Consider the following 57671-nt stretch of genomic DNA (forward strand, 5'->3'; position numbering starts at 1 on the left):
TTACCGTGGTCGACGTGGCCGATGGTGCCGACGTTGACGTGCGGCTTGGTCCGTTCGAATTTACCTTTTGCCATTTTGAACTCCTAATGATTTGATTAGATTGCTCAGGCACACGCCCGACGGTCTGGTTTGAATTGCTTCTGTGCTGCCTGCTGCGAATTCTGGTGCCCTTGACGTGGATCGAACACGTGGCCTCTCCCTTACCAAGGGAGTGCTCTACCACTGAGCTACAAGGGCTGTAATTTGTTGCATGCGATGCATCAAGCATCTGAACGGAAACTGGAGCGGGTGAAGGGAATCGAACCCTCGTCGTAAGCTTGGAAGGCTTCTGCTCTACCATTGAGCTACACCCGCGAGGTATCGTTCACTTTATCTTCACTTGCTTTTTGCTACTACCCAGTTTTCCTTGCAAAAACTTGGTGGAGGGGGCTGGATTCGAACCAGCGTACTCATAGAGAACAGATTTACAGTCTGTCGCCTTTAACCACTCGGCCACCCCTCCGCGGGAACCGCAGAGTATGAAGCATCTACTCACAACTGTCAACCTTATTTACTGATGCCTGACTGCTGCATTTGCTTATAAAGAAGAAGTTGGCTGCTTCGGGGCGTGATTATAAGCTCCCGATTTGAGAATGTGCAAGGGTTGGCGCGAAAAAGTCGACTTTTTTCGCATTTTTTTTATCCCCCCTGCCCGCAAGCCGCATTTTCCCGTCACTCACCCCGCATTTTTTCTATTTACCGGGCATCAGGCGGATGCATCCAGGAGTTGCCAAGGGGCTTATATTTGCGCAATAACTGCTGATGCAGGCCCGACAGTACGGGCAATTTGGGGTTGCGCGGGTCCAGGCGGCGCACGCCGGCGATAAACGTCAGCGCCTGCTGGCCCATGCGCTCATCCCAGCCTTCGTGTTCCAGGCACTTCAGCACGGCCACGGCCGCATTGAACACCACTTGCGGATTATCGGGCAGGCGCGTGACGGCTTCGCCCATCAGATCGACGGCGCCACGGAAATCGCCCTCTCCCGCCCTGGCCGCGCCGGCCGCCACCATGTCGGCCACTTCCTGGCGGCTTTGCCGCGCCAATGCCTTGGCCAGCTCTTCGCGCCCCGCCTGTTCGAACACGGCCATGGCGCGCGTCATGGCCGCACTGTCGGGCGCGTTGCGCATGACTTCGCGCATCACCTCGGCGGCGCCATCCTCGCGCCCATGCGCCAGGCAATGGCGCGCCAGTTCCGTTTTCAGCATGTTCGAGCCGCCCACGCTGTGGCGGTTGGCGGCCAGGGCCGCGTCCAGCGATTGCTGCAGGCGCTCCTCATTGCCCGTATGCGCATGCAGCATGGCGCTGCACAGGGCGCTGCACAGTTCCGCATTCTTTTGCCCGCCCATCGACTTGTCGAGGTCGCGGATCACGGCGCCCGCCTGCAGCGGGTCGCCCTTGCGCACCAGGGTCTGCACCAGGCGCACATGGTCTTCCGGGTCGCGGAATTCCGAATACTTGGCCTTGCTGACCACCAATTTGAGGGATTTTTCCGCCATCTCGATATCGTCAGCCGCCAGGGCCGCCTCGCCCAGGCGGCGCAAGCGGCGCACGGCGTGCGGCGACAGGGCCACCGCTTCGCTCAAGGCCGCCTGCGCCAGTTCCGGCTTGCCTTGCGCCAGGTGCGTGCGCGCCAGCCAGTCATACGCATCGAGAAAACGCTTGTTGTTTTCCAGCAGCCCTTCCAGGGTGCCCTGCGCCGCTTCGTACTCGCCCAGCAAAAATTGCGTCTTGGCCTGCCCCAGGCGCGCCCAGCCGATGGACTTGCTCTCATACAGGGCCGCGTAGATCGGCTCGGCGTCGGCCGCCTCGCCCAGCAGCAGGTGCAGTTCCGCGCGCAAGCGCAGGAAATCGGTGGCGTAGCGGGGATACAGGCTGGCGCCCTCGGCGCAGGCGGCAATCGCCGCGCGCTCATTGCCCACGTCGATCAGTTCATACACGGGCACGAAGGCATTGCGCTTGTCCAACGCGCGGCCGATGCGCTCGAGCATGTTGTCAGCGGTGAAGGGCTTGAGGATGTAATCGGTAGGCAACAGCTCGACGGCGCTGACCACCTTGGCGAAGCTGCCTTCGCCCGTGACCATGAAGAACATGGTCGATGCGTGCATCAATTTGTGGTGGCGCAGGTCTTCCAGCATCTGCTGGCCATCCTGCCCGCCATCGAGATCATATTCGCACAGGATCAAGTCATACGATTTGCTGCCCAGCATGCGGATCGCCTGGCCGGAGCTGGCCGCGTCGTCGATCTTCGCCAGGCCGCACAGGTTGAGCATATTGTGCAGGCTGGCGCGCATGCCCGGATGCGGCTCGATGATCAGTGCGCTGAGGCCCTTGAGTTCTTTCATGTCGTGATGTCCGAAAACTCCGCGGCGCGCCACACTGGTGCGTGGCGCCAGCCAGCATGAGGCTGCCGAGTATATGACGGCGCCGCGCGCAAGGGAATGGCGGCGCGCCGAAAAATGCCAACGAAGCGGCTACTCAAGCGACGGCGCGCTCCGGATGCCACAGTTGCGGCTCATGGTCGATCAGTTCCAGCAGCGCCGTCACCACTTCCGGATCGAACTGGCTGCCGCTGCGCTGCTCGATGTACTCGCGCACCTGCGGATACGGCCACGGTTCCTTGTAAGGCCGCTCGTGCAGCAAGGCATCGAAAACGTCGACCACGGCAACGATGCGCGCGGCCACGGGAATATCGCGCCCCTTCAGGCCATGCGGGTAGCCGGCGCCATCGAAGTGTTCGTGGTGGCCACCGGCGATCTGCGCGCCATAGGTCAGATAGCTGACGCCGTCGACCATGTTGGCGGCCCGCTCGAGGATGGTGCGCCCGACGCTGGCATGCAGCTGCATCTGCGCCCGCTCCTCGTCCGTATGCTTGCCCGGCTTGAGCAGCACGGCGTCCGGCGTCGCCACCTTGCCCACGTCGTGCAGGATGCTGGCCAGGCCGATCATGTCGAGCAGCTGCGGCGTCAGCTCATCCGGGTACACGCCGCGCTGCTGCATGCGCCGGGCGATGGCGTCGGACAACAGCTGCACGCGCCGCACGTGGCCGCCCGTGTCGCTGTCGCGGAACTCGGCCAGGTCGGCCAGCGCCACCACGGTCGCTTCCTGCGCCTTGCGCAGCTGGCCGAACATGTACAGGTTGTCGAAGGCGGCGGCGATGCGCTGGCAAAACACTTCCAGCAAGTCGCGCTGGATCTGCGCCAGCGGCCACGGCGGCGTGACGGAGATGGCCAGCTCGCGGTTGCCTTCCGTATGGATGAACAGCACATTGGCCGGATGCTCGAACTGGCTGCGCTTTTCCGCGAACGCCTTGTCGATGGTGGGCGTCAGGGCATGGTCGGCCGGCATGGCTTCCGCCTCGGCCAGCACGGCATACGTGCCCGTGGCGGCCACCACTTCGGGCCGTCCGGCGCCGCCCTGCATCAGGCACAGCACGCCGTCGGCGCCCACGTCGAGGATGGCGCTGACCTGGTTGAGCACGCCGGAAGCGAATTCGCGCAGGGAATGGATCTGGTACAGATTGGTGGCGCCGGCGAGAATCTTGCCCAGGCCGATGCGGCTGCGCTCGAGCATCATCAGGCTCTCGTAGGCGCGCAAGGCCGAGATGACGGTGGTAAACAGCTTTTGCGTCGTCAGTTCCGTCTTGGCCTTGTAATCGTTGATGTCGTATTCGATGATGACGCGCTGCTCGGGCGCCTGGCCCGGCTGGCCCGTGCGCAGCACGACGCGCACGATGGAATTGTTCAGGTCGGCGCGGATGCGCTTGGCGAGGATCAGGCCGGCATCGTCCGTTTCCATCACCACGTCGAGCAGCACCAGCGCGATATCGGGCGTGTCGCGCAGGATGTCGTACGCTTCGCGGCCGCTGTAGGCGGAAAACAGTTCCAGTTCGCGGCCCTTGAAGCTGACATTGCGCAGCGCCAGCCGCGTGACCGCATGCACATCCACGTCATCGTCGACGATCAGGACACGCCACAGGCGCTGGTCGGGCGCGGCCAGCCCGGCAGGACTGGCCACCGGCTCATCTTCGTCGAGCAGCCAGTTATCATCTGCATCGGCTTTGAGGTCGGTCATGAATACTCCTAAGGGATAAGTTCGATGTGGACGCTGCGTTGACGCCTATCAAGCATAATCAGATTAGATGCTGCTTACAACAGGATTCTGCGTAGCGCCGTCTCCGGCGACCGGCGCCGGCGCGGGTAGCGCTGCACCGCTGCGCGTGGCGCCGCCGCAATTGTCCTGGCCTGGCCCGACAGCCTGGTAACGCACTTCGTACTTGCCCGCGCTGAGCTGCTCCACCGTCAGCTTGTCATTGGCCAGGATGTACAGGTAGCGCACATTCGAGCGCCGCTCCTGGTCATACAGCTTGACGAAGACGGGCGCCGCGTTGCTGCTGTTATCGATGGTCAAGCTCAGTTCCTCGCCCTTGTTACCGATCGGAAAGCCATCCACATAGCCCGATTGCGCCGGCCATGGCTCGCCATTCGGCGCCACCAGCGCCGCCGACTCGGCCTGGCTGGCGCCATCGCAGGCGGGACGGCTGGCTTTCAGGCTCAGCTGTGAGACGGCCAGCACGCGGATCTCCGGTGCCTTCGCTTGCGCGGGCTCGGCCGCATACGGCTTGCCCACGGCCCAGCTATCGATAGCCACCGCCTCGTTTTTTGCCGGCGGCGTGGCGACGCCATCCGCCGAAGACGCGTCCGGGTGCGCCCTGGCGCCATCACGGGCCAGGCCGCTCCAGGCCGACGCCAGCGCGGCCGGCATCGGCTGCGAGGTATCGAGCATGAGCAAGGCGCCCAGCCAGCCCAGCAACAGGCAGACAAGCAGACTCAGCCACCAGCGCCAGTTGCGCCAGATGGGCGGCGCCTTGCCCTTCGGCGGCGGCACATCCTGCGCCCAGGCGTGCTCATGCGATTGGGCATGGCCTTTCGCGCGGCCATCGCGGCTCTTGCCTTCCTCGTGGTGGGTGCTTTCCAGCCATTCGATTTCCCACTCCTCGGCGGCGATCCACTCGTCGTGTTCCTTGCGGCGTTGTGGATCGGACAAGGTGCCATAGGCGCTGTTGAGGATCGCCATGATGCGGGCGGCCTTTTCGTCGCCAGGATTCTTGTCCGGATGGTATTTCTGACTGAGGGCTTTGTACGCGGCACGTATGACTTCCTGCGGCGCCAGGCGCGCCACTTTCAGGTTGTCATAGTGTGTATGTATCTTTCCCATCGTTCTATCTTGAAATCGGTGCGCGGCGACGGGTTCTTGCAGGATGGAACCGTGCTGTGTCGGTCATCATATACGATATGACAAGATAATAACCACCGGCGGACAGGAAATTGCAGGGCGGCACTGCCCTGCCTTGATATTGCAGGCGCTTACAAGCGGTGACTGCGGTCACTGGACAACAGGGCTTCCGGCAACTCCACCTGGTGCCCTACCACCAGCACCTTGAACAATTCCCCCATCTCGGCGGGCGACACCAGCTTTTGCACGGCGCTGGCCTGCGGCAAATACGTTTTGACCTGTTCCGGATCGGTACGCAGCAGCAAGTCGCCGATGCCCGCGCCCAGCAGGAAGGACGCCTGGTTCATGTAGGCAAGCACATCGAGACCCGCATCCTGCGCCGCCACCGCCATGGCCGTGAAATCCACGTGGGCCGTGATGTCCTGCAAGCCGGGCAGATAGAACGGTTCCGCGTGGGCGTGGTGGCGGTAATGGCACATCAGGGTGCCCGTGGCGCGCAAGTCCAGGTAATACTCGTGGGCGGGGAAGCCGTAATCGAACAGCAAGGCCGCGCCGCCCTTGCCATTGGTCAGCATGCGCGCCAGCGAGCGCATGAAGCCGCAGGCCACGCCATGGATCTCGCTGACATAGCCGACCGGCAAGTGCTCGGCATCCGGCACCTGGGCGGCGATCTGCGCCGCCACGTCGGCGCCGGCCGGACGTTCGACAAACACGAACTGGCCATCGGCAATGCTGACGTCGAGTTCGCACCAGCCGGCGGGCGTCTTGCTGATCAGGTTGACTGGCATGGCGTCGAGCACTTCATTGCCGAACACGGCGCCTTCGAAACTGTCGGGGAAGCCGTCGAGCCACACTACTTGCGGGAAGCCGGCCAGGGCCAGCTCCTGGCGCGCGCGCAATTCGCCGGACAGTTCGACGATCGCATACTGTTCGATAGGGATGCCGGCATTCGCCGCTTCCGTCAGGATATCGCAGGCCAGCTTGCCCGTACCGGCGCCGAATTCGAGGATGCGCGGGGCCGTTTGCGCCATAATAGCGGCTGCCACATGGGCCAGGGTGGCGCCGAACAGGGGAGAGATTTCCGGCGCGGTTGTAAAATCGCCATCTTTGCCCAGCTTGGCGGCGCCGCCGCTGTAATAGCCGAGGTCAGGCGCATACAGCGCCAGCTCCATGAAGCGGACAAAGGGAATGGCGCCGTCATTGCGCGCGATTTCGGCGGCAATCTGGTGCTGCAAGGCATGGGACGCGGCCAGCGCGTCGCTATCGGGTACGGGAAGAGACATACCGTATTGTAGCGAATCGGCGGCGCGGGCCGCCAGTACCGGCCATGGCAAGCCCGCTCACTCCATATATACAGTAAAGACATGACACCAGCATCGACACTGCCACACAGCACTCCCCGCGTCGCCCTCGTCACGGGCGCGGCGCGCCGCATCGGCCGCGCCATCGCGCTCGGCCTGGCGCGCGACGGCTGGGATATCGCCGTCCACTACCGCGACTCGCGCGACGAGGCGCTCAGCCTGGTGGCGGAAATCACGGCGCTGGGGCGCCGCGCGCAAGCGTTCCCCTGCGACCTGGCGCAGGAAGACGCCGTGCGCCAGCTGTTGCCACAGGCACAGGCGGCGCTGGGCGCCGTGACTTGCGTGGTCAACAACGCATCGTTGTTTGAATACGACAATGCGGGCGATTTTTCTTTCACCGCCCTCGACGCCCACATGCACGCCAACCTGGCCGCCCCCATCCTGCTGGCGCAAGCGCTGTACCAGGCCACCCCGGCAGGCGGGCAAGCCGTGGTCATCAACTTGCTGGATCAAAAACTGTACAATCTCAATCCTGATTTTTTGTCGTACACCCTGTCCAAGGCGGCGCTGCTGTCGGCGACCACCATGCTGGCCCAGGCGCTGGCGCCGAAAGTGCGCGTGGTGGGCATTGCCCCCGGCATCACCATGGTCTCCGGCGAACAGACGGAAGCGAACTTCGCCAAGGCGCATGAAAACACGCCGCTGGGACGCTCCAGCACGCCCGAGGATGTGGCCGACTGCGTCTGTTACGTGGCCGGCGCGCGCGCGCTGACGGGCACGACCCTGCTGGTCGATGGCGGCCAGCATTTGATCGGCTTGCCGCGCGACGTCATGTTTTTGACCAAATAATCAGCAGCCACACCAAACAACCAGCATTCCAGCATCCCCGAAAAGGTAAAACTATGTCGTCCGCCCTGTCCCACCCTCGCCTGGCCGATTGCCGCCGCCTGTTCCTGCGCAATTACGAAGTCCTCATCAACATCGGCGTCTACGACTTCGAGAAAAAGGGCGAGCAGCGCGTCCTCATCAACGTCGACCTGTACATTCCCCTGGCCCTGTCGACGCCGAAGGATGACCAGCTGGAAGAAGTGGTCGACTACGACTTCATGCGCGAAACCATCGCCAGGCGCATGGCGCAAGGCCACGTGCAGCTGCAGGAAAGCCTGGTCGACGACGTGCTCGCGGCCATGCTGGCCCACCCGCGCGTGCGCGCCGCGCGCGTCTCGAGCATGAAACCGGACGTGTATCCCGACTGCGAAGGCGTGGGCGTGGAAGTATTCAAGATCAAGGATGAAGCATGAACAACATGAATGACACTGCCGTACTGGAAACGATGACAGCCGCCGTGGAAGTGCCGGCCAATGTGGAAGCGCAAAAACTGGCGCGCAAGAAGGCGGAAAAGATCGCCCTGGAAAACAACAAGCTGCACAAGCGCTTGTGCCGCCTGGTGGGCCAGGCCATCGGCGATTTCAACATGATCGAAGACGGCGACAAGGTGATGGTGTGCTTGTCCGGCGGCAAGGATAGCTACGCCCTGCTGGACATTCTGATGACCTTGCGCGAACGCGCGCCTATCCATTTTGACATCGTCGCCGTCAACCTGGACCAGAAGCAGCCGAACTTCCCGCCGGAAATCCTGCCCGCCTACCTGACGGAACTAGGCGTGGCCTTCCACATCGAAAACCAGGATACCTACAGCATCGTCAAGCGCCTGATCCCGGAAGGCAAGACCACCTGCTCGCTGTGCTCGCGCCTGCGCCGCGGCATCCTGTACCGCGTGGCCGACGAGCTGGGTGCCAACAAGATCGCCCTGGGCCACCACCGCGACGACATCCTGGAAACCTTCTTCCTGAATATGTTCTTCGGCGGCAAACTGAAAGGCATGCCGGCCAAGCTGCAATCGGACGACGGCAAGCACATCGTCATCCGCCCGATGGCCTATGTGAAGGAAGAAGACACGCAGCGCTATGCGGAAGTCAAGGGCTTCCCCATCATTCCATGCGACCTGTGCGGTTCGCAGGAAAACCTGCAGCGCAAGCAGATCAAGGGCTTGATGCGCGAATGGGACAAGAAATTCCCCGGCCGCGTGGAAAGCATCTTCTCGGCCCTGTCGAACGTGGCGCCATCGCACTTGATGGATCCGAAACTGTTCGGCTTCAAGGATTTGAAGGCGGACGGCGTGGCCAGCCCCATGGGCGACATCGCCTTCGACGAAGAGCCGTGCTCGACGCCGACCACGTTCGGCACCATCGCGCTGCAACAAGCCTGACCGTGCGCACGCCGCGCGACTACTGGATCGCGCAGTGCGCCGGCTGGGGCGCGCTGGCGGCGCTGGGCGTGTACGCCTCCTGGGGCGGCGGACCCAATGCCTATGTCCTGTGGTTCTCGGTCGCCAAGGTCTTCTGCGCGCTGACGGGCCTGGGCCTGTCGCACGGCTGGCGCAATCACCTGCGGCGCCATGGCTGGATCAAGGGAGCGCAAGACAGATTGCCGCTGGCGCGCATCGGCGCCGGCCTGCTGCTGCTCAGCGTGCTGCAAACAGGTGCCGTGCTGCTGGCCGAGCTGCTGTTCCGCAACGGCGCCCTGCTGCAGGACCGCGCCGAACTGCCGGCCACCCTGGCGATCCTGACGGTGCTCTGGTTTATCGTGTTCGCGCTGTGGACGCTGCTGTACACCCTGGCGCTGTCGCGCCGCCACGCCACGCAACTGGCGTTCGACAAGCTGCAGCTGGAAATCCATGTCAAGGACGCAGAACTGCGCGCCTTGCAGGCGCAGGTCAATCCCCACTTTTTCTTCAACAGCATGAACAGCATCCGCGCGCTGATGTTCCAGGACGTGCAGGCGGCGGCGCGCGCCATGAACCAGCTGGCCGCCATGATGCGCCACAATCTGCAGACGGGATTGTCCGACACGGTGCGGCTCGATGCCGAGCTGGCCGCGCTGCAAGCCTATCTCGGCATGGAAAAACTGCGCTTTGAAGAGCGGCTGCAATTGAGTCAGGATATCGCTCCCGGCCTCGACGCCGTGGCGCTGCCGCCGATGCTGCTGCAAACCTTGGTCGAAAACGCCATCAAACATGGCGTCGAACGCAGCACCGGCCCGTGCGCCGTGCGCATCGAGGCGCGCCGGGCCGATGACAGCGTGCTGCTGCGCGTGGCGAACCAGGGCAAGCTGGCAGCCGACAGCGGCTCGACGCGCGTGGGCCTGGCCAATGCCGGCCAGCGTCTGCACCTGCTGTTTGGCGCGGGAGCCACTTGCCGCCTGGCCGAGCAGGACGGCTGGGTCATCGCCACCGTCACACTACCCTGGGAGCAGACATGCGCGTGATGATCATCGACGATGAGCGGCTGGCGCGCGACGAGTTGCGCCGCCTGCTGCGCGAGCATCCATGGGTCAGCGTGGTCGGCGAAGCTGCCAACGTACAGGAAGGCTTGCAGCAGATCGCGGCGCTGGCGCCGGACCTGATTTTCCTCGACGTGCAAATGCCCGATGGCAGCGGCTTCGACCTGCTGGGGGCGCTCGCGCAAGCGCCGGCCGTGATCTTCACCACGGCCTACGACCGCTATGCGCTGCGCGCCTTTGACGTCAGCGCCCTCGATTACCTGCTCAAACCCATCGATCCGCCACGGCTGGCGCAAGCGCTCGAGAAGCGCCGGCCCGCTCCCCGGGAAGGCGGGGCGACGGCCGCCGATGGCAAGGTATTCATCAAGGACGGCGAGCGCTGCTGGTTCGTGGCGCTGGACGACATCGCGCTGTTCGAATCGGAAGGCAATTACACGCGCGTGTATTTCGATAGCCACCGTCCGCTGCTGCTGCGCTCACTGGTGCAGCTCGAAGCGCGGCTGGACGCGGCGAAATTCATGCGCGTCAGCCGCAGCCGCATCGTCAACCTCGCCAGCGTGACGGACATCGCGCCCGCGCCCGCGGGCGGCATGACGCTCACCTTGCACGGCGGCCTGCGCGTGGGCATGTCGCGCCGGCGCGCCATCGTCTTCAGACAGCTCAACCGCCTGTAAGCTGCACGCGCCGGCGGTTGTCCAGCCCATTGCGCTCGATCAGCAGCTGCTCCGGATCCAGCACCGCTTCGCCCGGTGGCGCATCGACCGTCACCGTCACCGATGCGGCGCCGCCGGGCAAGCGGTGCTTGCCGCGATACAGCAGGCGCTGTGGCGCGCCATCGGCAAACACCGCCAGGTCGACCGGCTCATCGTAGGCGCGCGGCGTATCGCGGCCCTTGCCGTCGGCTTCCAGCTTGGCCAGCTGCACTTGCAAGGTCACGTCCCAGCGGCCATCGGCACGGCGCAGCGCACTGGCGCCGGCCAGGCGGTTGTCGTACAGGACGATACGCTCGAACAGGTCGGTGACCAGCTGCTGCTGCGCCGCCGGCGTTTCGGCGCGGATAAAGGACAGCAGGTCGCGGCTGGTCGCATAGGGCGAGCTGCGATAGCGATGCTGCGCCAGGAAGGCTTTCAAGGCGCGGTTCAAGGCCGCCTCGCCGATTTCAGCGCGCAGGCGGTAGAACGCCAGGCTGCCCTTGCGGTATTCGATATACGCCTGGCCCTCGCTGCGGAACAGGGGCAGCTCCCGGCCCTGTTCCCGGCCCCGGCCGGCGAGGTAGGCATCGAGGTCAAAGCGCAGGATGCGCCGCACCTTGTCGGCGCCGAAGCGCTGCTCCACCGCCATCAGCGCCGAATACTCCGCCAGCGATTCCGTCAGCATGCCGCTGCCCTGCACGTTGGCGGCGATGAGCTGGTCGCCCCACCACTGGTGCGCCACTTCATGCGCCGTGACATAGAACACATGGTCGACGCCATCGGGGTCGCGCAGGTCGCTGATAAAACCCAGCGACTCCGAAAACGGGATCAGGCCCGGGAAGCTGCGCGCATACTGCTGGTACAGGGGGAACTCGACGATGCGCAAGTGCCGGTGCGGGTAGGGGCCGAAGTGCGCCGTGTTGTAGGCGAGCGCCTGCTGCGCGCCGGCGACCATGCTGCCGGTATTCCACGCGTGCTTCGCATCGTGGTGGATCTCGATCGCCACATCCTGCCACTGCGCGCGCCGCACCTGCCAGCGGCCGGACTGGAAGGCGAAGAACGGCAGCGCCGGCTGCGCCATGCGGTAGCTGAAATAACGGCGCCCGCCTTGCTGCCAGCTGCCCTCCAGCGTGCCCGGGGCGATCGCCACCTGGTCCGCGCTGGTGGAGATGGTGGTCTGGAAGTCGACCAGGTCGCCATCGATGCCCCACTGCTTCCAATAATTGCTGTAGCGCGCCTGCGGGTCGTCGAGCTTGGGCATGCCATGCGGCGCGCTCAGGCCACGCTGCCGGCGCTCGCCGCTGTCCGCGATCTCCTGCGCCGCGTTGTAGCCCAGGTGCGGGAAATACTGCTCGATGGTGAAATAGCTGCCGTTGTGCTGCACGCCCTCGGACTGGCCGCTGGCCGTAAAGCCCTGCTGGCGCACGGTCACGAGAAACGCAAGATCGAGCGTCGCGCCCGGCGCCAGCGCCTGCGCCAGTTCGATGATGCGCACGCCATGGCGCGCATCGTCGACCAGCACGCGGTGCGCGGGCAGTGCCTGCCAGGTGGTCTGCGCCGCCGTATCCATCTGCAGGTACAGCGTGCGCAGCGGCGTCGCGCCACGATTCTTCACGCGATAGCGGCCGCGTATCGCCGCGCTGCGCTGCGCCGGATACAGGTCGACATTGGCGGCAATCGCCGTGATGCCGGGCTGCGGCAGCGCCAGATACTGGCGATAGCGCCGTTCATGGTCGGCGCGCGCATCGAGCAGCTGCGCGCCGGACTGATAGTGGTTCAGCACATGCATGTTGTAGGCGATCCAGCTGCCGCTGGCGGCAAAGCCGGCCAGGCTCAGGGCCAGGGCCCAGCCGCTGGTGCCGCGCAGGCGCCGCACGCCTTGCGACCAGCGCACGCGCCAGCGGGCCGCGCGCCCCGACGGGCGAAAAGCCTGCGCCACCAGCAGCAGCGCCACCGTGCCCAGCGTCCAGTACAGCGCGAACCACAGCCAGCCGGCCAGCAGGCCGCCATAGCCATTCAAATCCGAGTACACCAGTTCCGGCAGCGAGGCAAAGCGGTACAGAGGATGCTCGAAGCCCAGCGCGGCCAGCAGTGGCTTGAACATCACCAGCAGCAGCGAAAGCGCATACGCGACGTATTTCTGGTTGACGAGTACCTGCAGCGCCAGCATGGCCAGCGCCATCAGCACGAACCAGGCGGCGTTCATCAGCGTGCCTTGCAGATACAGCAGCGGTTCCGGGCGCACGCCGCCCTGGAGCAGCTGTACCGCCAGCGCTGCCAGCACGCCGGCGCCCAGAAACACGGCCACCACGGCGGTCAAGGCACCGCACTTGGCCAGCAGCGGCAGCCAGCCCGGCACGGGCAAGGCGTCCGTCAGGTCGGCGATCTTCGCGTGCCGGTCGCGCCATACCAGTTCGCCGCTGTAGAACATCACGACGATGGCCAGCACAAAGTTCAGGCTGTCGGCCAGTTCGACCAGCATCAGGCGCGTCAGCGGATACGGCACGCTGTCAAAGCGCAAGCCGCCGACGCTGACATTGGCGATGAAGTTGGCCAGCGCCAGCAGCAGCATGACGAGGAAAGGCACGCTTTTCAGCACGCCCATCGTGTCAAAGCGCAGCACATGCCAGAATTGCCGCCATGCCGCTGCCATGCCAAACTGCGGCACGACCGGACGCAGCGCGGGGCCGGCCGCGACGATGGCAACGGGCGCCGCCTGCGCGCGGACGGCACGGCGGAACCAGCCGCGGCCTGCACCGGCGCGCTGCGGCTTGAACAGCCAGATGGTGGCCGCCAGCAGCGCCAGCGACAGCACGCCCCACAGCAGGCGGTTGGCCAGCAGCAGGCCGGCCAGCGGCGGCAGCGCCGTATTCATTTCGGCGCTGGTGAAGTAGCGCGTGGCCAGCGCCAGGGCACGCACGCCAAACGGGTCCAGCAAGGCCGCCGTCATGGCCAGCGCCGGACGTCCGGCCAGCAGGCCGGAGGCCGCCCACAGCACGAAAAACGCCAGCACGCCCACGTACACGAGCAGCATCGAGCGCCCAGCCACGGCCAGCAGCATCAGCAGCGCGGCGACAAACAGCACATTGGGCACGATAAAGACGGCAAAGCTCCACAGATAGGGCAGCGGCGTGACGGGGTTGAGCCGCTCCGGGTCGGCGGCGGAAGTGAGCGAACCGAGCATCATCGCCAGCACCACCAGCACGAATACCAGCAGGCAGGCCGCCAGGCCGGCCAGGAAGCGCCCGCCCAGGTAGTCGCGCTTGCGCATCGGCGTGGCGTACAGCAGATCGGCGATGCCGGCGTCGCTGTCGCGCAGCACGGCGCCGGCGATAAACACGGCCACCAGGAACATGGCAAGCATGCTCAGCACGCCAAGCTGATTGGCGATCACGGCCGGCGCGTTCAGGTGCACATTGCCGATGCCGCCACCGAGGCGGAAGGTCGGGCTGCCGGCCGTCAGAAAGGCACCGACCATCAGGGGCACCGTCATCAGCCACAGCAAGGGCTGGCGCAATTGGTAGCGCAAGTCGAAGCGAAAGAATTCCTGCCACATGCTGTTCTCCTCAGGCCGCCCGCAGTTGCAGGAAGTAGACGTCTTCCAGGTCCGGTTCGACACGGCGGAAGCCGTCATCGGGCTGGCTGTCCGCATACACGTTGATCTGCGTGCGGCCCGCCACCAGGCGGCTCGACAGCACCGTGCAGTGCTGCTGGTACTGCGCCAGTTCGGCATCGCTGACGCTGCGGCGCCAGACGCGGTCCTGCAGGGTGGCGATCGCCGCCTGCGGCGCGCCGTCGATCAGCACGCGCCCCTTGGCGATCATGGCCATGCGGGGGCACAGATTGGTCACGTCTTCGACGATGTGGGTCGACAGGATCACCACCACCTTGTCGCCGATGCGCGCCAGCAGGTTCAGGAAGCGCTGGCGTTCATCGGGGTCCAGGCCGGCGGTCGGTTCGTCGACGATCACCAGGCGCGGCGCGCCCAGCAGCGCCTGGGCGATGCCGAAGCGCTGGCGCATGCCGCCCGAATAGCTGGCGACGGCGCGCTTGCGCGCCTCCCACAGATTGGTCAGCTGCAGCAGCGCCTCGACCGCCTCGCGGCGCTCGCCCCGCTGATGCAGTCCCTTCAAGATGGCAAAGTGATTGAGCAGCTCGACCGCGCTGACCCTGGGATAGACGCCGAAATCCTGCGGCAGGTAGCCGAGCTGGCGCCGCAGCGCCGCCTTGTCGCTGGCGACATCGACGCCGTTGAAATGCATGCTGCCGCTGTCGGGATCCTGCAAGGTGGCAATGGTGCGCATCAGCGAGGACTTGCCGGCGCCATTCGGCCCGAGCAGGCCAAACAGACCGGCGGGAATCTCCAGGCTGACGTTATTGATGGCGTGAACGCCGTTGTCGTAAGTTTTATCGAGCGCTTTGAGCGATAGCATGGCGGGGCTCCAGGAAAGAAGCCCCCAGCCTATCGGCGCACCGCCGCTGCCGCCAGCGACACCACACGAACGGCGCAATGTGCCATGCGAACGGTCGAAAAGCGTGACGAGCGGTGCGGCGACTGGCTATTAAAACTCTTCCCAGTCATCGCCGGCTGCCGCCTTGGCTGGCGCCAGCGTCCTTGGCAGCACGGCGGCGCTGCGCACGGCAACGCGCGGGCGCGGTGCTGCCGGCGCAGGACGCGCGGCTGCCGGCTGTGGCGCCGGACGGCGCAGCAAGCCTGGCTGATCGCGCAGCTTGAATACGCTGACCACTTGCGCCAGGCCGTTCGCCTGCTCTTGCAGCGAACCGGCGGCGGCCGCCGCCTCTTCCACCAGGGCCGCATTCTGCTGGGTCACCTGGTCCATCTGGGTAATCGCCTGGTTGACTTGCCCGATGCCGTGCGTCTGTTCCTGGCTGGCGCTGGAAATCTCGCCGATGATGTCGGTCACGCGCTTGACGCTGGACACCACTTCATCCATTGTCGCGCCGGCCTGGTCGACCAGCTTAGCCCCCACGCCCACCTTGCTGACGGAATCGTCGATCAAGCCCTTGATTTCCTTGGCCGCCGCGGCCGAACGCTGCGCCAGGTTGCGCACTTCGCCGGCCACGACCGCAAAACCGCGCCCCTGCTCGCCAGCCCGCGCCGCTTCCACGGCCGCATTGAGCGCCAGGATATTCGTCTGGAAGGCGATGCCGTCGATCACGCTGATGATGTCGACGATCTTGCGCGACGACTCGTTGATCGACCCCATGGTCGCCACCACTTCGGCCACCACCGAGCCGCCGCGGCTGGCGATGCCGGCCGCCGCGATGGCCAGCTGGTTGGCCTGGCGCGCGTTATCCGCGTTCTGCCTGACGGTGCTGGTCAGCTCTTCCATCGACGAAGCCGTTTCTTCCAGCGAACCGGCCTGCTGTTCCGTGCGCGACGACAGGTCCAGGTTGCCGGCCGCGATTTCCGACGATGCCGTGGCGATACTGTCCGTGCCGCTGCGCACCTGGCTGACGATGCTGACCAGATTGTTGTTCATATTGCCCAGGGCGGTGAGCAACGCCCCCGTTTCATCCTTCGCCGTCGTGGCGACGGTCTGCGTCAGGTCGCCGGCGGCCACCGTTTCGGCCAGCGCCAGCGCCTGGCGCAGCGGACGCGTGATGCCCGTCGTCAGCAGCCACGAGCACAACACGCCGAATGCCACGGCGAACAGCGTCAGCAGGCTGATGACGGTGGTGTCATGCACGGCGGAAGCGTCGATCTGCTTGGCCGTCGCATCGATGCTTTCGCGCTGCAAGGTCACCAGTTCCTGCAGTAAATCCTGGTACACCTTGGCGGCCGGGGTAAATGCGGTGTCGAGAATTTTCGCCGCGCCTTCCACGTCGCCATCGGCCTTGGCCTTGACGGCCCCGTCGCGCGAGGCGCTGTACACCTTGCGCTGCTCGAGGATCTTGGCAAACAGGGCTTTTTCCTTGTCCCCCACGACGAGCGGCTCGATCTGCTTGAGCAATTCGGCCGCCTTCTTCACGGACGCGGCCGAGTCTTCCTTGAAATACGGTCCCAGCGCCGGGTCACTGCTCTTGACGATGGCGGCCGTGCGACGGATCGAGGCAAAGTTCAAGCCATACCAGTCGGTAATCAGGCGTTCCTTGGTCAGCGGTTCGGCCATCATGGCCCGCGTCGACGTCGCCACCTCATTGAGGCGCCACACGCCCACTGTAGCGATCAGAACGGTCATTGCCAGGATCAGGACAAAGCCGATGCTCAGGCGCTTGCCGATCTTGATATTTGCGATAAAGCCCATGGTGTCTTTTCTCTCAATAAATGCATCGAAGATATATTTAATTCCATATGGAATTTTTTGCATTGCAGATTATACATTGTTGAAATATATGTAGCTGATTTATTGATTTTGAGAAATGTTTCTGTTAAGTTAAAAATCTCCTCCGCAACTACAGGCGCGCCGCGCTTGTCCGCCCGCCTGTTTCTCAAAGAAATCTATGAAACTTTCCGCATTGCCCCTGAAGAAAATCACCTTTGCCGCCGTCCTCGCCTGTGCCGGCAGCGCCCACGGCGCGGCCCTGCCGCCCGCCATCGCGGCCCAGCTCGCAGCCAATTACCCGGCCGTGGAAAGCCTGTACCTGGACTTGCACCGCCACCCGGAACTGGCGTTCCAGGAAGTCGAGACGGCAAAAAAACTGGCCGAGAAGGTCAAGGCGCTCGGTTTTGACGTGACCACCGGCGTCGGCGGCACGGGCGTCGTCGCCATCCTGCGCAACGGCCCCGGTCCCGTCGTCATGCTGCGCACGGAAATCGATGCGCTGCCGGTGCTGGAAAAGACCGGCCTGCCGTTTGCCAGCAGCGTGGTGACGAAAAACGCGGCCGGTGAAAGCGTGCCGGTGATGCATGCCTGCGGCCACGACGTGCACATGTCGGCCTGGTATGGCAGCGCCAAGCTGATGGCCGACAACCGCCAGCACTGGAGCGGCACCCTGATGCTGGTGGGCCAGCCGGCCGAAGAACCGCTGCTGGGCGCGGCCGCCATGCTGAAGGACGGCCTGTTCACGCGCTTCCCGAAACCGGACTATGCCCTGTCCTTCCACGATGAAGCGACGCTGCCATCGGGCACGGTGGGCTACCACGCCGGCTACTTCCGCGCCGCCGCCGACACCATCAGCATCACCGTGTATGGCCAGGGCGGCCACGGCGCCGCACCGCACGACACGCGCGACCCCGTCGTGATGGCCGCGCGCATCGTGCTGGCACTGCAAACGCTGGTCTCGCGCGAAAACAATCCGATGGACCCCGTCGTCATCACGGTGGGCAGCATCCATGGCGGCACGCAGGCCAACATCGTGCCCGACCAGGTCACCATGCAACTGACGGTGCGTACCTTCAAGGATGCCGTGCGCAAGCGCGTGCTGGCCAGCATCGCGCGTGAAGTCAAGGGCGAAGCGTTTGCCGCCGGCGCGCCGAAAGAGCCTCTGGTGGAGATTCGTCCCGGCACGGACGCCGTCTACAACGACCCGGACCTGACCCTGCGCATGGTGTCTACCTTGCAAAAATCGCTGGGCGCGGCCAACGTGACGGAAATGCCGGCCAAGATGACGTCGGAAGACTTCGCCAACTACGGCCAGGCCGGCGTGAAAGCCGTGCTGCTGCATATCGGCGCAGTGGAGCCAGGCAAGCTGGCGGCGGCCAAGGCCAGCGGCAAACCGCTGGCCGGCCCGCACTCGCCGCAATGGGCACCCGAGTACCAGCCGACCATCAAGGCGGCGATCACGGCGGAAACGTCGATCCTGCTCGATTTGCTGGGCAAGAAGCAGTAATCAGGCAGTGCGCGGGGAAGCTGCTTTTCCCCGCTCCCCTCCCTTCGTCCGAAATGCTTTCCTTCATCCCCCTGCTGCAGTAAGCTCGTTGTCTGCCGCCACGTTCGTGCCGGCACCCCTTGCAACCAGACCATGAATGGATACTGTATGCCGACAACCGCGCTCAAACGCCCCGTACTGACCCTGCTGGCCCTCGGCTTTGCCATCTCCACCGCCTTCGCCGCGCCGGCTCCCACCGACCGGCAAGCCGACCGCTGGGATTTGACGGCGCTGTATCAAAACGATGCCGCGTTCGACGCCGACGCGAAAAAGCTGTCGGCCCAGTTGCAGCAACTGGGCGCCTGCAAAGGGCAGCTGAAAGCCTCGCCGGCCCGCCTGAAAAGCTGCCTGGACCTGTACGCCGATGCGCGCAAGCGCGTCAACACGCTCACCACCTATGCGGCGCAGTACTACGACCAGGATACGGGCGACAGCAAGGGCAACCAGCTGAACCAGCGCGCCGCCCTGCTGGGCAACGATTTCTCCCAGGCGACGACCTTTCTGCAGCCGGAAATCCTTGCCCTGGGCAGCCAGCGCATCGATGCCATGCTGGCGAAGGACAAGGGCTTGCAGCTGTACCGTTTTCAATTGAGCAACATGCTGCGCAGCGCGCCGCATACGCTCGACGCGGCTGGCGAGCAGCTGGTGGCGCAGTTTGGCCTGGCAACAAGCTCGGCCGCCAGCGTCTACCGCACCCTGGCCAATGCGGAAATCCCGTGGCCGACCGTCACACTGTCGGACGGTACACAAGTGCGCCTCGACCAGGCGGCCTACACGAAATACCGCGACGATGACAAACGTGCCGACCGCAAGCTGGTGTTCGACGCCTTCTTCGGCAAGTGGAAGGAATATGAACGCACGTTCGGCGAAACCCTGTACGGCCAGCTGAAGACGGATGCCGCGTATGCGAAGGTGCGCCGCTATGCCGACTCGCAAAGCGCGGCGCTCGACGCCGACCATCTGCCGCCAGCCGTCTACCAGACCCTGATCGCGCAAACCAACGCCAACCTGCCCACCTTGCATCGCTACTTCAAGCTGCGCGCGCGCATGCTGGGCGTCAAGGACCTCGCGTATTACGACATCTATGCGCCGCTGCTGAAAAGCGACCGCACCTTCCCGCTGGCCGACGGCAAGCAAATGATGCTAGCCTCCGTCGCGCCGCTGGGGCCCGACTATGTGAAGGCGCTCACCGCCGCCGTGGACGCGCGCTGGATGGATGTGTATCCGCGCCCGCGCAAGGTGGCGGGCGCGTACATGAATGGCGACGCGTACGACGTGCATCCGTTCGTGCTCCTCAACTACACGGACAATTACGAAGCCGTCAGCACCCTGACGCACGAATGGGGCCACGCCATGCACTCGGTGCTGGCCAACAAGGCGCAGCCATCGATCTATGCACCGTACAGCATCTTTGTGGCGGAAATCGCCTCGACGACGAACGAGGCGCTGCTGCTCGATGCGCGCCTGAAGCAGGCCAAGGATGACGACGAGCGCCTGTTGTACCTGGGCGCGGCGCTGGAAAACCTGCGCGGCACCTTCTTCCGCCAAGCCATGTTTGCCGAATTCGAGGCGGCCATCCACGGCAAGGTGGACAAGGGAGAATCGCTGACGGGCGAAGAGATCACGGCCATCTATGCCGGCATCCTCAAGCGCTACCACGGCGAAGCGCAGGGCGTCATGACCATCGATCCCGCCTACGCGCTGGAATGGGCCTACGTACCGCATTTTTATCACGGCTTCTACGTGTTCCAGTACGCCACCTCGATCGCGGCAGCGCAGGATTTCGCGCAGCGCATCCTCGACAAGGAACCGGGCGCGCTGGCCGCCTACCTGAAGATGCTCGGCGCGGGCGGCTCGGCCTATCCGTATGAACTGGTGAAGGCGGCCGGCGTCGACCTGGCGTCACCGAAACCGTACCAGGCGCTGGTGGCGCGCATGAACGGCATCATGGACCAGATCGAGGCGATTGAGAGCAAACGGGGCAAATAAAGCAGAGGCCAAACGTAGGTCGGCTTAGCGCAAAGCGCGTAAGCCGACAGCACCAGCAACGCCAACACGATGTCGGATTACGCGGTTCCCGCTAATCCGACCTACCGTTCTCCGCTTCCGCCGCCGCAAACGCCGCCGCATCGCTCTCGAACATGTCTTCCAGTTCCTCGCGCGCCTGGCGCGTGAGGGACATGACTTTTTGCTGGTCCTGGAAGTGCGGCGCCACTTCCAGCAGGGTTTTCAGGTTATGCCGGCCAAAGATGCCGGCCGCGCGCTGCGCCCGCTCCGGGCTGAAGCCCACCTGCTGCAAGGTCTGTTCCCCCAGCAGCAGCGCCGCCGCGAACGTTTCGCGCTCGATCAGGGTCACGCCCCGCTTCATCAATTCATAGTAATGCGTGACGTTGCGCGCGCGCGCCAGTATCGTCAGTTCGGGCAGGCGCAGGCGCACGGCGTCGACCAGGGCCAGGCTGTCATCCACGTTGTCGATGGCGATCACCAGCGCCCTGGCCTTCTCGATGCCGGCCGCCACCAGCAGATCCACGCGCGTGGCGTCGCCATAGAACACCTTGAAGCCGAACTTGCGCAGCAGCTCGATCTGGTCCGGGTCGTGGTCCAGCACCGTCACGCCGATTTTATTGGCCGCCAGCAGGCGGCCGATGATCTGGCCGAAGCGGCCGAAACCGGCGATGACGATGGGGTTGTCCTGCGCCTCGATATGGTCGTCGGGGCGGCGCTTCTTTTCGCCTTGCAGGCGCGGCGCGACGAATTTATCGTGCGCCAGCAGCAGCAAGGGCGTGGCCACCATCGACAGGGTCACCACCACGACCAGCAGCGCGGCTGTCTCCGGCGCAAACACGTGCGCGGCCTCGGCGGCGGCAAACACGACGAAGGCGAATTCGCCCCCTTGTGACAGCAGCAGCGCAAAGAACAGCTGCTGGCCGCGGGGAATGTCGACAAACTTCGACAGCAGGTACAGCAAGGCGATCTTGACCGCCAGCAGCCCCGCCACCAGGGCCAGGATCAGCAGGGGCTGGGCGCGCAGCACGCCGAAATCGACGGACATGCCGACGGCGATGAAAAACAGGCCCAGCAGCAGTCCCTTGAACGGCTCCAGGTCGGAAATGAGTTCATGGCGGTATTCGGAATCGGCCAGCAGCACGCCCGCCATGAAGGTACCCAGCGCCATCGACAAGCCCACCGATTCCATCAGCACGCAAATGGCGATCACCAGCAGCAGGGCGAAGGCCGTGAAGATTTCGCGCAAGTCCGTCCTGGCGATGAAGCGCAGGATGGGGTTCACCAGGAAGCGCCCGCCGATCACCAAGGCGGCAAGCACGGCGGCCAGCTTGGCCACGCGCAGCCAGCCCGGCTCACCGCTATGCGTGACCAGGCCGCCCAGCAGCGGCACCAGCGCGATCATGGGAATGGCGGCGATATCCTGGAACAGCAAAATGGAAAAGCCCGCGGAACCGGCCGGCGTCGTCATCAGCTTGCGTTCGCCCAGGGTGGCCAGCACGATGGCCGTCGACGACAGCGACAGTCCCAGCGCGCCCACCAGCGCGGTGCGCCAGTCCACGCCAAAGGCCATGGCCACGGCGCACAAGCCCGCGCTGACGACACCCACCTGCGCCCCGCCCCAGCCAAAAATCGGACGGCGCAGCAGCCACAATCGTTTGGGTTCCAGCTCCAGGCCGATCAGGAACAGCAGCAGCACCACGCCGAACTCGGAAAAGCTGAGGATCACCTCGACATTCTTGATCAGGCCCAGGCCCCAGGGACCGATAACGACGCCGGCCACCAGATAACCCAGCACGGCGCCCATGCCCAGGCGCTTGGCCAGCGGCACCATGATGATGGCGGCAACCAGGTAAAACAGTATGTTGATGAGAAAGCTATGGTGTTCCATGCGGATTCCGGGCAGATGTGTGGATGAAACGACATCATGCCTGAAGTGGCGCGCCGGCGTGAAACGGCCGCGGCGCCTGGCGACGCAAATCGGGTATCAGGGCTGCGGTACGTCGATGCGCGCGCGTAGTTCGTCGACATTCACGCGCTGGAGGTAGCTTTCGATATTTTTCCACACGGCGTGGTAGCCGTAACCGCCATTTTTCAGCTCGTCGATCGCCTTCTCGCGCGGCCAACCCTGGTACAGCATGCGGTACATGGCGGCCATCATGCCCGTGCGGTCGGCGCCGTGCAGGCAGTGCAGCAGCACGGGGCCGTCCTGCCCCGCGGCGCGGATGGCACGCATGGTGTCGATCACGTGCTTGTCGCGGATAGCCCAGGTATTGATGGGAATGCGGACGGCGCGGATGCCGCTGCCATCGAGCACCTGCGTATCGGAGTGGAAGGAGCGCAGGCTGATCACCGTCTTCACGCCCAGCGCCTGCAGCTGGGCCACGTCGGCGCTGTCAAGCCTGGCGCTGCGGTACAGGACGGGCGTGACCTGGTGCAGGTTCGACACCTGCGGCAGCGGCGTGGCCCAGTCCGGATGGCGTGGCGGCGATGGCTGCGCCCCGGCCGGCGCGGCGGCCAGCCCCAGGGCGAGCGTCAAAAGTACTGCATGCAACATCATGGTGTCCTTGTTATTGACGAATGGCGCCAGCGCGCAGCACCTGCGCCAGCACGTCCAAAGCGGCGCGCGGACGGCCCAGGGCCAGCGCTTTCGCGCGCATGGCGTGCAACTGTTCAGGATGATCGAGCAGCAGGCGCACGCGATATTCCAGGGTGACGGCATCGAATGCCTTCAGGGCCACGCCCTGCTCCAGCAGATAGTCGGCATTGCGCTCTTCCTGCCCCGGAATCGGCGAGTTGACGATCATGGGCAAGCCCAGGGCCAGGCATTCCGAGGTGGTCAGCCCGCCCGGCTTGGTGATCACCAGGTCGGCGCACGCCATCAGGCGCTCGACTTCGCTGGTAAAGCCTTGCGCCAGCAGGCGGCCCGGATACTGGCCGGCCAGTGCCTGCAGCGCCGCCAGCGCGGCGGCGTTTTTCCCCGCCAGTACGATCAGCTGGAAGTCGCCCGGCAACGCCAGCAGGCGCGCGGCGACCGTTTCAAGGCTGCCCAGTCCCGCCCCGCCGCCCATCAGCAGGATCGTCGTGCGCTGCGGGTCGAGGCCAAACGCCTGCGCGCACGACACGCGTTCGGGTAGCTGCGCAAACGCGGGCATGATGGGGATGCCCGTCACGTGGATGCGTTCGGCGGGGATGCCTTCGTGGCGCATGCGGAACGCCACTTCGTCGGTGGCGGCGAAATATCCCTGCATCTGTTCATGCACCCACATGCGGTGCAAGTCGAAATCCGTGACCTGCACCCACACGGGGCAAGCCAGCTGCTGCTGGCGCAGCGCGCGCGACAGCAGTTCGGCCGGCAGGAAATGCGTGCAGATGATGGCGTCTGGCTGGAAGGCGGCGATCTGCGCCATCAGCGCGCGCGTGTTGAGGCGCTCGATGCCACGACGCAGGCGCTGCATGGTGCTGTCGCGCGGCGCATCGTGGGTGGCGTGATACAGATAGCCCCACAGCGCGGGGGCCTTGTTGACCAGCTTGATATAGAAATCCGTGTACAGCTTGCGAAATGCCGGCGTGACGAAGTCCATCACGTCGAGATGCAGGGCCAGCGCCGCAGGGCCTGCGCCGCCATCGCGCGCCGCATACGCCTCGATGGCTTGCGCCGCGCGCATGTGGCCGGCGCCGGCCGAGACGCTCAGGAGAAGAATTTTTTTTGTCATGAGCTAACCAATGACGGGGACAGGCAGGGCCGACACTTTCCAGCTGCCTTTGAGCTTGCGCTGCATCAAAGCCGGCAAGGTGCTGGCGTCGGGCGCGCCTTTTTTGGTGAACTTCACCGGCACCAGCAGATAGATGGTGACCTTGTCATCGTCGGCAATGTCTTCTTCCTCGGGCGCCGGATTCCAGCGCTTGTCGATGGCCAGCAGCGCATCGACGCCGTCCGGCCAGGCCAGATCCGCCAGGTGCGGATCGTCGCGCCGCAGCAGCTCGCCCGCGGCCAGGCTGGCCTGATCGAGCGTGCGTCGTCCCAGATGTGCCAGCAGCGCCACCGGAAAGCGCCATGGGCTATGTTCCGTGAAGCCGTGCACGGTCAGCGGCCAGCGGGCCGGCAGGCAGATGGCCAGTTCGGTCATCGGCGATTGCTGGAACAGGCCGGCCGTAAACAGCAGCTTGAAATCGCTCTTGCCATCGATGCAGCTGATCCCCAGCGAAAAGCGCGCGTCGCCGCTGTCCGGGCTGAACACGGCCGGCAGCACCCAGCCGGCGCTGTTGTGCATGAAGGTGCGGATCGCCTCCTGCGGCGAGGCGGCCGCCTGCTGCGGCACGTCGAGTATGCTGACGCCGCCGGCGGCAGCGAGCAATTGGGCGATCGCCGGAAAGCCCCAGCCGGTGGCGATATCGACCGGCGCCTGGTTCCAGCGCGTATGCAGGCGGTTCGGATTGGCGCCCCGCTGCAGCAGCAACGCGACCACGTCCTGATGGCCGCCAACGCAGGCGCTGTCCAGCGGCGACAGGATATTGTCCGGCAGGCCATCGACGGCAGCGCCATGCTCGAGCAGCCAGCGGCAGGTATCGAGATGGCCATGGCCTGCCGCCGCGTCCAGCGGCGTATGGTTGCGGTAACCGGGCAAGGGCAGATCGATGTCCATGCCCAGCGACACGAGCAGGGCGCAGACGTCGCGGCTGCCGGCGGCCGCGGCCAGATGCAGCAGCGACTCGCCGTCATCCATGTTGTAGCGGCGCAAGGTCAACAGCAGCGGCGTGGCCTCGAGCAGGCTGCGCACCTGTTCCACCTGATTCCCGTCCACGGCGTCGCAGAGGCGAAAAAAAGTCTCGCGGTGCTGGTTATACAGTGTGTTATTACCCATTCCTCGTCTCTGCTCGTGGTGGCGGCGCCATCATCAAGCGGAGAATAGCATTTTCTTTCGATTAATCTATGCGATTTAACAACTCCGGTGTGCACCGTGCGGCGACGCGCGTACTGGATGTCATACTGGGCGTTACAAATCCATGATACTGACAGGCAGCACATCGATGCGCATGACCGGATACAGGTTCAGCCGCTCATCCCACGAGGCGTGGCGGCGGGCGAAAAACTCCAGGCGCGCGCGCGGACTCTTTGCAAACGCGGGCTCATCGGCCAGCTTCTGCCGGAACTGCGCCGCCAGTGCCGGGTCGGCCGCCAACTGCGCGCGCGCCACATCCTCGGCCACATAGTCCTCCATGTATTCCTTGCGCTCGAACGCCGTGTTGAAGCTGCCCCAGGCCAGCAGCGAGTCCGGCGCGCGCGGCTCGAGCAGCGCCATCACCAGGCGCGCCTTCGGCTGGTTGACGGGCACGTACAGCACGCAGCTATCGAGCAGGCGCACCTCCTTCTGCCATTCGCCCTGTACCGCCACCGTCTGGCGACCTTCGAACGACTGCGCGCCGAACTTCACCTGCGTGGCGCGGAAGACTTCCACATTCTCCCTGGAGCCGTGGAAGGTCATTTCCTCGTAGGCGATGCCGTGCTGGCGCAATTTGGCGCCCACCATCTTCTCCTGCGCGCATGGCACCAGGTAGCCGGCCTTCGGCGCGGTCACCTGCAGGTCGGGCACGATCTCGTCGCGCAGCGGCACGTTCCAGATTTGCGGCTTCTTTTCGTCATAGCGCGTCATCAGCGCGCCCGACACTTCGGACGGCGTGCGCGTATAGGCATAGCCGCGAAACGCGATCATACGGCTTTTCTCCGTGGTCTTGTAGCTGAGGGGAAACTGGCTGCCGGCCAGCTGCGTCGCGCGCAGGTCCGCCTCCACTGCGGTTTGTCGCCATGCGGCGCCGTGCTGCGCCATCTGCGACAGCAGGGAAACGATGGTGTTGCGCGTGATACGCACGCGGGTCGGGTAGTCCTTCCACGAGTGGGTTTCCACCAGCACGCCGAAACGGTTACGCAACAGGAAATAGCCGTGCGAAAAGCGCGGGTTTGGCGTCGAATCGACAAAACCCGACTGCGGATTGTCTTCTTCGGCAAACGACATGTAGAACGGCTTCGGATCGGAACCCTGCTTTGCCAGGTCGGCCAGCACGCCGTCGCGCAGCGCCGTTCCCGCCGCGCGCAATGCCGCATCGCCCGCGTGCACGGGTTCGACCTGAATCGAGATATCGGGTTCGAACTGGGCGCCGTCCGTCACGTGCAAGTCCACGTAAGCCAGCGGATCCCAGGCATTGACCAGCGCCAGCATGTGCTGCATCTCGGGAGAGTCGGCCTTCATGTAGTCGCGGTTCAAATTGAGATTCTGTGCCGTGCTGCGCCAGCCCATTTCCTTCGGCCCCCGCTGGTTCGGACGGTTCCACGCACCGAAGCGCTCATGGCCGTCGACATTCAACACGGGTACGAACAGTACCACCTGCTTGTCCAGCACGCCGGGAGCCGCCTTGCCCTCCAATATTTCACGCAGGGCCAGGAAGCCCGCATCCTTGCCATCGATTTCCCCCGCATGGATACCGCCCTGCACCAGCAGTACCGGCAGCTTGCGGCGCGCCGCTTCGTCCGGCGTCAGCGCGCCCGTGTTGGAAACGGCCAGCGCCAGCATGCGCCGTCCTTCCGGCGAGCGGCCATACTCGAAGCAGCGCGCCTGTTTCGGGTGGTGGGATTCGAAGCGGAAGCACAAGGCCTCGACTTCCTCGTAGCGTCCCGTCTCCTGGAAACCCGTGTAGTCGGCCACTGTTTTCAGGGAAAACAGCCGCATATCGCGCGCGGCATGCGCGTTGACGGCAAACAGGGACAACATGGCGGCGGACAGCAGGGCGTGGCGTAGCATGGGTCAAACTCCATCGAGAGAGGACAAGCGGGCCATTATAGAGTGGCGCTCAGGTAAAAACGCCGTGGCAAACAAAAAAGCCGGAACAGCGTCAGCTGCTCCGGCCTTGCTCTGGCAAGCGTGAATTACGAGCCGAAGTGGTAGTTGAACTCGACCCAGCCCTGGCGACCCTGCGGGCTGTAGCTGCCCACCGGGTAGTACGGCCAGCCGCCGCTGTCGTCTCGCTTGATCTTGTCGAAGACGTTGTTGACGATCAGCGACAAGGTGGCGCGGTCGTTGATGCGGTACACGGTGCTGATATTGGCCAGCGCCGTCGGCGTCAGATAGGCCGTGCTGGCGGCGTTCGGGATCTTGCCGTAGCGGCTGACCAGCAGGGTATTCGACCAGTCGCCCGCGCTCCAGTTCACGCTCAGGTTCAGCTTGTCGGGCCAATCCATGTTCGTCAGCGATTTCGTCTCGTCGATCTCTTCGTCGCCGACGAATTGCTGCGACTTCTTGCTCAGCACCTTGGCGTAGTTGGCCTTGAAGGCGAAACGGCCGTAGTCCGCCGTGCGCAACAGGTACTTCAGGCTCACGTCGATGCCGCTGCTGCTCTGCTTTGCCGCATTGATCGGATTGACGGTGATGGTCTTGATCTCGCCGGCGCGGTTCAGGGCATTCGCCGCGAAGCGCTCGACGCGGCCCAGGGTATCGACGCAGGTCGGCGAATTGATATCCGTCTTGCCCAGGCGGCAATCGGCTTCGTCGCGCAAGATCTTGTCCGAACTCAGGTTCGTCACGAGGTCATCGATCTTGATGTTCCAGTAGTCGACGGAGACGTCGAAGTTCGAGCTGGGCGACCAGACGGCGCCGACGCCGAACGACTTGCCTTTTTCCGACTGCAGGTCGCGGCTGCCGTTCTGCACATAATCGGCGCCCGGCGACTTGTTGGCAAATTCGCATTTGTCGATGCTCTGACCGGCGGCGCCGCAGCGGTAGTAGTCGGTGGTGCTCGCATAGTAACCGGTGCCGCGCGCCTTGTAGATGTAGTTCATGTCCGGCGCGCGGAAGCTGGTGGCGTAGTTGGCGCGGAACAGCAGCTCAGGCGCGGGACGCAGTTCCAGGCCGCCGTTGTAGGTGAACTTGCCCTCGTGGCGGCCGGCAAAGCTGTAGCGGTCGTAACGGCCGGCCAGGGTACCGGTCAGCTTTTCATGCAGCGGCAGATTCAATTCCGCCCCCAGCGCATAGCGGGTACGCGTGCCAGCCGTGATATCGGATTTGGTGGCGACGTTGAAGTAACCGTCGTTCAGGCGCGCATCGGGCACATTGCTGAAGCCCTGCTTGCCCACTTCGGCGATGGTGGCGATCTTCGCCACGCCGGCGGGCAGCTGGAACAGGTCGCCATTCGTGGACAAGCTCAGGGTATTCGTCCAGGCCTTGTCGTCGCTGTCGGAATTGCCCGTGATGGTGTCGAATTCGGCCGCCGTCACGCGGCGCGACAGGCGGGCCGGATCCGGTGCGTAGATCGGCACGCCGGCAGCGTCGGTGCCCAGTTTCGGTCCCAGGAAGAAGCTGTCGATATTGGCCAGCGCGCGCGGCGTGTGGCTTTCGCTCTTGTACACCGAGGCATTGTAGTTCGCTTCATACTGCCAGGATGACGTGCCGGGAATGCGGCCCTTGGCGCCCAGCGAGATGGCCGTGGCCAGGTCGTCCCACTTGCGGTTGTAGCGCTCCACGCCGCCCATTTCCTCGGGCGATATATAACGCGTCCACGCTTCGTAGCGATTCGTGTTCTGGTTGCGGAAATAGCTGCTGCCCGTCGACGACGACGTCCACGTCGGGCCGCGCGTGTTGTTCTCGGTCGAGTTCTTGCCGATCAGGAAGTCGGCGAACAGGGTCGTTTCCGGCGACAGCTCATAGTTGGCGCTGCCGAACACGTTCTGGCTGCGGTTCTTGGTTTGCGTGGTCCAGTAAGTGGGGCCGACTTTCGGGCTGGCGCAATAGCTGCCGTTCTTCGCCTGGTACTTGACGACGCTGCCGCCGAACAGGTCGCCGAACTGGTTGCAGGTATCGCCCAGGTCCACGTAGCTGCCGGAGGTGCCCGCCTGGACCACGCGGCGCGAGGCGATATTCGTCGGCGTGCCCGAACGGGTGGCCATGAAGTCGCGCTGCAGGCTCGACAGCGGATCGCGCTGGCTCAGCTCCAAGCTGAACAAGGTATGCAACTTGTCGAAATTGCCGCCGCCCGTCAGTTGCACGCGCTGGTTGCCGGCGCCGCCACGCGTGGTGCCGCCCGCCTTGACATTGATATCGAAACCTTCCGTCTGCTTTTTCAGGATGACGTTGACCACGCCGGCGATCGCGTCGGAACCATAGATGGCCGAAGCGCCGCCGTTGAGGATCTCGATGCGGTCGACAATGCTCGACGGGATATTCGCCAGGTTGGTGAAGTTGACCGTGCCTTCGTAGGCGACGGGGAAGTCGGCCAGGCGGCGACCATTGAGCAGGATCAAGGTGTGGTTCGGGCCCAGGCCGCGCAAGCTGATGGTATTGGCCGACGGCGTGAACGTATTGCCGAAGTCTTCGCCTTGCGTAAAGCCGCTGTTCTGTACCTGGTTGGTCAGCGCATCGAAGACGTTCTTGTACCCTTGCTTGGTGATTTCATCCCCCGTCAGGATGGTGACGGAAGACGGGCCTTCCAGGCTGGCGCGGGGAATCCGCGAACCGGTGACCACGACGGCTGGCGGGGTGGCCGCCGGCTGCTGATCCGCTGCGGGCGCTTGCGTTTGCGCGTGCGCCTGCCATGCGGAACCGCCCAGGATGGCCAGTACGGCTACGGTGAGCGGTGGTAACTTGAATTGTATAGGCATCTTTGCGCTTCTCAAGGTTAGGGAGAAGGCGGAAGATATCAAAATGCCAGTAATTACAGAACGAATGGATTCATCTTTCTATATATCAAAATTGTTATATAGAAAGATTTATGAGCAGAAAAACGCCACGCCCCTAGCCTGGCACATGGCAGGAACATGCGCCTTAACGGCGAATGATGGCAATTTCCTTGTAGGCCGGGCGCAGCAGGCGCGTGGCCGTGTCGGCCGGACTCTCGATTGAACCCAGCAGTCTAAGCGCGCCCGCGGCCGGCGTGCAGCTGCCACTGCTGCGGTAGCGCAGCGCCGCCGCCAGCATGCCTTCGGCCGCATCGCCCAACTGGTGCTGGTAATCGTCCGCCACGTCGCAGGTCGGCGCCATGCCATCGGCAAAGTCGCCAAAGCCCTTGGCATTGACGCCCTGGAACTGCACGGCAAAATACGTGGTGCCGCAATTCGGCGCGGGAAAGAAACCGTAGGGCTTGCCGCACGTCGTGCCGCCGATCAGGTTGACCTGCACGTCCACGCCGCGCAAGCCGTTGATGATCGCTTCGCTGGCCGAACAGGTATTGCCGGTTGTCAGCAAGGTCACGCGCTTGAGACCCAGGGAGGGCAGTGGCGTTCCCTTGGCGAGGGGATTCGGGCCGCCGAAGCCCTGGCTTTGCGCATGGAATGGCACGGGCGCTTCCGGCCGGGTCTTGTCATTGAAGAGCACCTGCTCGAAGGTCTTGCCGGTAGTAACTTGCGGGCCAGCAATCATGTAAGCGAGTTCACTGGCGACATCCAGATATCCGCCGCCGTTGTAGCGCACGTCGAGCACCAGGTCGCTGATGCCGGCCGCCTGGAAGCGGGTCATGGTCTCGACCAGCTGGCGTTCGGCCACATTGTTATGCGTATTGAAGGTCAGGTAGCCCACCTTGCCCGTGGGCGTGTCGATGATGCGCTCGTTCTGCACGGCGCTGGTGCTGACCTCCACCGCCTGCAGGCTCACGGAGATGGGCGCCCCGTTGCGGCTGAACGCCAGCGTATGCGTGCCTTGCGCTGCAGGGAAGAGGCCCGCGTTGAGGATATTGACGCTGGCCGTGTCGGGGGCATTGACGAAATCGACGCCATCGACGGTTTGCAGCACGTCACCGCGCCGCAAGCCCGCCAGTGCCGCCGGCGAGCCTGGCTCGACAATGGTGACCACCGCCTTGCGCGGCGGCGTGGTGCGCGTCAGCGCCAGCAGCATGCCGTAGCCCAGTTCCACGCCATTGAGCGAGGCTTCCCATTCCGCCGTCGTATACGTGAAATGGAACTGGTCCTTCGGCTTGCCGGACGCCGTCGTGGCCGTCGTTTTCAGCACATCGAAGTACGCCTTGGCCGTGGTGAAGCTTTGCGGCAGGTAGGTGGTCGGCACTTCGCGGTACCACAGATACGTTTCATCGATCCAGCTGCGCACCCACGTCTGTTCATTGAGCAAGGTGCCCGGCTTGTCGATGCTGCTGCCGCTGCGCGGCGCCTCGCAGCGGTTCGCCACCGTGGATGAAGCGACCAGCGCCGTCGGCCCGGTTGGCGTCAAGGGCGGGACGACGGGCGCGCCGTCGCTGCTGCCTCCGCCGCCTCCGCAGGCACTCAACACTAATACGAAGGAAACAGCGAGGGAACGACGGCGCAGGGAATGCATGACAAACTTTCCGAAAAGAAATTATCTAAAAATTATAATGCGTTTTCCCGGCAGGCGTTGTTTTCTTTGACACAAAAAAATGGCGCCCGCAGGCGCCATTGCTACAGCGTGGAGTTCACCCCATCAAGCCACGGTGGCCGCCACGGGCGCAGCCACGACGGGCGGCAGCGGCGTCGGCGCATTGAAGGCGATCAGCAAACTGGCTTCCTTCTCTTTCGCCGCCTTCAAATGACGCTCCTTCACATGGCCATAGCCGCGGATGTCTTCCGGAATGCTGGCAATCGCCACTGCTTGCGCCAGCTTGGCCGTCGTCAGTTTCGGCAGCAAGCCGCCTACCGTCGCGCGGTACTCAAGAATCAGCGCGCGCTCCATCTTGCGCTCGGCCGTATGGCCGAACACGTCGAAGGCCGTGCCGCGCAAGCCCTTGAACTTGGCCAGCACGCCAAACGCCTTCATCATCCACGGGCCGAATTCCTTCTTCACCAGATGGCCCTGGGCATCCGTCTTGGCCATGATCGGCGGCGCCAGGTGGAACTTGAGCTTGATGTCGCCTTCGAACATGGCGGCGATCTTCGCCTGGAAGGCGCCGTCCGTGTACAGCCGCGCCACTTCATACTCGTCCTTGTAGGCCATCAGCTTGTAGAAGTAGCGGGCCACGGCTTCCGTCAGGCGCAGCTGCGGGCCATTCAGGGCGCTTTCGGCGGCGCGCACCTGGCCGACGAAGTCCAGATACTGCTGCGCATACGCGCGGTCCTGATAGGCCGTCAGCAGGGCCACCCGTTTTTCGATGATGTCGTCGAGCGTGTCGATGCGCTTGAATTCCACCACCTTGGCTGGCGTTGTCATGCGTACCAGGCTGGCCGTATCGTGGGCGCCGGCGCGGCCCCAGTTGAAGGCGGCCTTGTTGAACGCCACCGAGACGTTGTTCAAGTCGATGGCCTTCATGATGGACGCTTCGCTCAATGGCACTTTGCCCTTTTGCCAGGCGTAGCCCAGCATGAACATATTCGTCGCAATCGAGTCACCCATCAGCGCCGTGGCGATCTGGCCCGCGTCGATGAAGTCCACGTGGTCGCTGCCGCACGCCTTTTCGATTTCCATGCGCGCGGAAGCGCCGGGGAATTGCCAGTCAGGGTTCTTCACGAAGGCAGCCGTCGACGAACTGGTCGAGTTGATCATGGCCCAGCTGCGTCCTTCACCCATGCGCGACAGGGCGTCGCGGCTGGCCGTGACGATCAGGTCGCAACCGATGACGAGATCGGCCGCACCGGTGCCGACGCGCGTCGAGTGGATATCTTCCTGGCGGTCCGCCAGGCGCACGTGCGACATGACAGGGCCGCCTTTTTGCGCCAGGCCGCTCATGTCCAGCACGGAACAGCCCTTGCCTTCCACGTGGGCCGCCATGGCCAGGATCTGGCCGACGGTGACGACGCCCGTGCCGCCGATGCCGGTGACCAGAATGCCGAACGGCTCGGCCGTCGATGGAATCTGCGGCGTCGGCAAGGCCGGCACTGCTGGCGCATCCTTGTCGGCGGCAGCCGCTTTCTTCGGCTTTTTCAGGCCGCCGCCTTCCACCGTCACGAAGCTGGGGCAGAAGCCCGTCGTGCACGAGAAATCCTTGTTGCAGGACGACTGGTTGATCTGGCGCTTGCGCCCCAGTTCCGTTTCCAGCGGCTCCACCGACAGGCAGTTCGATTGCACGGAACAGTCGCCGCAGCCTTCGCAGACGGCTTCGTTGATGACGGCGCGCTTGGCCGGGTCCGGGTATTCATTGCGTTTCCGGCGGCGGCGTTTTTCCGAGGCGCAGGTCTGGTCGTAGATCATGGCCGACACGCCGGGCATGTCGCGCAGTTCGCGCTGCACGTCCATCAGTTCCGAGCGGTGGCGCACGGTGACGCCTTCGGCCCAGGCGTAATCGTCCGGGTATTTTTCCGGTTCGTCCGTGACGACGATGATGGGACCGACGCCTTCGGCGGCGATCTGGCGCGAAATGATGGCCGGAGACAAAGGCCCGTCGAATTCCTGGCCGCCCGTCATGGCCACCGCATCGTTGAACAGGATTTTATAGGTGATGTTCACCTTGGCCGAGACGGCCGCGCGGATGGCCAGGATGCCCGAGTGGAAATACGTGCCGTCGCCGAGGTTGGTAAACACGTGCTTTTCATTCGTGAACGGCGCCTGTCCCACCCACGTGACGCCTTCGGCGCCCATGTGGGTAAATGTCGACGTTTCGCGGTCCATCCACAGCACCATGTAATGGCAGCCGATGCCGGCCAGCGCGCGCGAGCCTTCCGGCACCTTGGTCGAGCTGTTGTGCGGGCAGCCGGAGCAGAAGAACGGCGTGCGGTCCTTTTGCGGATCGGGTTTCACACTGATGGCCTTGAGGACGTTTTCCTTCGCTTCCAGGTAGGCGATGCGCTCCTTCACGCGCTGCTCGACCGGATGACCCGCGTAGTAGCGCGAAATGCGGCTGGCAATCGCGCGCGCGATCATGGCCGGGTTCAGCTCATACGTGGCCGGCAGCAGCCAGTCGCCGTGGCCCGTGCCCTTCTGGTTGCTCCATTCGCCCGTGTCGTCGAACTTGCCGACCACGCGCGGACGCTCGCCGTCTTTAAGGTTGTAGAGTTCTTCCTTCAGCGCGTATTCGAGTATCTGGCGCTTTTCTTCCACCACGAGGATCTCGTCGAGGCCCTTGGCGAATTCGTGCACGCCGTCCGCTTCCAGCGGCCAGGTCATGCCGATCTTGTACAGGCGGATGCCGATATCGGACGCCGTCTGCTCATCGATGCCCAGGTCGGCCAGCGCCTGGCGCGTATCGAGGTAGGATTTGCCGGCCGTGATGATGCCGATACGCGCCTTCGGGCTGTCCCAGATGATTTTATTGAGCTTGTTGGCACGCGCATACGCCAGCGCCGCATACCACTTGTAGCTGTTCATGCGCACTTCCTGCTCCAGCACCGTGTCGGGCCAGCGGATGTTCAGGCCACCGGCCGGCATCTCGAAGTCGGTCGGCAGGGTGATCTGCACACGGTCCGGGTCGAAGTCGACGGCGGCGCCCGACTCGATGATGTCGGTCACGCATTTCATCGACACCCACAAGCCCGTGTAGCGGCTCATGGCCCAGGCGTGCAAGCCGTAGTCGATGTATTCCTGCACCGACGACGGATACAGCACGGGAATGCCGCAGGCGTTCAGGATATGGTCGGACTGGTGCGCCGTGGACGAGGACTTGGCCGCATGGTCGTCGCCGGCCAGCACCAGCACGCCGCCGTGCTTGGCGGAGCCGGCATTATTGGCGTGCTTGAATACGTCGCCGCAACGGTCGACGCCGGGGCCCTTGCCGTACCACATGCCGAACACGCCATCGTATTTCGCGTCTTCGAACAGATTCGTTTGCTGCGTGCCCCAGACGGCCGTGGCGGCCAGGTCTTCATTCAGGCCCGGGTGGAATTTGACGTGGTGCTCATCGAGGTATTTCTTGGCCTTGATCGCCGTCATGTCGACGGACGTCACAGGCGAACCGCGGTAACCGGTGATGTAGCCGGCCGTATTCAGGCCAGCCTTCAGGTCGCGCTCGCGCTGCAGCATGGGCAGGCGGATCAGCGCTTGCGTGCCCGTCATGAAGGCGCGGCCACGCTCCAAGGTGTATTTGTCGTTCAGGGAAATTTCAGACGCGTGCGCGCCCGGCTCAAGACTCGAGCCCTTGATTGGTGCATTCATTACTTGTCTCCATTATTCTCTGTGCTACGCGTGCAAAGTCGGTTGAACTCACACGTACCGGCCGCGCTTTGTGAGCATGCCGGTGCGGAAAAATGACTTGTTTGTCGTAGACTACCACAGGAATGCGCGCAGTTCTTTGCTGCGCTGCACTCCCGGGCCGGTACTCTTTTTACTACTATTTGTTACAAAGCAACATTACGCCGCGTTCGTATCTTTCAGCACGCCGCGCTTGATCTGGTCCAGCTCGATCGATTCGAACAGGGCGCGGAAATTGCCTTCGCCGAAGCCCTGGTCGCCCTTGCGCTGGATGATCTCGAAGAAGATCGGGCCGATCACCGTCTGCGTGAAGATTTGCAGCAGCAGTTCGCGTTCGTTTTCCGTGCTGTGGCCATCGATCAGGATGCGCAGGCGGCGCAGTTCTTCCAGCTGCTCGCCGTGGTTCGGCAGGCGGCGGTTGACCAGCTCATAGTATGTTTCAATCGTGTCCTGGAAATCGATACCCGTATCGCGCATGCCTTGCACGGAGCCGTAGATATCATCGGTGCCCAGCGCGATATGCTGAATGCCTTCGCCATGGTACTGGTCCAGGTATTCGGCGATCTGCGACTTGTCGTCCGACGATTCGTTGATCGGGATGCGGATCTTGCCGCATGGCGAAGTCATGGCTTTCGACTTCAGGCCCGTATGCTTGCCTTCGATATCGAAGTAGCGCACTTCGCGGAAGTTGAACAGGTTTTCATAGAAACCGGCCCATTCCTTCATGCGGCCACGGTGCACATTGTGCGTCAGGTGGTCGATATAGGTCAGGCCATGGCCGACCGGGTTGGCGACGGCGCCGGGAATGGCGACGAAGTCGACGTCATAGATGCTGATGTCGCCGATGCCGCCTGGTGCGGCCGCGTCCGGCTTATCGGCGCCCTTGCCGCGCCAGCGGTCGACGAAGTACAGCAGCGAATCGCCCACGCCCTTGATGGCGGGGATATTCAGCTCCATCGGACCTGTTTTGTTATCGAAACCCCAGGCGCCCAGTTCCAGCGCGCGGCGGTACACGAAGGCCGCGTCGTCGACGCGGATGGCGATGGCGCACACGGACGGGCCGTGATGGCGGGCAAAACGCTGCGCGAACGAATCTTGTTCGGCATTGATGATGAAATTGATGTCACCCTGACGGTACAGGGTCACATCCTTGTGGCGGTGGCGCGCGATGGCCGTGAAGCCCATGTTCTCGAACAGCTTGCCCAATGCTTTTGGGTCTGGTGCTGCATACTCGACGAACTCGAAACCATCGGTACCCATCGGGTTATCCCAAGGCTGAAATTGCATGATGTCTCCTCCAAGAAGTAGCGCACAGTATAGGCGCGGTCTGTGGGCATTAAATGCCAAAGATCTCCCGAACAATCATGATTTGCGCAATAATATTGCGTGAAACAAGAACCACCGGAGGAAGCATGAGCAAAATTACGCTGGATAAAACGGATCGCAAGATCCTCGCCGTCCTGCAGGCCGATGGCCGCCTGTCGAATCAGGACGTGGCCGAGCAGGTCAGCCTGTCGCCGTCGCCATGCTTGCGCCGCGTCAAACGGCTGGAAGAAGCGGGCGTGATCCGCCAGTACGTGGCCCTGCTGGACCCGGAAAAGATCGGCCTGGGCTTGCTGGCCTACGTGAACGTGCGGCTGGAAAAGCACAGCGACGCCACCGCGCACAGCACGGCGCGCGTGCTGGCGCCCAATCTGGTGACGAACACGTCGCCGCGCGCCGACTTCGCCGTGGCCGTGGCGCAATGGCCGGAAGTGGTGGCCTGCTATGCGATGACGGGGGAGATGGATTACCTGCTGCGCGTGCACGTGGAAGACATGGAGCACTTTTCGCGCTTCATGATGGCGACGCTGCTGCGCCACCCGGCCGTGCTGGATGTGAAATCAAGCTTTGCCTTGCAGCGCATCAAGGATACGACGGCCCTGCCCTTATTGTGATGGCGGCCCGGGCTTCTTCTTACGCCCCGGCAAGCGATCCCACAGTTTGAACGCGGCGCGCGCGTTGGCCTTGAACGTGTAGTCGAACATGGCGAACTGTTCCTGCACGGCTTCCTGCAGCATGCTCGACGGGTTTGGCGGCAATAGTTTCAGGTATGCATCGGCTTCGCCATAGTCGCGCTGGATTTCCATGCCCGCCTTCTTGGCGATATGCATCATCGTCTTGTTGGACGACAAACAATGCATGTACAGGGTATCGACATCGTTGTTGCGGCAGTGGATCGCCGCCCGTTCGAACAGCTTTGAACCGACCCCCATGCCGCGCATGGATTTCGACACGGACACGCCAAACTCGGCCACCTGTTCCTTGTCCGTGACGATACTTTTCGCCGGCGACTTGTCCTTCGGCGCGAACGCCAGATGCCCCACCCCCACCAGCTTGAACAGGCTGTTGTAGACGCCGTAGATCATGTCGCGCGAGAAATCCATCTTCTGCACGTACTGAGCCACCAATTCATCGGGCAAGGCGCTGCCGAAGCGCAGCAGCCGGTCGCTTTTCTCGAGCGACAGGAAATGCTTCATCATGCGGCGCCGGTCGCGCTCATGCAACTGCTTGACGAGCACGGTCGGACGCCCGCCGCCGCTACGGCTGAGCCAGCGGCGAAACGGGTTTTGAAACAATTTGGGCAGGGTCATGGCAGTTCCCGACTGCTGATCACGTTCGTGACGGCCTCGACCCGCGCAGCATGGATGACGGCCGGAATGCGCTTCGGTTCCTGTGCGCACGCTTGCGCCAGCGCACCCGCATCCACTCCGCGCACGGCCGCCAGCATGGCTTGCAGCCAGGCGGACTGTGGAAACACGGGATCCCGTGCATGCACATCGCAGGCGATGGCGTCCAGCATCTGCACGAAACGCTGCGGCTTGCGCAGTCCGTCACAGCGCTCGCACAAGCTCACCAGTTCCTCGGCGCTCAACGCCAGCGCGCCAGCGACCGCCGCCTGCTCGCGCGCCGCCATCACCGCCAGCTCGCGGCAGTCGTTGGGCACGCGCAGGCGCTCGCTCAGCGCGTTGATCTGCGCCAACGGCACAGCCAGCATCAGTACAGCAAAGCGCACGGGCAAGTCATGACCTTGCGCGGCGGCATGGTCGATCACGTGCAGCAAGCGTTCGCTCAGCGCGATTTCCCCCATGATGCGCGCCAGGGCACCGCACTCGTGCAGCACCGTCAGCATGCGCGAAGGATGGCTTTCCATCAGCCCCTTGGCCACTTCCTGCCACACGCGCTCGGCCACGAGGGCGTCGACTTCGCCATCGGCCACCATGCGGCGCATCAGCTCCATGGTGGCGGGTGCGACAGTGAAAGTATGAAAACGGGCGGCAAAGCGGGCCAGGCGCAAGATGCGCACGGGGTCTTCGCCAAACGCGTCGGAGACGTGGCGGAAGATTTTGTTGCGAATATCCTCGATGCCGCCGAACGGGTCGGTCAAGGTCCCGTCCCCGGCTTGCGCGATGGCGTTGATGGTGAGATCGCGCCGCACCAGGTCGTCTTCCAGCGTGACGTCGGGCGCCGTATGGAAGACGAAGCCCCGGTAGCCGGGCGCCGTCTTGCGTTCCGTGCGGGCCAGGGCGTATTCTTCCTGCGTCTTCGGGTGCAGGAAGACGGGGAAATCCTTGCCGACGGGGCGGAAGCCCTGGCGCAGCATGTCTTCCGGCGTGGCGCCCACGACGACGTGGTCGTGGTCTTTCACGGGCAAGCCCAGCAGTTGGTCGCGCACCGCGCCACCGACCGTGTATATCTTCATAACACTCTTTTCTTAATCAGGCAGTTCCGCGTCGTGCTTGGCAGCGACTTCCGTTTCCGCCAGCGCTTCCGTGATCCAGCGGGCCACGGCCGGGTGCGCCTGCACGCGCTCGCAATACGCATTCAGGGCCGGCGCCAGGCTCACACCGTACGTGCGGAAACGCATGACGACGGGCGCGAAATACGCGTCGGCGATGGAAAAGTCGCCAAACAGGAACTGGTGGTGGCCAAAGCGGGACAGACACTCTTCCCATATTTCGCTGATGCGGCCAATGTCGGCCTGCGCGGCGGCCGTGCGGCCCCGGCCCGGCAACTTCGCCTTGATATTCATCGACATATCCGTGCGCAAGCCGGCGAAGCCGGAATGCATTTCCGCGCAGACACAACGCGCCATGGCGCGCGCGGCCACGTCTTGCGGCCACATGTGTTTATCGGGAAACTGCTCGGCCAGGTATTCGCAGATGGCCAGGCTGTCCCAGATTGTGATCTCGCCGGCCAGCAGCACGGGGACCCGGCCGCAGGCGGAATACTCGGCAATTTTGGTGGCCGTGTCGCTCTGGTCGAGCAGCACGCGCACTTCCTGGAACGGGATGCCGAAGGCCGTCATGGCCACCCACGGGCGCATCGACCACGATGAGTAATTCTTGTTGCCGATGATGAGGGTCAGGCCCGGTTCGCGCGCGGCGGCCAGGGTTTGCGTCAGGCTGGGATCAAGGATGGTCGTTTGCATGGTCGGCGTGCTTTAGTTGGATGATGGCAAATCGGCAGAAACAGCGCTGTTTTTCGGCCCCACGGTACCCAGGCGCGCTTTCAGCGACTGCGGGCTCTTCTCGAAAAGGGCCGCGTAATAGGTGGCGTTGGCCATCACGTTTTTCACGTAGCCGCGCGTTTCCGTGTACGGAATGATCTCGGCAAAGACGGCGCCTTCCAGTGGACGCGTCATGGTGGCGCGCCAGATGCGCAAGCGCCCCGGCCCCGCGTTGTAGGCGGCGCTGGCCAGCACTTGCGAACCGTCGAGACCGCCAAGCACCATGTTCAGGTAATTCGTGCCCAGCAAGACGTTGGTGCGCACGTCGCTCAAGGTTTCCGTAACGAAATCGGTAAGGCCGATCTTCTTGGCAACATAACGGGCCGTCGACGGCATCACCTGCATCAGGCCGGATGCGCCCACGTGCGACTGCGCATCCATGATGAAGCGCGATTCCTGGCGGATCAAGCCATATACCCAGGCTTTATCCAGGCCCAGTGTTTGCGTGGCCGGATGCATGACGTCGTCATGCGGCGTCGGGTAGCGCTGCGTATAGTCCACTTCCAGGCGCGTGCGGTCCGAGGTGTTGACCATGCGGTCGAGCACATTGTTCTGGCGCGCAAATTCCGCGGCCGCCAGATGCTGGCGGTCCGTCATCGAACGCAATTCCCAGTTCCACTCGCGCGTGCCTTCAAAGCGCAAGCGCATATTGAAAAATTTCAAGGCACGCTGCAAGCCCGGATTGGCAGCCATGGCGGCGATTTCCGTGGGCGAGATCGGCTGGCCCGGCGGCGGCAAGATCAGGTGGTTGCCCAGCTCTTCATTGGCCAGCAAGCCATAGAAATTCGATTGCTCGGAAATCGTGCGGTACAGGGCGTCCGCCTGCGGGTTCGGGCGACCCGGCGTTTCCGCCTGCTGCGCGCGCGCCAGCCAGTAGACCCAGGTGGGGTCGGCGCGCAGCGAGGCCGGCATGGCCTGGATGGAAGACTTCACCACGGGCCAGTTGCCTTCGCGCAAGGCGATACGCGCCTTCCACTGCATCTGCTCCTGGGTCAAGGGCGCGCCATTAGTTTTTTGCCAATATTCAAATGCTTCCGGTGCCAGCGAATACGACGCTTGCAAGGCCAGGCTGGCCCAGCCGATGGCCTGTTCCTGCGGCGTCAGCTGCGCGCTGGCCTTTTGCAGGGCCACCACGCCCAGTTTCAAGGTGCTTTTCGCCATGCGGCCGACGGCCACCAGGTACATCTCGTGGTCGGCGCGGCTGGCGCCCGGTCCCTTGGCCAGCACCAGCGCCGGCAAGTCGATGGCTTGCGCCATCTTCGCGTCGGACGCGCCCAGCAGCAGCGCGATGCGGCGGGCCGGGCCCGTGGCATTGGTCTGGCCCGCCAGGCGGATCTGCGCCCACAGGTCATTCGTGTCAAACTGGCCATTTTGCGCCAATGCCGCGATCAGGCTGCCGCACGCTTCGCCATAGCCGGGCGGCGAGACGAGCAGGTTGCGCGCTTCGGACGCCACGTTCTGGCCCTTGGCGGCGCGCGACATCAGCGCGTAGCACTTGAGCTGGGTGTCATCGTCGAGGGCGAATTGCGGGTATTGCTCATCGAATACGACCCAGTCGCGCTTGCGGCCCAGCTCCAGCAGCCAGTCGTTGCGGAAACGGTCGGCGATGGCGCTGCCCTTGTAGCGGTTCAGGTAATCGCGAAATTGCGCCTCGGTCAGCAGCTTGATGCGCGGTTTCAGCCGATAATAGTCAACATACGATGGAATCTGGTAATTCGTCAGGCGCCCCGCATAAAAGTCGGCTTTTTCGACGTCATCCTTGCGCGCGGCGTCGCGCAGCAGCAGGAAGGCATCGTCCTCGCTGCGCGTGTCGGGGGCGGCTGGGGCTATGGTGGCCGATACCTGGGCCAGGGCTGCCAGGGGAGACAAGGCCGATGCAACACACAGCATCGTGCCGGCAATCCATTTCAGTGGGGAAATCAATGTACGACTCTCAATCTTAACTTGATGGTGATATGAATAGCGACCCTAGAATAACATGCGATCCGGCTGCACGGCCACCCATTGCGCCACAGGACAAAGCCGGCTTGCGCAAGGCCCTGCTGGCGGCCCGGCGCGCCCTGCCCGACGCCACGCGAGTAACGTGGGATGCGGCCATCGCGCAGCGCCTGCTGGACTGGTGCGCGCAGGAAAACATCGAGGAACTGGGCGTGTACTGGCCCCTGCACGGCGAGCCGGACTTGCACGGCGCCTATGCGCAGCTGGCCGCGCGCGGCGTGCAATTAAGCTTGCCGGTGGTACTGGAAAAACATGCACCGCTGGCCTTTTCCAGCTGGACGCCCGGTGAGCCCATGGTCAAGGATGGCATGGGGGTGGCCGTGCCGGCCCGATTACGCCTGCGCCCGGCACCCGCCACCCTGCTGGTGCCATGCCTGGGGTTTAATGGGGAGCGCTACCGGCTCGGTTATGGCGGCGGCTATTACGACCGCACCCTGGAGCAGGTCCCCCGTCCGCGCACCCTCGGTATCGCCTATGCCTGCCTGGCGGCAAGCGTTCCCAACGGCGAATACGACATCGCCCTCGATCACATCGTGACCGAGGGCGATCTGTTCTGATAACAGCAGAACGATTTACTTCACCAGGCGCTGCCACAGTGCGGTCGTAGGCGCCGCCTGGTTCATGCTGTAGAAATGTAAGCCTGGCGCGCCGCCTTCCAGCAGACGCTCGCACAAGCCCGTCACCACGTCCAGGCCAAACGCCTTGATGGACGCGCTGTCGTCGCCGAAGCTGGCCAGTTTCAGACGCACCCAGCGTGGAATTTCCGCGCCGCACATGTCCGAAAAGCGCATCAACTGCGTGTAATTCGTGATCGGCATGATGCCGGCCACGATAGGCACGTTGATGCCCATCTTCTGCGTCTGCTCGACAAACTGGAAATACGCGTCGGCATTGTAGAAGTACTGGGTAATGGCGGCATCGGCGCCGGCCTGCACCTTGCGCGCAAACGCGTTCAGATCGTCCTGCGGCGAACGGGCTTGCGGGTGCACTTCCGGATAGGCGGCCACTTCGATATGGAAATGGTCGCCCGTCTCGGCGCGGATGAATTCCACCAGCTCGTTGGCATAGCGGAACTCGCCCGAGGCGCCATAGCCGCTCGGCAAGTCACCGCGCAAGGCCACGATACGGTTCACGCCCGCCGCCTTGAAGTCGGCCAGCACGGCGCGGATCGATTCGCGCGAACCGCCGACGCAAGACAGATGGGGCGCGGCCTGTTCGCCGGCCGCCAGGATCTCGCGCACGGTGTCCAGCGTACCCTGCTGCGTGGTGCCGCCGGCGCCAAAGGTCACCGAGAAATACTTCGGATGCAATTCAGACAACTTGACACGCGTGGCGCGCAGCTTTTCCGCCCCTTCCGGGGTTTTCGGCGGGAAAAACTCAATACTGAAGTTATGCTTTTCCATCGTCGTTACTCAAAAGTAAGGTCGACAAGGCCCAGGAAATGATGCTGTACAGGATGGCACCACCCACGGCAGACCAGAAACTGGCGACATGGAAACCATCGATCACCTGCGCCACCAGCCAGAACAGGAAGCCGTTGATGATCAAAATGAACAGGCCCAGCGACAGGAACGTCACGGGCAGGGTCAGCAAGATCAGCAAAGGACGGATCAGCGCATTGACCAGCCCCAGCACGGCAGCGGCCAGCAGCGCGGTCCAGCCGCTGCTCATCGTCACCGAGTGCATCAGGTAAGGGACGGCAAACAGGGCTGCCGCATTGATAAACCAAATCAGTAGCAAGCGCATTTCTCTAGCCTGTCAAAAAAGAGGGCAAGCCGGCATAGCCGGCCTTTTCAAAGTACACCGATCAGTATTGTTGCCTCAGGAACCGTAGCGAGCGGATGCGCGGCGTGGCCGAGAAGCGCAATTGTGCTGTAGCACAGTGAGCATCGCCGGCCGCGCCCCGCGCCGCGCCGCAGGTTCATGAGGCAACCATCTTAGTAACGGTAGTGCTCTGGCTTGTATGGACCTTCCGTGCGCACGCCGATGTAGTCGGCTTGCTCTTGCGTCAGTTCCGTCAGCTGCGCATTCAACTTTTTGAGTTGCAAACGAGCGACTTTTTCATCCAGGTGTTTTGGCAGGGTGTACACGCCGACCGGGTAGTTGGCCGTGTTCGCGTACAGTTCGATCTGGGCGATCGTCTGGTTGGCGAACGACGAACTCATCACGTACGACGGGTGGCCCGTACCGCAGCCGAGGTTGACCAGGCGGCCTTCGGCCAGCAGGATGATGCGGCGGCCCGACGGGAAGATGATGTGGTCGACTTGCGGCTTGATGTTTTCCCACTCGTATTGCTTCAGCGAAGCAACGTCGATTTCATTGTCGAAGTGACCAATGTTGCAGACGATGGCCTGGTCTTTCATGCGCGTCAGGTGATCGTGCGTGAGGATATGGTAGTTGCCGGTGCAAGTCACGAAGATGTCGCCGTGTTCACACGCGTAATCCATGGTCACGACGCGGTAGCCTTCCATCGCCGCCTGCAGTGCGCAGATCGGATCGACTTCCGTTACCCATACCTGGGCCGACAGGGCACGCATGGCCTGGGCCGAACCCTTGCCGACGTCACCGTAACCGGCGATGACGGCCACTTTACCGGCGATCATCACGTCGGTGGCGCGCTTGATGCCATCGACCAGCGATTCGCGGCAGCCATACAGGTTGTCGAATTTCGATTTCGTGACGGAATCGTTCACGTTGATCGCAGGGAAAGCCAGCTTGCCTTCCTTGTGCATCTGGTACAAACGGTGCACGCCGGTGGTGGTTTCTTCCGTCACGCCGAGGATTTCCGGCAAACGCTTCGAGTACCAGGTCGGGTCGGCCAGCAAGTGTTTCTTGATCGAGTTGAACAGGCAGATTTCTTCTTCCGAGCCTGGATTGGCCAGCACCGACAGGTCGGTTTCCGCGCGCACGCCCAGGTGCAGCAGCAGGGTCGCGTCGCCGCCATCGTCGAGGATCATGTTCGAGTAGACGGCCTTGCCGTCCACGTTCGGCCATTCGAAGATGCGGTGCGTGTATTCCCAGTAGTCGTCCAGCGACTCGCCCTTGACGGCGAAGACTGGCGTGCCGGCGGCAGCGATGGCGGCGGCGGCGTGGTCTTGCGTCGAGTAAATGTTGCACGATGCCCAACGCACTTGCGCGCCCAGTGCTTCCAGGGTCTGGATCAGCACGGCGGTCTGGATGGTCATGTGGATGGAACCGGTGATGCGCGCGCCTTTCAGAGGCTGCGCTGCCGCGAATTCTTCGCGGATGGCCATCAGGCCAGGCATTTCCGTTTCAGCAATCTTGATTTCTTTGTCGCCCCATGCGGCCAGAGTGATATCGGCGATGGTGTAGTCGTGTTGCGATTTGAGTACGGCGTTCATCACGCCCTCCTTTCAGTTGTTGAAAAAGGTACGTGAGCGCAGTTGCAGGATATTCCGAGCCTGGCGAATTTCTTCGTCGCAACGCTCCTCGGACACGGGATTTTATCATTGTCAAGGCCGCCGCGCCAGCCTGTTTGCACGGCATTGCCACGTAACAACACATAAAAAAAGCGCCCGCGGCCAGCAGGCCGGGGCGCTTTTCTTGCAAATCCGACTAGATTACTTCAGGCCGGCAGCGTCGCGCAGCAGGGCGACCTTGTCCGTGCGTTCCCACGTGAATTCCGGCTCTTCGCGGCCGAAATGGCCGTAGGCGGCGCTCTTCTGGTAGATCGGGCGCAGCAGGTCGAGCATTTGCACGATGCCTTTTGGACGCAAATCAAAGTGCGCCAGCACCAGCTTGGCGATTTCCGCATCGGGAATCACGCCCGTGCCTTCCGTGTAGACGGTGATGTTGATCGGCTTGGCCACGCCGATGGCGTAGCTGACCTGCACCTGGCATTGACGCGCCAGGCCGGCCGCGACGATGTTTTTCGCCACGTAGCGGGCAGCATAGGCGGCCGAACGGTCGACTTTCGAAGGATCCTTGCCCGAGAACGCGCCGCCGCCGTGCGGGGCTGCGCCACCGTAGGTGTCGACGATGATCTTGCGGCCGGTCAAACCGCAATCACCTTGCGGACCGCCGATGACGAAACGGCCCGTCGGGTTGACGAGGAATTTGGTCTCCGTCAGCCATTCGCGCGGCAGGATCGGCTTGATGATCTCTTCGATGACGGCTTCTTCGATCTGCTTGTGCGAAATTTCCGGCGCATGCTGGGTCGACAGCACGACCGTGTGCACGCCGACCGGACGGCCATCGACGTAGCGCAGGGTCACTTGCGATTTCGCGTCCGGACGCAGCCATGGCAAACGGCCATCCTTGCGCAGCTGCGACTGGCGCTCGACCAGGCGGTGCGCGTAGTGGATGGCGGCAGGCATCAGCTCGGCCGTTTCATCGCAGGCGTAGCCGAACATCAGGCCCTGATCGCCAGCGCCTTGATCCAGGTCAATCCCCGCACCTTCATCGACGCCTTGCGCGATGTCCGGCGACTGCTTGTCGTAGGCCACCAGCACGGCGCAACCCTTGTAGTCGATGCCGTATTCCGTGTTGTCGTAACCGATGCGTTTGATGGTTTCGCGCGCAACTTGAATATAATCCACATTGGCGTGGGTGGTAATCTCGCCAGCCAGCACCACCAGACCCGTGTTGCACAGGGTTTCGGCAGCCACGCGGGCGGCTGGATCCTGGGTCAGGATGGCGTCAAGGATGGCGTCGGAAATTTGATCGGCAACCTTGTCGGGATGGCCTTCCGAAACGGATTCGGAAGTGAAGAGATAGTCGTTTGACATTGCAAGCTCCTGTTTACTATGTGAATGTTCTGTCGCAGTAAAGAGGATTTTGCCTGCGACGCTTTAGCGAGATTTATATTCCGCATCGCAAGTTGTCTATTAACTCAGCGGTTACTGCATACGTGGTATTTTACGCTTCTTAAAAAATTTTGGCACGGCAACACGCCATTCCTGGAAACCGCTTATACATGTTAGTCCCAATTTTCCGCTTCCTGTCCATCTTTCCCCTGCCCGTCCTGCATGCCCTGGGCACTGCGCTTGGCTGGGTGATTTACGCCATTTCCCCGTCCTACCGCCGCCGCATGCGCGAGAACATGCAAGGTGCGGGGTTTTCGCAACACTTGCACGCGGCCGTGGCCGAAGCGGGCAAGAGCGTGCTGGAATTGCCCTTCATCTGGTGCGCGCCAGCCGAGCGCGTGGCGCGCCATGCGACGGTGGAAAACTGGGAACTGGTGGAAAAAGCGCTGCAGCACGGCCGCGGCATCGTCTTCCTGACGCCGCACCTGGGCTGCTTTGAAATCGTCGCCCAGCAAATCGCGCTGCGCACGCCGCTCACCGTGATGTACCGTCCGCCCAAGCGCGCCGCCTTGAAACCGCTGATCGAAGGGGCCCGCGCGCGCGAAAACCTGATGCTGGCGCCGGCCAACATGTCGGGCGTACGCATCTTCGCCAAATGCCTGAAAAAAGGCCAGCCCATCGGCCTGCTGCCCGACCAGGTGCCGCAGGAAGGCGAAGGCGTGTGGGCCGATTTCTTTGGCCGCCCCGCCTACACCATGACCCTGCCCGCCAAGCTGGCGCAGATGGGTGGCGCCGAAGTCATCATCACCTACGCCGAACGCCTGCCGGGCGGGCGCGGCTATGTCGTGCATTTCGTGCCCTTCACCGAGTCCCTCGACAGCACCTCGGCCGAGCAGGCGCGCACCATCAATGCAGCCATGGAACAATTGATCGCGCGCAGCCCGACGCAATACCTGTGGAGCTACAACCGCTATAAAGTGCCGCGCGGCGCACCGCCGCCCACGCCCGCGACGCCGAATGCCGCCGGGGAGCAGGCATGAGACTGCTGATCGCCTTCATGTGGCTGCTGCACTGGCTGCCCTTGCCCATCCTCGGCCGTTTCGGCGTGGCCGTCGGCAGCCTGCTGTTCATCGCCATGCCCACGCGGCGCAAGATTGCCCTGACGAATCTGCGCCTGTGCATGCCGGAATTGACGGAAGCCCAGCGCGTGGCGCTGGCGCGCCAGCATTTCCAGGCCTATTCGCGCAGCGTGTGGGAACGCAGCATCCTGTGGTGGTCGTCGGAAGCGCGCCTGAACCGCCTGATCAAAAAGGTGCCCGCCTTCCCGGGCCAGCAGATCGCGGCCAAGCCGACCATCCTGCTGTGTCCTCACTTCGTCTGCCTCGACGTGGCAGGCGCCGCCACGGCCATGGAAATTTCCGCTTCGTCGATGTATGTGCAGCAAAAGAACGCCGCCTTCGACCAGGCCTTGCGCAACGGCCGTTCGCGCTTCAAGCCGCCCAAGCTGTTTACGCGCCAGGACGGCATCAAGACGATTCTGCGTGCGCTGCGCGACGGCTTGCCGTATTTCATGCTGCCGGACATGGATTTTGGCGAAAAGGATGCGGAATTCGTGCCCTTCTTCGGCGTGCCCGCCGCCACCCTGACGGCCACGGCGCGCCTGGCGCTGGCCGCCAAGGCGCAAGTCATTCCCGTCATCGCCACCTTCCTGCCCAATTACCAGGGCTGGCAAGTGACCTACTATCCAGCGTGGGATGACTATCCGGGCGACGACATCACGGCCGCCACGCGCCGCATGAACGCATTCATCGAAGAGCGCGTGCGCGAAGCGCCGGCCGAGTATTTCTGGACGCATAAACGCTTCAAGACGCGTCCGGAAGGCGAAGCGTCGTTCTATAACCAGCACAAGTGATACGGCAGACCATGAAACTCCAATTTACCAAAATGCATGGCGCCGGCAATGACTTCATCGTCATCGACGCCATCCATCAAGATATCGACTTCACGCCAGCCCAGTGGCAGCGCCTGGCCGACCGCCGTTTCGGCATCGGCGCCGACCAGATCCTCGTGGTGGAAAAACCGCGCCTGCCCGGCTGCGATTTCCGCTACCGCATCTATAACAACGATGGCGGCGAAGTCGAGCAGTGCGGCAATGGCGCGCGCGCCTTCGTCAAGTTCGTCAGCGAAAAAGGGCTATCCAGCAAGGACAGCATCCGCGTGGAAACCATGGCCGGCGTCATCGCGCCACGCCTGGAGCCCGATGGCAGCATCACAGTCGACATGGGCGCGCCCGTGCTCGACCCCGCGCTGGTGCCGTTCGATGCAAACGGGCTGGACGGTGTAGCGCAAGGCAACGACACCTTGTGGCCGCTGGACCTGGCGCTGCCGGGCCAAACGTCGCCCGTGCTGGTGTCCGTCGTCTCGATGGGCAATCCGCATGCCGTGCAAGTGGTCGAGGATGTCGATGCGCAAGACCTGGAAGTGACCGGCCCGCGCATCGAGCACCACCCGCGCTTTCCCCGCAGGGTCAACGCCGGCTACATGCAGATCGTCGACCGCCAGCACGTGAAACTGCGCGTCTTTGAACGGGGTGCGGGCGAAACCCTGGCGTGCGGCACGGGCGCCTGCGCCGCCGCCGTGGCCGGCATCCTGCGCGGCTTGCTCGATTCCCCCGTGCGCATCAGCGCGCGTGGCGGCGAACTATCGATCGCCTGGCAAGGCGACGGCCATCCCGTTTTGATGACGGGCCCGGCCGTGACCGTGTTCGAGGGCACGATCGAGCTGTAAACGGGTGAAAGTGAGCAGTCATAGTCAGGCCGCCAGGAACTGCTGTTCCTGTGCGACATCGAGTTCGGCCAGGTAGCACTTCAGGCGGTACAGGCGCTGCCGGTAATTGCCTTCCGGCCCCGCCACACCGCAATCGACGCGCTCGAACAGGCGCACCACCTGATCGAGCAGCTGGCGCTCCTGCGCCGTGCGGATCAGTACCAGGCGCCGCTTGCCGCGCCCATGTGTGGCACTGATATCGATCAACAGACAATGTCCCTGGTCAGCCGCGTGGATATCGAGCAGCAGCGCCTCGGCACGCGACAGATGGAAGCAGCGCGCCAGTTCCAGCCGCGCCGCCAGCAAGGGGTGGCTCTGGCCCAATTGCCGCAAGTGCCCATCGGCCTGCATGGCGGCGCACTGGCCCCAGTCGCCGGCTTCGCCCTGCGGCGCGATCTTTGCCAGCGCCGCCTCCGCTTCACTGCTGCCTTGCGCCTGCGCCTGCAGCAGCCAATACGCGGCCCGCACATCATTGTTGACGCCATCGCGGCGATTGCGCCAGGCATGCATGCCGCACTCGAGCTGGGCCGGGCCATGCCCCAGGTCGGCGGCACGCTCCAGGCAGGAATGGGCTTCGACCACATTGCGCTGGGAAAATTCCGGTTTCGTGTAGATGCGCGACAGCACGAACCAGGCTTCGGCCAGCCCCTGCTCGCCAGCCTGCGTCAGCCAGCGCACGGCACGCTTGAAATTGGCCGCGCCATTGCGCGTGGCCAGCCGCTGGCCATGGGCATCCATGCGCGCATAGCCGAGCCCCAGCTCCAGCTGCGCCGTGCGGTCGCCGCCATGCGCTGCCAGCTCGCAACACTGCCAGCCTTCGGCGTCGCCGCCAGGCGCCAATGCCTGGGCACAACGCGACAGCAACAGCACCTGCTGCGCGTCGAGGGCGATCGTGCGCGCACCGGCCGCCGCCTGGCGCTGCAGCAGCTCGCGCGCCAGCGGCAAGCCTTGCGACAGGAATCCGGCCTGGTTGCCCTGGCGCCATGCCTGCTCCAGCCAGGCGTGCAGCGGCGCGTCGCCATCGATGGCTTTCTCGCCAGCCAGGCCGGTGTCCCGCCCGGCAGCGGCAAGCGAGCCATCTTGCATGGATAACAACCATTGTGCATCGGGCAAGCCGGCGTGCACGGCGGCATCCAGGGCCACGCGCGCCTTGGCGCGCAGGGATTCACAGTGACTGGCGGCATTGCCCAGCACCAGCTGCGCCAGCACCAGGCCCGCCTGCACCAGGCCTGCATCGAACGCCTGCGCGTAATAGGGAATCAGCGCCTTGGCTGCCGGTTGCGCCACTTCGAACGGCACGTGCGTGCCAATCAGCAAGCACGCTTCCTCGCTATCCTCCTGGGCCGCCCGCGCCAGCCAGTGCAAGGCCGTGGGCAGGCTTTGCGGCACACCCTGTCCAAACAGATACACCCGTCCCAACGCCAGCTGGCAGGCAACATCGCCCGCACGTGCGCCCTTGATCAATCCTAATGTTTCGCGATTTGCCATCGATTCTCGATATTGAGTCAATGATTCTAATAATAGTGAGCCGTCTCCAGGCCCATCAACGCAGGCCTTCCCTTAGTGTACCGTCCTTGTGTCATAAATCCGCCAAAGCCGCCTCAAGAACTTGATTCAACGCAACAATGTCCTGGCACGGACATGCCAATATGGCAAGGCGCCGCCAGCGTGGCAGTGGGAGAACGCTGTCCATCGGCGCAGGATCGGCAGAAACCGCGCGTTACAAAAATACAACAGGGGCATGCAGTTATGCCGCTTTTCACCAATCTTTTCACGCACATTTGACCAATCCCGCACGTCTTGCGCGCCGACGAATTAAGGTTCATTCATCGAAACGCGACAGTTAGCGCATTTCAATCTGCTCGGATCTCGGACGGAACTCACTTTTAATAGGGAATAAGACATGAAAAAATCACTCGTTGCCCTCGCACTCTTCGGCGCCTTTGCCGCAACCGCACAAGCGCAGTCGTCCGTCCAAATCTACGGCACGATCGATGCAGGCCTGGGCAAAGCGACTGGTTCGACCACCGCCGTCACCAAGCGCGACAACAACAAGCTGGGTTTCAAGGGCACGGAAGATCTGGGCAATGGCTTGAAAGCCATTTTCCAACTGGAAATTCGCTATGAATCCGACACCGGCACCGTAGAAAACACGTCGGGCGCCAATTCGCGTCCGCTGTTCCAGGGTCAAAGCCGCGTCGGCCTGCAAGGCAACTTCGGTACCGTGCGTCTGGGCCGTGGCCTGACCGCCTTCCAGGAAACGAGTACCGGTTTCGAACCATGGTCGGGCATGCCTACGCCAGCCGGTTTCCAGACCGACCTGACCGTTGCCGGCTACACCAGCGATCCGCTGAGCGCGCCAGGCAACTCGCGTAACCGCTTCTCGAATGCCGTGTTCTACAACTCGCCAGTCATCAGCGGCTTCCAGTTCAACGCCACCGTGGCCGCCAAAGAAGCGAACAACAACACCGCCGTTGCAGCCACCGTGCGCAACCTGACGACGAATGCCACCGGCAACTTCGCCCTGCCAGCCAATGTGGTGCCAGCATCGAACCCGTACTCGGTGTCGGCAACGTACAACAATGCCCAGTTCGCCGCCATGGCTGCCTACGAGCGTAACGGCCTGCAAGCCAAGCTGTGGTCGGTCGGCGCATCGTTCAATCCGATCGCGGAATTGAAACTGATGGCAACGTACCAACACCAGGATGACGGCAACTTCAAGATCGTCAACACCGACACCAAATCGTGGGTGCTGGGCGCCAACTATGACGTCGGCCCAGGCAAGATCCGCGCTGGCTACGGTCAAAAAACGCCGGATGGCGTCGCCAAGACCAAGCAAGCATCGCTGGGCTACGACTACAATCTGTCGAAGCGTACCTACCTGTACGCAGATATTTCGAACAAGAAATCGGCCAGCGTCGCCAACTACAACAACACCACCTCGGTCAACTACATCGGCCTGGGCGTACACCACAATTTCTAATGGCCCGCCTGTCACCCTTCGCGGATGACAGCTGACCAGGAAATACAAAGCGGCATGGGCAACCATGCCGCTTTTTTCATGGGCGCGCGGAAAATGCACGGGCGCCATGCCCTTTGCGCCTATGCCGGCGCACTCTCGGTTAGAATGAAGTGTTCAACTTTCACTGACAGATATTCTCAATGACCGCCACACTCGATTCCAGCACCGTCGCCCAGTACCTGAGCGAGCACCCGAATTTCTTCGAAGAGCATACCGCTCTGCTCGGCGAGGTCAAACTGAGCAGCCCGCTGACGGGACGCACCATCTCGCTGCAGGAGCGGCAGATGGAAGTGATGCGCGACAAGTACAAGGCGCTCGAACTGCGCATGTCCAAGCTGAGCCGCGTGGCCGAGGAAAATGGCGACATCGCCAGCAAGTTCCACGGCTGGAACCAGGCCATGCTGCAAGTGCGCAACGATGCGGACATGCCGCGCGTGCTGGTCGACGCCTTGCAAAGCAATTTCGACGTGCCCTACGTCAGCCTGCGCCTGTGGCAAGTGCTGCCGGAACACGCCAACGGCTGGTTCACGGAAGATGTCACGGCCGATGTGCGCATGTTCGCCAACAGCCTGCAAACGCCGTACTGCGGCAGCAACCGCGATTTCGAAGCCGTGCACTGGCTGCAGGCCGATAAGATCGAATCGACCGTCATGATCGCCCTGCGCGCGCCCGGCACGACGGGCACCTTCGGCTTGCTGGTGCTCGGCTCGCCCGACAGCGAACGTTTTACGTCCAGCATGGGCACGGACTTCCTCGTGCATATCGGCGCCACGGCCAGCGCCGCCCTGGCCGCGCTGCGCGCCGGCACGCCTGCCTGAGAACGCCATGAACGAGGCGCGCGGCAAGGCCGAGTGGCTCGACGCCTACCTGGCGCAGCTGGCCACGCAGCGCAAGCTGTCGCCGCATACGCTTGACGCCTACGGGCGCGACCTGCGCGCCTTGCTGGAACTGAGCGGCAACACGCCCTGGACGGCTCTTGCGCACAACGAAGTGCGCCGCTACACGGCCAAGCTGCACGCTGGCGGCCTCGACCCGCGTTCCATCGCCCGCAAGCTGTCGTCGTGGCGCGGCTTCTTCAACTGGCTCAGCGGCGAGACCAAGCTCGACGCCAATCCTGTCGACGGCATCCGCGCCCCCAAGCGGGCCAAAACGTTGCCGAAAGCCCTGTCGGTGGATGACGCCGTGCGCCTCGTGGCGCCCGCGCAACACCAGCAAGGCGCCGCCGAGCCGGAACAACTGTGCAACCGCGCCATGTTCGAACTGCTGTATTCGAGCGGCTTGCGCGTGTCCGAACTGACCAGCCTGGACACCCATTACTGCAAGGCCGACGGCGGCCAGCCCGCCTCGCTGGGCTGGCTCGACATGGCCAGCTTCGAAGTCATCGTCACGGGCAAGGGCAGCAAGATGCGCAAGGTGCCCGTCGGCAAGGCGGCCCTCGTGGCCTTGACAGCCTGGCTGGGCGTGCGCCCGCCGGCGGCCGATGGCAGCGCTGCCTTGTTTTTAAGCACGCGCGGCACGCGTATCTCGCCGCGCGTACTGCAGCTGCGCCTGAAGGCGCATGCGCTGGCGACGGACATTCCCGCGAATGTGCACCCGCACGTGCTGCGCCACTCGTTTGCCTCGCACGTGCTGCAATCGTCGGGCGACTTGCGCGCCGTGCAGGAAATGCTGGGCCATTCCAGCATCACCTCGACCCAGGTTTACACGGCCCTCGATTTCCAGCACCTGGCGCACGTGTATGACCAGGCGCACCCGCGCGCCAAGCTCAAGTAGGCAGCCGCTCCCGCTGGACGGCCTGATCCATATCAAGCGGATGGGCGCGCATTTGCAAGCTTTTGCAAAATTCCGGCATAATCGTCCGCATTCTTCCGCTTGCGCGGCGGCACCATCGATTACAAGGCATCTCTCATGGCACTGATTCCAACCACCATCCTCACCGGTTTCCTGGGCGCCGGCAAAACCACCTTGCTCAACCGCATACTGCAGGAAGACCATGGCATGCGCATCGCCGTGATCGAGAACGAGTTTGGCCAGGAAAACATCGATAACGAGATCCTGGTGCAGGATAGCAACGAACACATCATCGAGATGAACAACGGCTGCATCTGCTGCACCGTGCGAGGCGACCTGATCGTGGGCCTGACGGAACTGACGCGCAAGCGCGACGCCGGCTTGCTGGCATTCGACCGCGTCGTCATCGAAACGACGGGCCTGGCCAATCCCGGCCCCGTGGCGCAAACCTTCTTTGTCGACGAAGAAGTGGGCAGCCACTACATGCTCGACGCCATTATCACGGTAGTCGATGCCCGCCATGCCATGAAGCAACTGGACGAATACGAGGAAGCCCAGCGGCAAGTGGGCTTTGCCGACAAGCTGCTGCTGTCGAAGACCGACCTCGTCAGCGAAGAGGACGTGGCCATCCTGACGCGCCGCCTGAAGCGCATCAACCCGCGCGCGCCCATCGCCAAGGTCGATTTCGGCCGTGCGCCGCTGGCCGAGGTGCTCGACATCCGCGGTTTCAATCTGAATGAAAAGCTGGAACTGGACCCGGATTTCCTGGCGACGGAAACGGCGCACGTGCATGATCACGACAAGGCGCACGATCATGCACACGGACATGAGCACGAGCATGGTCATAAGCACGAGCACAGCGACGCCTGCGCCACCGATTGCGGCCATGCCGACCACCACCATGCGCAGCACAGCGACGATATCGCCGCCTTTGTTTTCAAGAGCACGCAACCGTTCGACAGCGCCAAGCTCGACGAGTTCCTCGGCGGCCTGGTGCAAGTGTATGGCCCGCGCATGCTGCGCTACAAGGGTGTGCTGCTGATGCAGGGCGCCGAGCGCAAGGTGGTCTTCCAGGGCGTGCACCAGCTGATGGGCAGCGACCTGGGCGCTAAATGGGGCGAAAACGAAGTGCGTGGCAGCAAAATGGTATTTATTGGCAAGAATCTACCAAAAGACATTTTTATTCGCGGACTCGAACAATGTTTGGTATAAACTAGCCGGGTTTTGCAAAGTATCCGTTGCAAAGCAGAAACAAAAGGGAAAGTTAAGCACACTTTCCCGCTGTCCGACACCCATCTTGCTGGCATAAACCAACAAGTAGCCGTTTCTGATCGGCTAGTCAACAAATCGGGATGGCAATATAAAGCAAAGCGTGCCAAAATCAGCGACGAAAACGGCCCATGTCGTTCGCCTGTCATGAAATGCTGGCAAACTGCCGCTGGCCGCATGCCAGGCATGCAACCGATCCACCCAACACGCCTGTTGACGCGCGCATAGCGCGACTGGCATAGAGCGGTAAAAAGTTATCAACATGGCACCTTAGCCGGCCGGTAGTCCTGGCTTTCGCCGGCAAGCCAAGGTCGCACGCAGTACAGCGGGACAGCAATGCCAAGCGGAACCTGTACAGTTGCTCGGTATCGCCGCATCAACTGATCAATTTGAAAACTCTGTCGTATCGAAGGTAAGCGAAGTTATGACCAAAACTAATAAATCGACCCCGGCCGCCAACCAAGACATCCCTCTCATCAGCGAAGACCAAATTCGCGCCATGAGCGAAGATGACTACATGAATCCGGCACAACTGGCATTCTTCAAGGCGCGCCTGCAGCAGCTCGAAAAAGACCTGCTGAAAAACGCCGGCGAAACCACGGAACACTTGCGTGAAACCGTGCTCGTACCGGATCCTGCCGACCGTGCCACCATCGAGGAAGAGCATGCGCTGGAACTGCGCACGCGCGACCGCGAGCGCAAATTGCTGAAGAAAGTGCAGCAATCGATCGCCAGCATCGACGCCGGCGACTATGGCTGGTGCGAAGAAACGGGCGAGCCTATCGGCATCCCGCGCCTGATCGCCCGTCCAACCGCCACCCTGTCGCTGGAAGCCCAGCAACGGCGCGAACTGAAGCAAAAGCTGTACGGCGACTGATCGCCCCTCCCTTGCGCGGTCGCCCCGGCGGCCACGCGATGGCGAATAAAAAAGCACACGACCTTCGGTTGCGTGCTTTTTTTTCGTCCCGCGCCGACTACACTGAAGCAGGCACTGCCGCTTGCAATTGCCTTTTCCATCCCCACTTTTGAGGCATGGGCGCGCAATCGCATGGCCTTGCACGCATCGGCACGAATCTTTTGAGGTCACTATGGAACAATTTCACGGCACCACCATCCTCTGCGTCCGGCGCGGCAAGCAGGTCGCCCTGGGCGGCGACGGCCAGGTAACGCTCGGCAACATCGTCATGAAGGGCACGGCCCGCAAAGTGCGTAAGTTGTATCAGGGCAAGGTCCTGGTCGGCTTTGCCGGCGGCACCGCCGACGCCTTCACCCTGCTCGACCGATTTGAAGGCAAGCTGGAAAAACACCAGGGCAATCTGCTGCGCGCCTCCGTCGAACTGGCCAAGGACTGGCGCACCGACCGCGTGCTGCGCCGCCTGGAAGCGATGCTGCTGGTGGCCGACAGCGAGTCGACCCTGGTCATCACGGGCAATGGCGACGTGCTGGAACCGGAAGACGGCATCGGCGCCATCGGCTCGGGCGGCACCTACGCCCAGTCCGCCGCCAAGGCGCTGCAGGAAAACACGGACTTGTCGCCGGCCGACGTGGTCAAGAAGTCGCTGACCATCGCCGCGGAACTCTGCATCTACACCAACATGTCGCACATCATCGAGACCCTGGACTGAATCCAGGCGCGTCCGAGCACAGAATAGAAAGCCAACTATGATCATGAACATGACCCCGGCGGAAATCGTCACCGAACTCGACAAGCACGTGGTGGGCCAGGCCAAGGCCAAGCGCGCCGTCGCCATCGCCCTGCGCAACCGCTGGCGCCGCCAGCAGGTGGCCGAGCCCCTGCGCCATGAAATCACGCCCAAGAACATCCTCATGATCGGCCCCACGGGCGTCGGCAAGACGGAAATCGCGCGCCGCCTGGCCAAGCTGGCCGAGGCGCCGTTCATCAAGATCGAAGCGACCAAATTCACGGAAGTCGGTTATGTG

The 57671-nt window shown here is 63.3% G+C and carries 44 protein-coding genes, 3 tRNA genes, 1 pseudogene and 1 riboswitch (1 of these 49 running past the window's edge); of the genes and pseudogenes, 19 read left to right on the forward strand and 29 right to left on the reverse strand.

The window, feature by feature from the left end; all coding sequences use genetic code 11:
- From IGS58_RS22880 to IGS58_RS22915, 8 genes and pseudogenes are all read right to left on the reverse strand, one after another.
- Positions 1-74: pseudogene (locus IGS58_RS22880) on the reverse strand (GTP-binding protein); the annotation flags it as partial.
- Positions 75-162: 88 nt separating this feature from the next.
- Positions 163-237, reverse strand: a tRNA-Thr gene (locus IGS58_RS22885).
- Between the two features lie 43 nt (positions 238-280).
- A tRNA-Gly gene (locus IGS58_RS22890) sits at positions 281-354 on the reverse strand.
- Positions 355-417: 63 nt separating this feature from the next.
- Positions 418-502 (reverse strand) — tRNA-Tyr (locus tag IGS58_RS22895).
- A 233-nt stretch (positions 503-735) separates the two neighbouring features.
- A complete protein-coding gene (locus IGS58_RS22900; RefSeq protein ID WP_034753121.1) occupies positions 736-2382 on the reverse strand; it encodes a tetratricopeptide repeat-containing response regulator in 1647 nt (548 codons plus the stop codon).
- A 133-nt stretch (positions 2383-2515) separates the two neighbouring features.
- A complete protein-coding gene (locus IGS58_RS22905; RefSeq protein WP_070258612.1) occupies positions 2516-4111 on the reverse strand; it encodes a DUF3369 domain-containing protein in 1596 nt (531 codons plus the stop codon).
- A 63-nt stretch (positions 4112-4174) separates the two neighbouring features.
- Positions 4175-5254, reverse strand: coding sequence for a J domain-containing protein (locus IGS58_RS22910; RefSeq protein ID WP_230522789.1), 1080 nt, complete (start codon positions 5252-5254; stop codon positions 4175-4177).
- A 149-nt stretch (positions 5255-5403) separates the two neighbouring features.
- Positions 5404-6555, reverse strand: a complete 1152-nt coding sequence (locus IGS58_RS22915; protein WP_230522790.1) for a class I SAM-dependent methyltransferase — start codon at positions 6553-6555, stop codon at positions 5404-5406.
- Between the two features lie 81 nt (positions 6556-6636).
- Here IGS58_RS22915 and IGS58_RS22920 point away from each other — a divergent pair, with 81 nt between their 5' ends.
- Genes IGS58_RS22920 through IGS58_RS22940 form a run of 5 tightly spaced genes read left to right on the forward strand, consistent with a single transcriptional unit; the run spans position 6637 to position 10589 of the window.
- Positions 6637-7422, forward strand: a complete 786-nt coding sequence (locus tag IGS58_RS22920) for an SDR family oxidoreductase (protein WP_070258608.1) — start codon at positions 6637-6639, stop codon at positions 7420-7422.
- A 53-nt stretch (positions 7423-7475) separates the two neighbouring features.
- Positions 7476-7874 carry a dihydroneopterin aldolase gene (locus IGS58_RS22925; RefSeq protein ID WP_034783508.1) on the forward strand — a complete coding sequence of 133 codons (399 nt, stop codon included), beginning with the start codon at positions 7476-7478 and terminating at the stop codon, positions 7872-7874.
- Between the two features lie 32 nt (positions 7875-7906).
- A complete protein-coding gene (ttcA, locus tag IGS58_RS22930; RefSeq protein WP_070258652.1) occupies positions 7907-8842 on the forward strand; it encodes a tRNA 2-thiocytidine(32) synthetase TtcA in 936 nt (311 codons plus the stop codon).
- Positions 8794-9900 (forward strand): sensor histidine kinase, encoded by a 1107-nt coding sequence (locus IGS58_RS22935; RefSeq protein WP_230522791.1) that lies wholly within the window; start codon positions 8794-8796, stop codon positions 9898-9900. The genes ttcA and IGS58_RS22935 overlap by 49 nt, the downstream gene beginning before the upstream one ends.
- Positions 9891-10589 carry a LytR/AlgR family response regulator transcription factor gene (locus IGS58_RS22940; RefSeq protein ID WP_230522792.1) on the forward strand — a complete coding sequence of 233 codons (699 nt, stop codon included), beginning with the start codon at positions 9891-9893 and terminating at the stop codon, positions 10587-10589. Before IGS58_RS22935 ends, IGS58_RS22940 begins: the two co-directional genes overlap by 10 nt.
- On the opposite strand, the gene IGS58_RS22945 is transcribed toward IGS58_RS22940, so the two are convergent.
- From IGS58_RS22945 to IGS58_RS22955, 3 genes are all read right to left on the reverse strand, one after another.
- Positions 10576-14163 carry an ABC transporter permease/M1 family aminopeptidase gene (locus tag IGS58_RS22945; protein ID WP_230522793.1) on the reverse strand — a complete coding sequence of 1196 codons (3588 nt, stop codon included), beginning with the start codon at positions 14161-14163 and terminating at the stop codon, positions 10576-10578. The two genes, IGS58_RS22940 and IGS58_RS22945, sit on opposite strands and share 14 nt — an antisense overlap.
- A 10-nt stretch (positions 14164-14173) precedes the next feature.
- Positions 14174-15040 carry an ABC transporter ATP-binding protein gene (locus tag IGS58_RS22950; RefSeq protein WP_070258604.1) on the reverse strand — a complete coding sequence of 289 codons (867 nt, stop codon included), beginning with the start codon at positions 15038-15040 and terminating at the stop codon, positions 14174-14176.
- A gap of 129 nt (positions 15041-15169) precedes the next feature.
- Positions 15170-16876 carry a methyl-accepting chemotaxis protein gene (locus IGS58_RS22955; RefSeq protein WP_230522794.1) on the reverse strand — a complete coding sequence of 569 codons (1707 nt, stop codon included), beginning with the start codon at positions 16874-16876 and terminating at the stop codon, positions 15170-15172.
- 196 nt (positions 16877-17072) lie between these two features.
- Between IGS58_RS22955 and IGS58_RS22960 the strand changes: the two genes are divergently transcribed.
- Both IGS58_RS22960 and pepF read left to right on the forward strand, forming a co-directional pair.
- On the forward strand, positions 17073-18401 hold the full coding sequence (locus tag IGS58_RS22960; RefSeq protein WP_070258600.1) for an amidohydrolase: 1329 nt from the start codon (positions 17073-17075) through the stop codon (positions 18399-18401).
- A gap of 147 nt (positions 18402-18548) precedes the next feature.
- On the forward strand, positions 18549-20429 hold the full coding sequence (gene pepF / locus IGS58_RS22965; protein WP_230522795.1) for an oligoendopeptidase F: 1881 nt from the start codon (positions 18549-18551) through the stop codon (positions 20427-20429).
- Between the two features lie 91 nt (positions 20430-20520).
- On the opposite strand, the gene kefC is transcribed toward pepF, so the two are convergent.
- The 9 genes from kefC to hppD all read right to left on the reverse strand — a co-directional run bounded on the left by kefC (position 20521) and on the right by hppD (position 36796).
- Entirely contained in the window at positions 20521-22335 is a 1815-nt protein-coding gene (gene kefC, locus IGS58_RS22970; protein WP_230522796.1) for a glutathione-regulated potassium-efflux system protein KefC, read from the reverse strand.
- A 96-nt stretch (positions 22336-22431) separates the two neighbouring features.
- The gene (locus IGS58_RS22975) at positions 22432-23004 is read right to left on the reverse strand and encodes a dual specificity protein phosphatase family protein (protein WP_230522797.1); all 573 of its coding nucleotides are present in this window, start codon (positions 23002-23004) and stop codon (positions 22432-22434) included.
- 10 nt (positions 23005-23014) lie between these two features.
- Positions 23015-24160: an MGDG synthase family glycosyltransferase gene (locus IGS58_RS22980; protein WP_230522798.1), complete on the reverse strand. Its 1146-nt coding sequence runs from the start codon at positions 24158-24160 to the stop codon at positions 23015-23017.
- Between the two features lie 3 nt (positions 24161-24163).
- On the reverse strand, positions 24164-25309 hold the full coding sequence (locus tag IGS58_RS22985; protein WP_230522799.1) for an ankyrin repeat domain-containing protein: 1146 nt from the start codon (positions 25307-25309) through the stop codon (positions 24164-24166).
- A gap of 132 nt (positions 25310-25441) precedes the next feature.
- Positions 25442-27241 (reverse strand): M14 family metallopeptidase, encoded by a 1800-nt coding sequence (locus tag IGS58_RS22990; RefSeq protein ID WP_070258590.1) that lies wholly within the window; start codon positions 27239-27241, stop codon positions 25442-25444.
- A 125-nt stretch (positions 27242-27366) separates the two neighbouring features.
- Complete coding sequence (locus IGS58_RS22995; protein ID WP_230522800.1) at positions 27367-30090, reverse strand: TonB-dependent receptor plug domain-containing protein; 2724 nt, start codon at positions 30088-30090, stop codon at positions 27367-27369.
- Between the two features lie 163 nt (positions 30091-30253).
- A complete protein-coding gene (locus tag IGS58_RS23000; RefSeq protein WP_230522801.1) occupies positions 30254-31753 on the reverse strand; it encodes a S41 family peptidase in 1500 nt (499 codons plus the stop codon).
- Between the two features lie 123 nt (positions 31754-31876).
- Positions 31877-35473, reverse strand: coding sequence for an indolepyruvate ferredoxin oxidoreductase family protein (locus IGS58_RS23005; protein WP_070258584.1), 3597 nt, complete (start codon positions 35471-35473; stop codon positions 31877-31879).
- Positions 35474-35668: 195 nt separating this feature from the next.
- Positions 35669-36796 (reverse strand): 4-hydroxyphenylpyruvate dioxygenase, encoded by a 1128-nt coding sequence (gene hppD / locus IGS58_RS23010; protein WP_034783523.1) that lies wholly within the window; start codon positions 36794-36796, stop codon positions 35669-35671.
- Between the two features lie 125 nt (positions 36797-36921).
- Between hppD and IGS58_RS23015 the strand changes: the two genes are divergently transcribed.
- A complete protein-coding gene (locus IGS58_RS23015; RefSeq protein ID WP_034753092.1) occupies positions 36922-37446 on the forward strand; it encodes an Lrp/AsnC family transcriptional regulator in 525 nt (174 codons plus the stop codon).
- Here IGS58_RS23015 and IGS58_RS23020 read toward each other — a convergent pair.
- The 4 genes from IGS58_RS23020 to IGS58_RS23035 are packed head-to-tail and all read right to left on the reverse strand — an operon-like array spanning position 37438 to position 41981.
- Positions 37438-38142 carry a GNAT family N-acetyltransferase gene (locus IGS58_RS23020; protein WP_070258582.1) on the reverse strand — a complete coding sequence of 235 codons (705 nt, stop codon included), beginning with the start codon at positions 38140-38142 and terminating at the stop codon, positions 37438-37440. The two genes, IGS58_RS23015 and IGS58_RS23020, sit on opposite strands and share 9 nt — an antisense overlap.
- A complete protein-coding gene (locus IGS58_RS23025; RefSeq protein WP_099395426.1) occupies positions 38139-39251 on the reverse strand; it encodes a multifunctional CCA tRNA nucleotidyl transferase/2'3'-cyclic phosphodiesterase/2'nucleotidase/phosphatase in 1113 nt (370 codons plus the stop codon). Before IGS58_RS23025 ends, IGS58_RS23020 begins: the two co-directional genes overlap by 4 nt.
- Positions 39252-39263: 12 nt before the next feature.
- Positions 39264-39980 (reverse strand): glutathione S-transferase family protein, encoded by a 717-nt coding sequence (locus IGS58_RS23030; RefSeq protein WP_034783529.1) that lies wholly within the window; start codon positions 39978-39980, stop codon positions 39264-39266.
- Between the two features lie 12 nt (positions 39981-39992).
- Positions 39993-41981: a lytic transglycosylase domain-containing protein gene (locus IGS58_RS23035; RefSeq protein ID WP_230522802.1), complete on the reverse strand. Its 1989-nt coding sequence runs from the start codon at positions 41979-41981 to the stop codon at positions 39993-39995.
- A 104-nt stretch (positions 41982-42085) separates the two neighbouring features.
- On the opposite strand from IGS58_RS23035, the gene IGS58_RS23040 reads away from it, so the two are divergent.
- A complete protein-coding gene (locus IGS58_RS23040; RefSeq protein ID WP_230522803.1) occupies positions 42086-42613 on the forward strand; it encodes a 5-formyltetrahydrofolate cyclo-ligase in 528 nt (175 codons plus the stop codon).
- A 15-nt stretch (positions 42614-42628) separates the two neighbouring features.
- Here the strand turns inward: IGS58_RS23040 and metF are convergent, their stop codons facing one another.
- From metF to metK, 4 genes are all read right to left on the reverse strand, one after another.
- On the reverse strand, positions 42629-43459 hold the full coding sequence (gene metF, locus IGS58_RS23045; protein WP_034783533.1) for a methylenetetrahydrofolate reductase [NAD(P)H]: 831 nt from the start codon (positions 43457-43459) through the stop codon (positions 42629-42631).
- A complete protein-coding gene (locus IGS58_RS23050; RefSeq protein WP_034783534.1) occupies positions 43446-43802 on the reverse strand; it encodes a phage holin family protein in 357 nt (118 codons plus the stop codon). Before IGS58_RS23050 ends, metF begins: the two co-directional genes overlap by 14 nt.
- 191 nt (positions 43803-43993) lie before the next feature.
- On the reverse strand, positions 43994-45418 hold the full coding sequence (ahcY, locus tag IGS58_RS23055; RefSeq protein WP_070258574.1) for an adenosylhomocysteinase: 1425 nt from the start codon (positions 45416-45418) through the stop codon (positions 43994-43996).
- A gap of 27 nt (positions 45419-45445) precedes the next feature.
- A riboswitch (S-adenosyl-L-homocysteine riboswitch) is annotated at positions 45446-45514 on the reverse strand.
- A 123-nt stretch (positions 45515-45637) separates the two neighbouring features.
- On the reverse strand, positions 45638-46804 hold the full coding sequence (gene metK / locus IGS58_RS23060; protein ID WP_034783537.1) for a methionine adenosyltransferase: 1167 nt from the start codon (positions 46802-46804) through the stop codon (positions 45638-45640).
- 188 nt (positions 46805-46992) lie between these two features.
- Between metK and IGS58_RS23065 the strand changes: the two genes are divergently transcribed.
- From IGS58_RS23065 to dapF, 3 genes are read left to right on the forward strand one after another with little or no spacing between them, the layout of a single operon-like run.
- On the forward strand, positions 46993-47862 hold the full coding sequence (locus IGS58_RS23065) for a lysophospholipid acyltransferase family protein (RefSeq protein WP_230522804.1): 870 nt from the start codon (positions 46993-46995) through the stop codon (positions 47860-47862).
- Positions 47859-48734 carry an LpxL/LpxP family acyltransferase gene (locus tag IGS58_RS23070; protein WP_034783539.1) on the forward strand — a complete coding sequence of 292 codons (876 nt, stop codon included), beginning with the start codon at positions 47859-47861 and terminating at the stop codon, positions 48732-48734. The genes IGS58_RS23065 and IGS58_RS23070 overlap by 4 nt, the downstream gene beginning before the upstream one ends.
- Positions 48735-48745: 11 nt before the next feature.
- Entirely contained in the window at positions 48746-49609 is an 864-nt protein-coding gene (dapF, locus tag IGS58_RS23075) for a diaminopimelate epimerase (protein ID WP_070280036.1), read from the forward strand.
- 24 nt (positions 49610-49633) lie between these two features.
- Here dapF and IGS58_RS23080 read toward each other — a convergent pair whose 3' ends face one another.
- Positions 49634-51136 (reverse strand): tetratricopeptide repeat protein, encoded by a 1503-nt coding sequence (locus IGS58_RS23080; protein WP_070258569.1) that lies wholly within the window; start codon positions 51134-51136, stop codon positions 49634-49636.
- A gap of 415 nt (positions 51137-51551) precedes the next feature.
- Here IGS58_RS23080 and IGS58_RS23085 point away from each other — a divergent pair, with 415 nt between their 5' ends.
- From IGS58_RS23085 to hslU, 7 genes are all read left to right on the forward strand, one after another.
- Positions 51552-52631 carry a porin gene (locus IGS58_RS23085; RefSeq protein WP_070258567.1) on the forward strand — a complete coding sequence of 360 codons (1080 nt, stop codon included), beginning with the start codon at positions 51552-51554 and terminating at the stop codon, positions 52629-52631.
- A 179-nt stretch (positions 52632-52810) separates the two neighbouring features.
- Positions 52811-53488 (forward strand): DUF484 family protein, encoded by a 678-nt coding sequence (locus IGS58_RS23090; RefSeq protein ID WP_070258565.1) that lies wholly within the window; start codon positions 52811-52813, stop codon positions 53486-53488.
- Between the two features lie 7 nt (positions 53489-53495).
- A complete protein-coding gene (locus IGS58_RS23095; protein WP_034783547.1) occupies positions 53496-54443 on the forward strand; it encodes a tyrosine recombinase XerC in 948 nt (315 codons plus the stop codon).
- Between the two features lie 135 nt (positions 54444-54578).
- On the forward strand, positions 54579-55673 hold the full coding sequence (locus IGS58_RS23100) for a CobW family GTP-binding protein (RefSeq protein ID WP_230522805.1): 1095 nt from the start codon (positions 54579-54581) through the stop codon (positions 55671-55673).
- A gap of 481 nt (positions 55674-56154) precedes the next feature.
- On the forward strand, positions 56155-56607 hold the full coding sequence (dksA, locus tag IGS58_RS23105; RefSeq protein ID WP_034753066.1) for an RNA polymerase-binding protein DksA: 453 nt from the start codon (positions 56155-56157) through the stop codon (positions 56605-56607).
- Positions 56608-56818: 211 nt separating this feature from the next.
- The gene (hslV, locus tag IGS58_RS23110) at positions 56819-57355 is read left to right on the forward strand and encodes an ATP-dependent protease subunit HslV (RefSeq protein WP_034753065.1); all 537 of its coding nucleotides are present in this window, start codon (positions 56819-56821) and stop codon (positions 57353-57355) included.
- 43 nt (positions 57356-57398) lie between these two features.
- On the forward strand, positions 57399-57671 hold the 5' portion of the coding sequence (hslU, locus tag IGS58_RS23115; RefSeq protein ID WP_329958018.1) for an ATP-dependent protease ATPase subunit HslU. Its footprint extends 1080 nt past the window's final position; the window shows 273 of its 1353 coding nt (coding positions 1-273); its start codon is at positions 57399-57401; the stop codon falls past the right edge of the window.

This window comes from Janthinobacterium sp. EB271-G4-7A (assembly GCF_020858075.1).
In the GTDB taxonomy this organism is placed as follows: domain Bacteria; phylum Pseudomonadota; class Gammaproteobacteria; order Burkholderiales; family Burkholderiaceae_D; genus Janthinobacterium; species Janthinobacterium lividum.

Excerpts from the sequence above, each read along its gene's own strand:
- ahcY (WP_070258574.1), bottom strand. The coding sequence starts at position 45,418 with ATGAACGCCGTACTCAAATCGCAACACGACTACACCATCGCCGATATC.
- IGS58_RS23050 (WP_034783534.1), bottom strand. The coding sequence starts at position 43,802 with ATGCGCTTGCTACTGATTTGGTTTATCAATGCGGCAGCCCTGTTTGCC.
- IGS58_RS22940 (WP_230522792.1), top strand. The coding sequence starts at position 9,891 with ATGCGCGTGATGATCATCGACGATGAGCGGCTGGCGCGCGACGAGTTG.
- IGS58_RS23080 (WP_070258569.1), bottom strand. The coding sequence starts at position 51,136 with ATGGCAAATCGCGAAACATTAGGATTGATCAAGGGCGCACGTGCGGGC.
- IGS58_RS22950 (WP_070258604.1), bottom strand. The coding sequence starts at position 15,040 with ATGCTATCGCTCAAAGCGCTCGATAAAACTTACGACAACGGCGTTCAC.
- IGS58_RS22900 (WP_034753121.1), bottom strand. The coding sequence starts at position 2,382 with ATGAAAGAACTCAAGGGCCTCAGCGCACTGATCATCGAGCCGCATCCG.
- IGS58_RS22990 (WP_070258590.1), bottom strand. The coding sequence starts at position 27,241 with ATGCTACGCCACGCCCTGCTGTCCGCCGCCATGTTGTCCCTGTTTGCC.
- IGS58_RS22945 (WP_230522793.1), bottom strand. The coding sequence starts at position 14,163 with ATGTGGCAGGAATTCTTTCGCTTCGACTTGCGCTACCAATTGCGCCAG.
- IGS58_RS23065 (WP_230522804.1), top strand. The coding sequence starts at position 46,993 with ATGTTAGTCCCAATTTTCCGCTTCCTGTCCATCTTTCCCCTGCCCGTC.
- IGS58_RS23020 (WP_070258582.1), bottom strand. The coding sequence starts at position 38,142 with ATGACCCTGCCCAAATTGTTTCAAAACCCGTTTCGCCGCTGGCTCAGC.
- IGS58_RS23005 (WP_070258584.1), bottom strand. The coding sequence starts at position 35,473 with ATGAATGCACCAATCAAGGGCTCGAGTCTTGAGCCGGGCGCGCACGCG.
- IGS58_RS22920 (WP_070258608.1), top strand. The coding sequence starts at position 6,637 with ATGACACCAGCATCGACACTGCCACACAGCACTCCCCGCGTCGCCCTC.
- IGS58_RS23030 (WP_034783529.1), bottom strand. The coding sequence starts at position 39,980 with ATGCAAACGACCATCCTTGATCCCAGCCTGACGCAAACCCTGGCCGCC.
- IGS58_RS23100 (WP_230522805.1), top strand. The coding sequence starts at position 54,579 with ATGGCACTGATTCCAACCACCATCCTCACCGGTTTCCTGGGCGCCGGC.
- IGS58_RS23015 (WP_034753092.1), top strand. The coding sequence starts at position 36,922 with ATGAGCAAAATTACGCTGGATAAAACGGATCGCAAGATCCTCGCCGTC.
- IGS58_RS23025 (WP_099395426.1), bottom strand. The coding sequence starts at position 39,251 with ATGAAGATATACACGGTCGGTGGCGCGGTGCGCGACCAACTGCTGGGC.
- dapF (WP_070280036.1), top strand. The coding sequence starts at position 48,746 with ATGAAACTCCAATTTACCAAAATGCATGGCGCCGGCAATGACTTCATC.
- IGS58_RS22985 (WP_230522799.1), bottom strand. The coding sequence starts at position 25,309 with ATGGGTAATAACACACTGTATAACCAGCACCGCGAGACTTTTTTTCGC.
- IGS58_RS22910 (WP_230522789.1), bottom strand. The coding sequence starts at position 5,254 with ATGGGAAAGATACATACACACTATGACAACCTGAAAGTGGCGCGCCTG.
- IGS58_RS22975 (WP_230522797.1), bottom strand. The coding sequence starts at position 23,004 with ATGATGTTGCATGCAGTACTTTTGACGCTCGCCCTGGGGCTGGCCGCC.
- IGS58_RS23000 (WP_230522801.1), bottom strand. The coding sequence starts at position 31,753 with ATGCATTCCCTGCGCCGTCGTTCCCTCGCTGTTTCCTTCGTATTAGTG.
- IGS58_RS23095 (WP_034783547.1), top strand. The coding sequence starts at position 53,496 with ATGAACGAGGCGCGCGGCAAGGCCGAGTGGCTCGACGCCTACCTGGCG.
- metK (WP_034783537.1), bottom strand. The coding sequence starts at position 46,804 with ATGTCAAACGACTATCTCTTCACTTCCGAATCCGTTTCGGAAGGCCAT.
- IGS58_RS23085 (WP_070258567.1), top strand. The coding sequence starts at position 51,552 with ATGAAAAAATCACTCGTTGCCCTCGCACTCTTCGGCGCCTTTGCCGCA.
- IGS58_RS22925 (WP_034783508.1), top strand. The coding sequence starts at position 7,476 with ATGTCGTCCGCCCTGTCCCACCCTCGCCTGGCCGATTGCCGCCGCCTG.
- IGS58_RS22915 (WP_230522790.1), bottom strand. The coding sequence starts at position 6,555 with ATGTCTCTTCCCGTACCCGATAGCGACGCGCTGGCCGCGTCCCATGCC.
- hppD (WP_034783523.1), bottom strand. The coding sequence starts at position 36,796 with ATGCAATTTCAGCCTTGGGATAACCCGATGGGTACCGATGGTTTCGAG.
- IGS58_RS23070 (WP_034783539.1), top strand. The coding sequence starts at position 47,859 with ATGAGACTGCTGATCGCCTTCATGTGGCTGCTGCACTGGCTGCCCTTG.
- IGS58_RS23090 (WP_070258565.1), top strand. The coding sequence starts at position 52,811 with ATGACCGCCACACTCGATTCCAGCACCGTCGCCCAGTACCTGAGCGAG.
- hslV (WP_034753065.1), top strand. The coding sequence starts at position 56,819 with ATGGAACAATTTCACGGCACCACCATCCTCTGCGTCCGGCGCGGCAAG.
- IGS58_RS22955 (WP_230522794.1), bottom strand. The coding sequence starts at position 16,876 with ATGGGCTTTATCGCAAATATCAAGATCGGCAAGCGCCTGAGCATCGGC.
- metF (WP_034783533.1), bottom strand. The coding sequence starts at position 43,459 with ATGGAAAAGCATAACTTCAGTATTGAGTTTTTCCCGCCGAAAACCCCG.
- pepF (WP_230522795.1), top strand. The coding sequence starts at position 18,549 with ATGCCGACAACCGCGCTCAAACGCCCCGTACTGACCCTGCTGGCCCTC.
- dksA (WP_034753066.1), top strand. The coding sequence starts at position 56,155 with ATGACCAAAACTAATAAATCGACCCCGGCCGCCAACCAAGACATCCCT.
- kefC (WP_230522796.1), bottom strand. The coding sequence starts at position 22,335 with ATGGAACACCATAGCTTTCTCATCAACATACTGTTTTACCTGGTTGCC.
- IGS58_RS22995 (WP_230522800.1), bottom strand. The coding sequence starts at position 30,090 with ATGCCTATACAATTCAAGTTACCACCGCTCACCGTAGCCGTACTGGCC.
- IGS58_RS22960 (WP_070258600.1), top strand. The coding sequence starts at position 17,073 with ATGAAACTTTCCGCATTGCCCCTGAAGAAAATCACCTTTGCCGCCGTC.
- IGS58_RS22980 (WP_230522798.1), bottom strand. The coding sequence starts at position 24,160 with ATGACAAAAAAAATTCTTCTCCTGAGCGTCTCGGCCGGCGCCGGCCAC.
- IGS58_RS22905 (WP_070258612.1), bottom strand. The coding sequence starts at position 4,111 with ATGACCGACCTCAAAGCCGATGCAGATGATAACTGGCTGCTCGACGAA.
- ttcA (WP_070258652.1), top strand. The coding sequence starts at position 7,907 with ATGACAGCCGCCGTGGAAGTGCCGGCCAATGTGGAAGCGCAAAAACTG.